The sequence below is a fragment of the Paenibacillus sp. BIC5C1 genome (assembly GCF_032399705.1).
Lineage (GTDB): Bacteria > Bacillota > Bacilli > Paenibacillales > Paenibacillaceae > Paenibacillus > Paenibacillus taichungensis_A.
Map to the genome: position 1 here is coordinate 5,592,107 of NZ_CP135922.1, position 57,671 is coordinate 5,649,777.

The 57,671-nt window shown below is 47.3% G+C and carries 48 protein-coding genes, 9 tRNA genes and 3 rRNA genes (2 of these 60 running past the window's edge); 6 read left to right on the plus strand and 54 right to left on the minus strand.

The window, feature by feature from the left end:
- The 11 genes from mltG to cymR form a co-directional block, all read right to left on the minus strand.
- Positions 1–615 carry the 5' portion of an endolytic transglycosylase MltG gene (mltG, locus tag RS891_RS25005; RefSeq protein WP_258530644.1) on the minus strand. The gene continues 426 nt to the left of window position 1, outside the view, so the window shows 615 of its 1,041 coding nt (coding positions 1–615); it begins with the start codon at positions 613–615; the stop codon falls past the left edge of the window.
- 79 nt (positions 616–694) lie between these two features.
- Complete coding sequence (locus RS891_RS25010) at positions 695–1,009, minus strand: DUF1292 domain-containing protein (protein ID WP_024633076.1); 315 nt, start codon at positions 1,007–1,009, stop codon at positions 695–697.
- Positions 1,010–1,309: a DUF1292 domain-containing protein gene (locus tag RS891_RS25015; RefSeq protein ID WP_024633075.1), complete on the minus strand. Its 300-nt coding sequence runs from the start codon at positions 1,307–1,309 to the stop codon at positions 1,010–1,012. It abuts the gene before it with no gap.
- 12 nt (positions 1,310–1,321) lie between these two features.
- Complete coding sequence (gene ruvX / locus RS891_RS25020) at positions 1,322–1,738, minus strand: Holliday junction resolvase RuvX (protein WP_076287768.1); 417 nt, start codon at positions 1,736–1,738, stop codon at positions 1,322–1,324.
- A 125-nt stretch (positions 1,739–1,863) separates the two neighbouring features.
- On the minus strand, positions 1,864–2,124 hold the full coding sequence (locus tag RS891_RS25025) for an IreB family regulatory phosphoprotein (RefSeq protein WP_024633073.1): 261 nt from the start codon (positions 2,122–2,124) through the stop codon (positions 1,864–1,866).
- A gap of 277 nt (positions 2,125–2,401) precedes the next feature.
- Positions 2,402–5,032 carry an alanine--tRNA ligase gene (alaS, locus tag RS891_RS25030; protein ID WP_113053440.1) on the minus strand — a complete coding sequence of 877 codons (2,631 nt, stop codon included), beginning with the start codon at positions 5,030–5,032 and terminating at the stop codon, positions 2,402–2,404.
- Between the two features lie 421 nt (positions 5,033–5,453).
- Positions 5,454–6,521, minus strand: coding sequence for an AI-2E family transporter (locus RS891_RS25035; protein WP_076287766.1), 1,068 nt, complete (start codon positions 6,519–6,521; stop codon positions 5,454–5,456).
- Positions 6,522–6,772: 251 nt separating this feature from the next.
- Complete coding sequence (locus tag RS891_RS25040) at positions 6,773–6,982, minus strand: hypothetical protein (protein ID WP_024633070.1); 210 nt, start codon at positions 6,980–6,982, stop codon at positions 6,773–6,775.
- A 10-nt stretch (positions 6,983–6,992) separates the two neighbouring features.
- The gene (locus tag RS891_RS25045) at positions 6,993–7,514 is read right to left on the minus strand and encodes a PRC-barrel domain-containing protein (protein ID WP_024633069.1); all 522 of its coding nucleotides are present in this window, start codon (positions 7,512–7,514) and stop codon (positions 6,993–6,995) included.
- Positions 7,515–7,678: 164 nt separating this feature from the next.
- A complete protein-coding gene (locus RS891_RS25050; protein WP_315793524.1) occupies positions 7,679–8,830 on the minus strand; it encodes a cysteine desulfurase family protein in 1,152 nt (383 codons plus the stop codon).
- Positions 8,831–8,953: 123 nt separating this feature from the next.
- The gene (gene cymR, locus RS891_RS25055) at positions 8,954–9,373 is read right to left on the minus strand and encodes a cysteine metabolism transcriptional regulator CymR (RefSeq protein WP_076287765.1); all 420 of its coding nucleotides are present in this window, start codon (positions 9,371–9,373) and stop codon (positions 8,954–8,956) included.
- A gap of 323 nt (positions 9,374–9,696) precedes the next feature.
- On the opposite strand from cymR, the gene mnmA reads away from it, so the two are divergent.
- Positions 9,697–10,818, plus strand: coding sequence for a tRNA 2-thiouridine(34) synthase MnmA (mnmA, locus tag RS891_RS25060; RefSeq protein WP_076287764.1), 1,122 nt, complete (start codon positions 9,697–9,699; stop codon positions 10,816–10,818).
- 144 nt (positions 10,819–10,962) lie between these two features.
- On the opposite strand, the gene crcB (RS891_RS25065) is transcribed toward mnmA, so the two are convergent.
- Genes crcB (RS891_RS25065) through RS891_RS25080 form a run of 4 tightly spaced genes read right to left on the minus strand, consistent with a single transcriptional unit; the run spans position 10,963 to position 13,986 of the window.
- Positions 10,963–11,322, minus strand: coding sequence for a fluoride efflux transporter CrcB (gene crcB, locus RS891_RS25065; RefSeq protein WP_315793525.1), 360 nt, complete (start codon positions 11,320–11,322; stop codon positions 10,963–10,965).
- Entirely contained in the window at positions 11,319–11,720 is a 402-nt protein-coding gene (gene crcB, locus RS891_RS25070) for a fluoride efflux transporter CrcB (RefSeq protein ID WP_113053436.1), read from the minus strand. Before crcB (RS891_RS25070) ends, crcB (RS891_RS25065) begins: the two co-directional genes overlap by 4 nt.
- Positions 11,721–11,748: 28 nt before the next feature.
- A complete protein-coding gene (locus tag RS891_RS25075) occupies positions 11,749–13,056 on the minus strand; it encodes a replication-associated recombination protein A (RefSeq protein ID WP_113053435.1) in 1,308 nt (435 codons plus the stop codon).
- Positions 13,057–13,107: 51 nt separating this feature from the next.
- Entirely contained in the window at positions 13,108–13,986 is an 879-nt protein-coding gene (locus tag RS891_RS25080; RefSeq protein ID WP_315793526.1) for a LysR family transcriptional regulator, read from the minus strand.
- A 162-nt stretch (positions 13,987–14,148) separates the two neighbouring features.
- Here RS891_RS25080 and RS891_RS25085 point away from each other — a divergent pair, with 162 nt between their 5' ends.
- A complete protein-coding gene (locus tag RS891_RS25085; RefSeq protein WP_315796428.1) occupies positions 14,149–14,889 on the plus strand; it encodes an SDR family NAD(P)-dependent oxidoreductase in 741 nt (246 codons plus the stop codon).
- Between the two features lie 28 nt (positions 14,890–14,917).
- Positions 14,918–15,820 (plus strand): DMT family transporter, encoded by a 903-nt coding sequence (locus tag RS891_RS25090; RefSeq protein ID WP_315793527.1) that lies wholly within the window; start codon positions 14,918–14,920, stop codon positions 15,818–15,820.
- A 135-nt stretch (positions 15,821–15,955) separates the two neighbouring features.
- Here the strand turns inward: RS891_RS25090 and RS891_RS25095 are convergent, their stop codons facing one another.
- From RS891_RS25095 to RS891_RS25150, 12 genes are all read right to left on the minus strand, one after another.
- The gene (locus tag RS891_RS25095) at positions 15,956–18,142 is read right to left on the minus strand and encodes a HelD family protein (protein ID WP_315793528.1); all 2,187 of its coding nucleotides are present in this window, start codon (positions 18,140–18,142) and stop codon (positions 15,956–15,958) included.
- A gap of 175 nt (positions 18,143–18,317) precedes the next feature.
- Entirely contained in the window at positions 18,318–20,111 is a 1,794-nt protein-coding gene (locus RS891_RS25100; protein WP_315793529.1) for an ABC transporter ATP-binding protein, read from the minus strand.
- 70 nt (positions 20,112–20,181) lie between these two features.
- A complete protein-coding gene (locus RS891_RS25105) occupies positions 20,182–21,480 on the minus strand; it encodes an NCS2 family permease (RefSeq protein WP_315793530.1) in 1,299 nt (432 codons plus the stop codon).
- 411 nt (positions 21,481–21,891) lie between these two features.
- Positions 21,892–22,650, minus strand: coding sequence for a tRNA threonylcarbamoyladenosine dehydratase (locus RS891_RS25110; RefSeq protein ID WP_076287755.1), 759 nt, complete (start codon positions 22,648–22,650; stop codon positions 21,892–21,894).
- Positions 22,651–22,668: 18 nt separating this feature from the next.
- On the minus strand, positions 22,669–24,447 hold the full coding sequence (gene aspS, locus RS891_RS25115) for an aspartate--tRNA ligase (protein WP_063567716.1): 1,779 nt from the start codon (positions 24,445–24,447) through the stop codon (positions 22,669–22,671).
- Positions 24,448–24,651: 204 nt separating this feature from the next.
- Positions 24,652–25,905 carry a histidine--tRNA ligase gene (hisS, locus tag RS891_RS25120; RefSeq protein ID WP_315793531.1) on the minus strand — a complete coding sequence of 418 codons (1,254 nt, stop codon included), beginning with the start codon at positions 25,903–25,905 and terminating at the stop codon, positions 24,652–24,654.
- 612 nt (positions 25,906–26,517) lie between these two features.
- A complete protein-coding gene (locus RS891_RS25125) occupies positions 26,518–27,786 on the minus strand; it encodes an SEC-C metal-binding domain-containing protein (RefSeq protein ID WP_315793532.1) in 1,269 nt (422 codons plus the stop codon).
- A 613-nt stretch (positions 27,787–28,399) separates the two neighbouring features.
- Positions 28,400–28,846, minus strand: coding sequence for a hypothetical protein (locus tag RS891_RS25130; RefSeq protein ID WP_113053427.1), 447 nt, complete (start codon positions 28,844–28,846; stop codon positions 28,400–28,402).
- A 113-nt stretch (positions 28,847–28,959) separates the two neighbouring features.
- Positions 28,960–29,466: a type 1 glutamine amidotransferase domain-containing protein gene (locus RS891_RS25135; RefSeq protein ID WP_113053426.1), complete on the minus strand. Its 507-nt coding sequence runs from the start codon at positions 29,464–29,466 to the stop codon at positions 28,960–28,962.
- Between the two features lie 284 nt (positions 29,467–29,750).
- Positions 29,751–29,918 carry a hypothetical protein gene (locus tag RS891_RS25140; protein ID WP_160319650.1) on the minus strand — a complete coding sequence of 56 codons (168 nt, stop codon included), beginning with the start codon at positions 29,916–29,918 and terminating at the stop codon, positions 29,751–29,753.
- 77 nt (positions 29,919–29,995) lie between these two features.
- Positions 29,996–30,457, minus strand: coding sequence for a D-aminoacyl-tRNA deacylase (gene dtd, locus RS891_RS25145; protein WP_315793533.1), 462 nt, complete (start codon positions 30,455–30,457; stop codon positions 29,996–29,998).
- 12 nt (positions 30,458–30,469) lie between these two features.
- Complete coding sequence (locus RS891_RS25150) at positions 30,470–32,653, minus strand: RelA/SpoT family protein (protein ID WP_110002001.1); 2,184 nt, start codon at positions 32,651–32,653, stop codon at positions 30,470–30,472.
- A gap of 376 nt (positions 32,654–33,029) precedes the next feature.
- Between RS891_RS25150 and uraA the strand changes: the two genes are divergently transcribed.
- Positions 33,030–34,346 (plus strand): uracil permease, encoded by a 1,317-nt coding sequence (gene uraA / locus RS891_RS25155; RefSeq protein ID WP_315793534.1) that lies wholly within the window; start codon positions 33,030–33,032, stop codon positions 34,344–34,346.
- Between the two features lie 196 nt (positions 34,347–34,542).
- Here the strand turns inward: uraA and RS891_RS25160 are convergent, their stop codons facing one another.
- The 6 genes from RS891_RS25160 to RS891_RS25185 all read right to left on the minus strand — a co-directional run bounded on the left by RS891_RS25160 (position 34,543) and on the right by RS891_RS25185 (position 41,060).
- The gene (locus tag RS891_RS25160; protein WP_024633046.1) at positions 34,543–35,055 is read right to left on the minus strand and encodes an adenine phosphoribosyltransferase; all 513 of its coding nucleotides are present in this window, start codon (positions 35,053–35,055) and stop codon (positions 34,543–34,545) included.
- Between the two features lie 37 nt (positions 35,056–35,092).
- On the minus strand, positions 35,093–37,501 hold the full coding sequence (gene recJ, locus RS891_RS25165) for a single-stranded-DNA-specific exonuclease RecJ (protein WP_315793535.1): 2,409 nt from the start codon (positions 37,499–37,501) through the stop codon (positions 35,093–35,095).
- Between the two features lie 39 nt (positions 37,502–37,540).
- Entirely contained in the window at positions 37,541–38,506 is a 966-nt protein-coding gene (locus RS891_RS25170; protein ID WP_315793536.1) for a cation diffusion facilitator family transporter, read from the minus strand.
- 75 nt (positions 38,507–38,581) lie between these two features.
- A complete protein-coding gene (gene secF / locus RS891_RS25175; RefSeq protein WP_315793537.1) occupies positions 38,582–39,490 on the minus strand; it encodes a protein translocase subunit SecF in 909 nt (302 codons plus the stop codon).
- Entirely contained in the window at positions 39,480–40,730 is a 1,251-nt protein-coding gene (gene secD / locus RS891_RS25180; protein WP_315793538.1) for a protein translocase subunit SecD, read from the minus strand. Before secD ends, secF begins: the two co-directional genes overlap by 11 nt.
- A 90-nt stretch (positions 40,731–40,820) precedes the next feature.
- Entirely contained in the window at positions 40,821–41,060 is a 240-nt protein-coding gene (locus RS891_RS25185) for a post-transcriptional regulator (RefSeq protein WP_175383441.1), read from the minus strand.
- Between the two features lie 223 nt (positions 41,061–41,283).
- On the opposite strand from RS891_RS25185, the gene spoVB reads away from it, so the two are divergent.
- Positions 41,284–42,885 (plus strand): stage V sporulation protein B, encoded by a 1,602-nt coding sequence (spoVB, locus tag RS891_RS25190; RefSeq protein ID WP_315793539.1) that lies wholly within the window; start codon positions 41,284–41,286, stop codon positions 42,883–42,885.
- Between the two features lie 3 nt (positions 42,886–42,888).
- Here spoVB and RS891_RS25195 read toward each other — a convergent pair whose 3' ends face one another.
- Entirely contained in the window at positions 42,889–43,596 is a 708-nt protein-coding gene (locus RS891_RS25195; protein ID WP_113053734.1) for a YetF domain-containing protein, read from the minus strand.
- 222 nt (positions 43,597–43,818) lie between these two features.
- Here RS891_RS25195 and RS891_RS25200 point away from each other — a divergent pair, with 222 nt between their 5' ends.
- On the plus strand, positions 43,819–44,211 hold the full coding sequence (locus RS891_RS25200) for a TIGR04086 family membrane protein (RefSeq protein ID WP_053779103.1): 393 nt from the start codon (positions 43,819–43,821) through the stop codon (positions 44,209–44,211).
- A gap of 137 nt (positions 44,212–44,348) precedes the next feature.
- Here RS891_RS25200 and yajC read toward each other — a convergent pair whose 3' ends face one another.
- From yajC to RS891_RS25300, 20 genes are all read right to left on the minus strand, one after another.
- A complete protein-coding gene (gene yajC, locus RS891_RS25205; protein ID WP_110002009.1) occupies positions 44,349–44,660 on the minus strand; it encodes a preprotein translocase subunit YajC in 312 nt (103 codons plus the stop codon).
- A 67-nt stretch (positions 44,661–44,727) separates the two neighbouring features.
- The gene (gene tgt, locus RS891_RS25210; protein WP_062325081.1) at positions 44,728–45,864 is read right to left on the minus strand and encodes a tRNA guanosine(34) transglycosylase Tgt; all 1,137 of its coding nucleotides are present in this window, start codon (positions 45,862–45,864) and stop codon (positions 44,728–44,730) included.
- 45 nt (positions 45,865–45,909) lie between these two features.
- Positions 45,910–46,938, minus strand: coding sequence for a tRNA preQ1(34) S-adenosylmethionine ribosyltransferase-isomerase QueA (queA, locus tag RS891_RS25215; RefSeq protein ID WP_315793540.1), 1,029 nt, complete (start codon positions 46,936–46,938; stop codon positions 45,910–45,912).
- Positions 46,939–46,945: 7 nt separating this feature from the next.
- On the minus strand, positions 46,946–49,051 hold the full coding sequence (locus RS891_RS25220; protein WP_397386864.1) for a SpoIID/LytB domain-containing protein: 2,106 nt from the start codon (positions 49,049–49,051) through the stop codon (positions 46,946–46,948).
- Between the two features lie 51 nt (positions 49,052–49,102).
- Positions 49,103–50,113 carry a Holliday junction branch migration DNA helicase RuvB gene (gene ruvB, locus RS891_RS25225; protein WP_053779099.1) on the minus strand — a complete coding sequence of 337 codons (1,011 nt, stop codon included), beginning with the start codon at positions 50,111–50,113 and terminating at the stop codon, positions 49,103–49,105.
- 55 nt (positions 50,114–50,168) lie between these two features.
- A complete protein-coding gene (gene ruvA, locus RS891_RS25230) occupies positions 50,169–50,783 on the minus strand; it encodes a Holliday junction branch migration protein RuvA (protein WP_315793542.1) in 615 nt (204 codons plus the stop codon).
- Positions 50,780–51,283, minus strand: a complete 504-nt coding sequence (gene ruvC, locus RS891_RS25235; RefSeq protein ID WP_053779097.1) for a crossover junction endodeoxyribonuclease RuvC — start codon at positions 51,281–51,283, stop codon at positions 50,780–50,782. Before ruvC ends, ruvA begins: the two co-directional genes overlap by 4 nt.
- Before the next feature lie 294 nt (positions 51,284–51,577).
- Positions 51,578–52,270: a BofC C-terminal domain-containing protein gene (locus RS891_RS25240; protein ID WP_315793543.1), complete on the minus strand. Its 693-nt coding sequence runs from the start codon at positions 52,268–52,270 to the stop codon at positions 51,578–51,580.
- Between the two features lie 241 nt (positions 52,271–52,511).
- Positions 52,512–52,585 (minus strand) — tRNA-Pro (locus RS891_RS25245).
- A gap of 7 nt (positions 52,586–52,592) precedes the next feature.
- Positions 52,593–52,671, minus strand: a tRNA-Leu gene (locus RS891_RS25250).
- A 17-nt stretch (positions 52,672–52,688) separates the two neighbouring features.
- Positions 52,689–52,765 (minus strand) — tRNA-Arg (locus RS891_RS25255).
- 6 nt (positions 52,766–52,771) lie between these two features.
- Positions 52,772–52,846, minus strand: a tRNA-Gly gene (locus RS891_RS25260).
- Positions 52,847–52,870: 24 nt separating this feature from the next.
- A tRNA-Asp gene (locus RS891_RS25265) sits at positions 52,871–52,948 on the minus strand.
- Between the two features lie 27 nt (positions 52,949–52,975).
- Positions 52,976–53,049, minus strand: a tRNA-Met gene (locus tag RS891_RS25270).
- A 19-nt stretch (positions 53,050–53,068) separates the two neighbouring features.
- Positions 53,069–53,144: transfer RNA gene (locus tag RS891_RS25275), tRNA-Val, on the minus strand.
- Positions 53,145–53,267: 123 nt separating this feature from the next.
- Positions 53,268–53,339 (minus strand) — tRNA-Glu (locus RS891_RS25280).
- A gap of 4 nt (positions 53,340–53,343) precedes the next feature.
- Positions 53,344–53,419, minus strand: a tRNA-Asn gene (locus RS891_RS25285).
- A gap of 84 nt (positions 53,420–53,503) precedes the next feature.
- Positions 53,504–53,620 (minus strand): 5S ribosomal RNA (gene rrf / locus RS891_RS25290).
- Between the two features lie 143 nt (positions 53,621–53,763).
- Positions 53,764–56,689: ribosomal RNA gene (locus RS891_RS25295) — 23S ribosomal RNA — on the minus strand.
- Between the two features lie 243 nt (positions 56,690–56,932).
- Positions 56,933–57,671 (minus strand): 16S ribosomal RNA (locus RS891_RS25300) (it continues 813 nt past the right edge of the window).
- Together the 16S, 23S and 5S rRNA genes with 9 tRNA genes alongside form the textbook arrangement of a ribosomal RNA operon.

Below are 57,671 nucleotides of genomic sequence, written 5' to 3' on the forward strand. Positions count from 1 at the left end.
CAAATCAGGGATAGAATCAATTTTGGTCTGGAATTCCTCAAGCATTCGCTGCATGACCTCTTGAGTAGAACTTCCCTCTTTGAGCTCATACGTCTCCGGGAACAGATATCCCTCCAGCACATATCGCAGTTCTTCATCCACTGGAATGTCCTTGATGATGTCGATATCAAAAGCAGATGGATCATTCGCAAGCTTGAGAAATTCTTCACGATCCACAATTCCCTCAGCAGATAGTTTGTCCGCCATTTGCAATACTGTATATCCCTCAGGAATAGTAAACTTGACCATGGATTCAGGCACAACCTCACCGTTACTCAGTTTACTAATAATCTCATCGTATGACACACCTGGATTTAAGGAATATGTACCTGCCATAAAATTCGATCCTTGTTTCTTCCATTTCAGGTATCCCTTAAAGGCTAAACCACTTCGAATTAGACCTTCCTGCTCCAACTGGTCGGCAATTTTGGAAGTTCCTGACCCGCTCTTGATCTCGAAAACGATCGGTTCTGTGGATGCTTGTACGGGACGCATCATGCTCCAGACATATACACCTGCGCCTCCGACAACAACCACGATGATAAGCAGAAAGACTAAAATCGCTTTTCCTTTCAAAAAAGACACAACTCCTTTACACAACCAAAAAGAGCGGACTTCTCCGCCCTTCCGGTTTCTTCAATTTGAAGCTGATCAATCAATCTTCGTCAATGGGGAGTGTACACTCATCATACAGTTCAGAGATGTTCTCCCACTCATCATCATCGTCAATCGTAACTAATTCCGGCATGATCTGGCCTTCACTTCCCGGTAAAACCCGCAGAAGTTCAACTTCGTCATAGGGACGTAATGAACTGCGGAGCACCGCATACTGTTGGCCCTTCACTTCAAACTCGGCCAGCAGGTCATACGGATGCGATTTACCGTTCTCTTCTTCCAGCTCAACGTGAGCACCAAAAGCCAGACGCAGCGAATCTGTCCATTTCAAGTCTTCGCGGCTGTATTCTGTCATTTAGTTCGCTTCCTCTTCATCTTCTGCAAGAAATGTATTAAACGTCTCCTCGACGATATCCCATTCGGCATCATCTTGGATGACGAAAAGTTTAATATCGTCGCCCTCTTCTTCATAACGGAATGCATAAACATCCGTCTCTCCATCTTCGGGTTCAACCGGAGCAACCATCATGTACTTGGCCTCCGAACCGTCCACTTCGAATTTCATGATGACTTCGAATTCCTCTTCATTACCCTCGTCATCCGCAATGTAAATAATCTCCGATTCTTCTTCCATACCCAGTTGATCTTCAGCCATTGTTGATCCCCCTCACCTTTTACTATTGGCATCCAAATAATTTTGCAAAATCAAGCTTGCGGCCATTTTGTCCACAACCTGCTTGCGTTTTTTGCGACTGACATCCGCTTCAAGCAACGTTCGTTCTGCTGCCATGGTTGTCAGTCGTTCATCCCAAAGGTGAACAGGTAAATTCAGTTCGCCCCGCAGGCGTTCGGCAAAAGCAATGCATATTTCACCACGCGGCCCTACGGTGCCGTTCATGTTTTTGGGAAGTCCGACAACAATCTCGCCGATCTCATGCTCACGCACAAGCTCCGCAATCCGAGCGAACTCACCTTCATCCCGGCGGCGTTCAAGTACTTCCAATCCCTGGGCAGTCCAACCGAAGGCGTCACTAGCGGCAACTCCGATTCTCCGGTCCCCATAGTCCAAACCTAATATTTTCATCCATGCTCTCCCATCCTCAAGCCTGCTCAGGTCGAACAATATTCGCCTTCTCAAGCTTCAGGCTGTCTTCTGTCGGTTCATTTCCCGCTGCCTGCATAGCTGCATCACAGCGGAAGCGGTGTACATTACCGGTGATTGGCCAGATAAGAACGAACAAGCTCTTCAATCAGCTCATCACGCTCTTTTTTACGGACCAGACTGCGTGCATTGTTGTGACGAGGGATGTATGCGGGGTCTCCAGAAATCAGATACCCGACAATCTGGTTAATAGGATTATACTCCTTATCCACCAGTGCATCATATACCGTGAGAAGAATCTCTTTGGAGGATGCTTCCTGCTCGTCGGCTTTCACATTAAATTTAACCGTCTTATCCATGGAGTCCATTGATGACACCTCGCTCCTGCATGAACATGGGGACCATGTCCTGCCGAATTGATTTCTGCTTATATAATAACATATTCTGACTGCCACAAGTAAACAAAGGATAAGCCAATTGTGTTTTTTGCTTGTCCTTTACTGGCTTCAGCATATTGCATCATTCGATTCCACTCGCTCTCGGGTACAAAAGTTGGACGGGAAGAAGCATCCCGATCCAACCACCGTATAAACGAACAGAACCGTTCGAACTATAGTTTTGGCGTTTGAAAGCCACTTGTTCGCTTTATGCAATATGCCCGCTAACTAGCGAAACAGCCAGTTTCAACGCTTCATCCAGCTTGCTTGCATCCTTGCCTCCGGCTTGCGCCATATCAGGACGTCCGCCACCTCCGCCGCCGCATACTGCCGCAACTTCTTTGACGATTTTACCTGCATGCAGCCCTTGTTTTACCTGTTCAGCAGGGACAGCTACAACGAAATTCACTTTGCCATCAGAGGGAGCACCCAGTACGAGTACTGCATCAGGCAGTTTTACTTTTAATTCATCAGCCACTGTACGCAGTGCATCCATATTCGGAGCATCGACACGAGCTGCAAGCAATTGTGTGTTTCCTGCTTGTACCACTTGATCTGTTAATGCGCCTGCTTCCATGGCACTCAGTTTGCTTTGAAGTGATTCAGTCTCTCTGGCAGCTTCTTTCAATTGCTGATTCAGTCCTTCAATGCGTTTAGGCACATCCGTCACATTTGCTTTGAGCAGGGTTGCGGATTGTTTGAGCAATTCAAGCTGACTTTCTACATACAGATACGCGCCACGGCCAGTCACAGCTTCGATCCGACGTACGCCGGAGCCGATACCGCTCTCGCTCACCAGCTTGAAGATACCGATCTCTGATGTATTATTTACGTGACAGCCGCCACAAAGTTCCAAACTATAATCTCCGACTTGTACCACACGTACGATATCGCCGTATTTTTCACCGAACAATGCCATTGCGCCCATTTCTTTGGCTTCATCAATAGCTTTCAGTTCTATGTTTACGTTCAGGCGATTCCAGATCTGCTCGTTCACCTGACGCTCGATCTCTGTTAATTCTTCCGGTGTAATGCTGCCGAAGTGCGAGAAGTCAAAGCGCAGACGCTGAGGCTCTACAAGTGATCCTGCCTGATTTACATGTGTTCCGAGCACATCTTTGAGCGCTTTGTGCAGCAAATGGGTTGCGGTATGGTTTTTGATAATATCGCCGCGTTTGGACGCATCCACTTCAGCTTTAATCACATCACCTACACGCAGTTCACCGGACTCTACACTCACCAGATGTACGTGTTGTCCCAGCGGAGCTTTGAACAGGCCTTGCACTTTTGCTGTTACACTTGCTCCGCGCAGCAAGCCCTGGTCACTCACTTGTCCGCCACTTTCCGCATAGAACGGAGTCTTGTCAAGGATGACCTGACATGTCTGTCCTTCGCTTACGGAGTCTACCAGTGCGTCACCAGCAACGATGGCTACCACTTTTGCTTCCGTCAACAGGTCATTATAACCAACAAACTCGCTTTTAACCGCAAGATCAGCAAGTGGTCCGCCTTGAACCTTCATGCTCTCGTTTTCCTGACGTCCTGCACGACCAAGCTCACGCTGCTTCTGCATGGAAGCATCAAAACCTTCACGATCTACTGTCAGACCATGCTCTGCTGCATAATCTTCTGTCAGGTCAAACGGGAAACCGTACGTATCATACAGTTTGAACGCTTCAGGCCCGCTAATAACCGTACGTCCTTCGGACTTGGCTGTGCCGCTGATATCAGCCAGAATAGCCAGACCATCTGTGAGTGTTTCGTGGAAACGCTCTTCCTCGGTTTTGATCACTTTAGCGATAAACTCCTGTTTGTCCACGACTTCCGGATAGTACATCCCCATCACTTCACCAACAGTCGTTGTCAGTTCATACAGGAATGGACGGTCGAGTCCCAATACTTTTCCGTAACGTACAGCACGACGGAGCAAACGGCGAATGACATATCCGCGACCTTCATTGCTTGGCAGTACGCCATCACCTACAGCAAAGGCAACGGTCCGAATGTGGTCGGCAATAACTTTCAGTGCAACGTCAATTTCTACGCTGTCATTATATTTCACACCGGCAAGAGCCGCTGTTCTTTGAATCATCGGTTGGAACAGATCTGTGTCAAAGTTGGAATCCACATTTTGCAGAATGGATGCAAAACGCTCCAGACCTGCACCTGTATCAATATTTTTGTTCGGAAGCGGTGTGTAGCTGCCGTCCTTGTTGTGATTGAACTGGGAGAATACCAGGTTCCATACTTCCAGGTAACGTTCATTTTCCCCACCTGGATACATCTCGGGATCATTCATATCGTTGCCATAAGCTTCGCCGCGATCATAGAAAATTTCGGTACATGGTCCACAAGGGCCTTCACCGATATCCCAGAAGTTTTCATCCAGTTTGATGATACGCTCAGCAGGCAAGCCTACTTTTTCGTTCCACAGTTTGAAGGCCTCTTCGTCTTCAGGGTATACCGTTACGGAGAGACGTTCCGGATCGAAACCGATCCATTCTTTGCTTGTGAGAAATTCCCATGCCCAAGTAATCGTCTCTTCCTTGAAATAGTCTCCGATGGAGAAGTTACCGAGCATTTCGAAGAACGTATGGTGACGGCGAGTTTTACCGACATTTTCAATATCGTTTGTACGAATACATTTTTGGGAGTTGGCGAGACGCGGGTTCTCCGGTTTCTCCCGACCGTCAAAATACGGTTTCAACGGTGCCATACCCGCATTGATCCACAGAAGGGATGGATCATTATGAGGTACAAGCGATGCGCTTGGCTCGATTTTGTGACCTTTACTTGCAAAAAATTCTATCCATTTGGACCGGATTTCACTGGCTTTCATACGGTGTGCCCCCAATTATTATAATAGTCCGGTGCATGTTTGCTCCGGGTTGTTAACAAGTAAAAACAAACACAAAAAACGCCCCTGATAGTCAGGGACGATTATAATCGCGGTACCACCCTGGTTATTGCTGTTCATCCGCAGATGAAACAAACAATCTCCTCGTTGATGCGAAATAACGGTCGCTCCCGGCAGGGTTGTCCTGCACTCCGAAATCAGCTTTCCGCCGCTTCAACTTTCAAGACTCTTCCAGCCATCGGGCTCAGATTACATCTGATCCGAAGAAGTCTATTCTCTGAGGAAAGGAACCCTCGGCGTACTTCATTTCATCATCGATTTCTTGTTCTAAACATACCCCTCCATTATATCGATATGCCTATATGGTGTCAACGCACCCTTTTGGACCAAACTGCTGTTACGATCAGTCCGTTCTTCGTTTAATGTAATAGGCAAAAAAGTGCTGCACAATGACTTTCAGAACAGCAAAGACTGGCACCGCCAGAATGAGACCCACTATCCCCGCCAGTTCACCTCCCACAAGGAGTGCGAAGATAATCGACAACGGATGCAGATGCAGAGTCCGCCCTACCACTTGAGGGGAGATGACGTTGCTCTCCAGCACCTGGCATAGTGTGTTCACAATGACAACGAAGAGCACCATTTTGAACGATACCGTAGAAGCCATCACCACTGCAGGAGCAGCTCCAAGAAACGGCCCCAAATAAGGCACGATGTTAAATACAGCGACAATGCTGGCGAGCAGAAGTGCATAAGGCATATCAATGACGATGTAACCGATATAGGCAAAGATGCCTACAATCACACAGACGATAAACTGTCCACGAATATAGTTTCCCAAGGCCGTGTCAATCTCTTTCATAACCGAAACAATGGCCTTGCGTCGTGAGCGAGGCAGGTACGCCACAATTGTACGTTCGAACACCTCAAAATCTTTTAACATATAGAAAATGAGAAATGGCACGATAAACACGTTGAATAACACATTGATGGTTGTCCCGATATTATCCATCAGCTTTGTAATCCCCTGGGTCAGACGATCCTCCATCTGGAAAAACCAGCTGTTCATACCTGTACGCACACTTGGTGGCATTAATTTGTGATCCATATTGTTCATCAGACTCTGGGCACGCATCGACAGCTCAGGCATATGCTCGTTCAGTTCCTCCAACTGTTCAATCAAAACCGGAATGACATTCATCAAGATGACCCCGATACAGGTGAGGAAAAAAGCATAGATTAACAGCACGGCAATGGTTCGAGGGACTTTTCGCCCTCCCAGCATGCTTACAATCGGATTGAGAACATAGGATATGATGAGAGCCACGATAAATGGTGCCAGCACTGTTTTCAGGAATCCATATATATGAAGCAGTAATGGCCGCAGCAGCCAGATAAAATACAGAATAATCAATCCGAGTAGCAGCCAGATGGCATAACGGAACAGCTTGTTTTTGGTTAATTGCTCCACTTGCATCTCTCCCTTTTGGACTGGCTCTGAAAGTCAGTATATGTAAGGAAGGGAATATTTATTAACACACAAAAAAAGCGCCCCCTTCATAATGAAGGAGACGCATCTTGTGATCCGGGTTAGCATATATTTATACAAGTTCCCTTGAACCACTATGTAACCGCAGCTATATACATCTGTCATCATTTCATGACAGCATTCAATGACAGTCTTTGTCATGAAACCGCATATAGAAGAAGTTAAACTTCTTATTAAGAAGAAGCATGAAGATGAGGGAAGTCTTGCGGCAGCTCTTCCCCGAAGAACAGATCATCGAGGGAACTGAGCGTGCCGTCTTCTTCCACTTGGTATACAGACATTTTCTCACCGTTCACTGTTAATTCGATAAAGCATCCCCAGCAATAAAACTGGTGGGAACCGATTTTCCCAATATCTTTGGAACTACAGTTTGGACATTTCATATTCATTCACCTATCCATTAACAGAATGAATGGCATTTTCCAAGCGCTGTTCACTCAGCGGCGGCACCATAATGGCACTTTCCCCAATAGACATATCGCTTGTACATGGCAGCCATTTGCGGCCCTCAATCAAATCGGACACAAAACCGTCCGTAATTTCAATCCCTATTATTGTATTTCCCAACTCCTGGTCAAAATAAACATCAGAGACACGTCCAAGCAGCAAACCTTCTTCAGTGAGCACGGACATCTCCTTCAATTTAGACTGGCCGAGGAGGTACGTGTGTTTTATGTCGTCGGCTCCCGTTTTGCGGACAGCCTGTTGATTACGGATCATGACGGCATCTTCGCCGTAGGCAACGATATCTTGCCACTGCACGATTTTGACATGACTGGTAAACAGGCCTTTGTTTTCAAGTTCAATGCCTTCAATTTTCCAATCGTCATTCACAATGAAATCCTGGATTTTACCGACCTGCTTTCCATCCTCAACGTCAAAAACGGCAAGTCCGATCATTTCCTGAAGCTTCATCGCAGGGTCCTCCTCATCTTCTTATCATTAAATAGTCGCGGCGCTATTGCTAGGTATGCCCAAAGTTGATGAGTGGCAATCAGACGCCGATCATCAAAACCGCTTCTATCCAACCGATGAAATGGAACTTCTTCCCTCCTTCTGTTCCATGTGCAAAGAGCCCCTTAGGCTCTATTACGCAGTCGCCCAAGAATGGTTCCAATTTTTTCGGCGGTTATCATGATTTCTTCCGTAGTATTACCCAACCCCCAGCTAAAACGAATCGCGGAATGCAAAAATGTCTCCGGCAGCTTCATCGCTTTCAGTACATGGGATACTTCGAGTGAACCAGAAGTACATGCCGAACCGCTCGCAACTGCGATGCCTTCCATATCCAGATTCATGAGCATCGTCTCTGTGGATACTTCCGGAAAGCTGATGTTCAGGATATTGGGCAGCGTATATTCCGGATGTCCGTTAACGTGGAAATGCTCCAATCCTACATACTGCTCCAATTGTTCCAGCAGCAATGATCGCAATGCCAGATCATGTTCACGTCGTGCCTCGGCTTGTTCTCCTGATATTTTCAACGCCTCCGCAAAGCCAGCGATACCCGCAATATTCTCGGTACCTGCACGTCGCTGCCGTTCCTGAAGGCCACCGTGAGATCTCGCTTCTAGCACAATTCCACGCCGTATATAGAGTGCACCCACGCCTTGAGGGCCATTAATTTTATGAGCAGAGAAGCTGATCAGATCCACAGGCAGTTCCTTGCAGGAAATTCCCTGGCTGCCAAGAGCCTGAACTGCATCAGTATGGAACAAAATATCATGTTGACGAGCCAGTTCACCAATTTCGCGGATAGGCTGAATTGTGCCCACTTCATTGTTGGCATACATCATGGTGATCAACACTGTATCGGGCCGAATGGCCTCTTTCAGCTCTTCCAGACGTATTCTTCCGTACTCATCTACAGGCAAATAAGTCACGTCATAGCCTTGTCGCTCCAGCTCCTGACAAGTATGCAGTACCGCATGATGTTCAATGGCCGTTGTAATGATGTGCCGTCCCCGTTCGTTTCTCGCTGAAACAGCGCCAAATATCGCCAGATTGTCACTTTCCGTGCCGCCTCCGGTAAATACGAGTTCATCTGGGAAACAACCCAAAGACGCCGCAATGACATCCCTTGCTCCACTGACGGTCCGTTTGGCTTCACGCCCAAAGGCGTGGATACTTGATGCATTGCCATATTGCCCTGTCATCACTTTCATCATCGCTTCCGCGACTTGTGGGTGCATAGGTGTAGATGCGGCGTGATCCAAATATATTCTTTTCATTGATTTCACCCCGTTATATGTTGGACTTCCATATTTTCAAACCATAAAGTAGCTTGTTGCATGGCTAAAGCCCCCAATATGGGGGCTTTAGTGTGTCGTCTGTGATGCTCATCACCAACTATGTTAGATATAGAACATGTAGGAGTCTTTTTGTTCTTGATCCTGGAATGTAATCAGATCTTTCAGCGTTGTTGAATCCAATACTTCTGCAATGCTGTCACGGATGCGCAACCACAAGTCGCGCTTCGCCGGATCATCTTCCTCTGTGAAATCCACTGGAGAGATCGGACCTTCCAGTACACGAATAACATCCCCTGCCGTTACAGTAGCAGGGTCGCCTGCCAGAATGTAACCGCCGTAGGCGCCACGGATACTTTTGACCAGTCCTGCATTACGCAGAGGAGCGATCAATTGCTCCAAATAATGCTCCGAGAGCTGGTTGCGCTCGGCAATACTTTTCAAAGATGTCGGGCCTTCGCCTGTTCTGGCTGCCAGCTCCATCATGATTGTGAGGCCGTAACGGCCTTTTGTCGATATTTTCAAAGGAGTCACCTCTTTCAATTTTCGAAAAAACAAGTTGTAAAACATAAAATAACAGGATGTGGTCCAAGACCGTCTTTCCAGGATCCGCCACAGCGGGATATGAAAAATACAGACCTAGTCCCTCTAATCCTCCGTATTCCGATCATAACCCTCAGCTAATGTTAACATATCTGCATGCTTTATGGAAAAGAAAGATTGACGAAATTGCAAAATGTGCGCCTGTGGTGGACACTATCCAAAGTTGGCCGGGTGTATCGTAACTTGAGTCCGGTTATGCTAGAATAAGAAACGAAACACATTTATATAGAGAAATGGTGATAACGATGTCCAAAACAATTGAAAATACACGGGTCGTCGTTGGCATGTCCGGAGGTGTCGATTCTTCCGTCACCGCACTGCTGCTGAAAGAGCAGGGTTACGATGTCATCGGCATTTTCATGAAAAACTGGGATGACACGGACGAGTTCGGCCACTGTACCGCTGAAGAAGATTCAGAGGACGTACGCCGGGTTTGCGAACAGATCGGCATTCCTTACTACACTGTCAACTTCGAGAAAGAGTACTTTGATAAAGTATTTTCCTATTTCCTTGATGAATATAAGTCGGGTCGTACTCCGAATCCTGATGTCATGTGTAATCGTGAGATCAAATTCGGCGAATTCCTGAACAAAGCGCTGGATCTCGGCGCTGACTATGTGGCTACAGGCCACTATGCTCGCCTCATTGAAGAAGATGGAACGTTCAAACTGCTGCGCGGTGTGGACAGTAACAAAGACCAAACGTACTTCCTCAATGCACTGAATCAGAACCAACTGTCCAAAGCCATGTTCCCGATTGGTCATCTTCCAAAACCGGAAGTGCGCAAAATTGCAGAAGCGGCTGGCCTCTACACCGCGAAGAAAAAAGATAGCACAGGTGTGTGCTTCATCGGTGAGCGCAACTTCAAAGAGTTCCTGAGCAACTATCTACCTGCCAAAGGCGGAGACATGGTTGATATTGCAACCGGAGAAGTGAAGGGCCGTCATGATGGTCTGATGTACTATACACTTGGACAGCGTCAAGGTCTCGGCATTGGCGGTTCCGGTAATGGTGAACCCTGGTTCGTGGCAGACAAGGATCTGGAGAAAAATCAACTGCTTGTCGTTCAGGGCGATGCACATGCAAGCCTGTATTCAACCGGTCTGACTGCAACAGGTGTAAACTGGATCGCAGGTGCAGCACATATGCCTAACGTACCATTCCGTTGTACCGCCAAATTCCGCTATCGTCAGCCGGATCAGGGTGTAACCCTGACATGGCAGGAAGATGGCAGCGTGGATGTTCAGTTTGACCAACAGCAAAAAGCGATCACGCCTGGTCAAGCCGTTGTGTTTTATGATGGAGATGTATGTCTCGGCGGCGGAACGATTGATCAGGTTCAAAAAGTGCCTGTACCGGCGCTGTAATAGATTCAATAACAAAAATGAATCCATCCCCGTATGGATTTTGCGCAATACCCTGTATTCCTATAACAAAAGCCATCTTTCATGTATACCATGACGGATGGCTTTTTTCCTTCTTTTTCCTGCAAAAAAAATAATTATTTTCACTTATGCAGCCAGCCACACTCCTGCAAAAGAGGCCGCAACCCCTATCAGTACCGAACTTGTGATGTATATAACAGCTCTGAAGTAACGTTCCTGCCCCATCAGACCAAGGGTCTCATATCCAAACGTAGAGAATGTGGTATACGCGCCGCAAAATCCGGTACCCCCTATCACCCAGACTACGTCTGGGATTGAATCTGACTGATGCCAGCCATAGAGCAATCCAAGTAACAGAGAACCACTGATATTAATGACCCATGTCCCCCATGGGAAGGCCGTTCCGAGCGAACCGGATATCCATCGACCCAAACTGTAGCGAAGCACCGCACCCAGCATTCCTGCAAGACCAATCCAGATGATCAAGGTGCAACACCGTCCTGCGTCGGTTTACCCAACATTCGCTGACCAACCTTAATCCCCAATGCACACAGTAATAACCCTGCGAGTAAACTCACAACGAGGTATATAACAGCCTTACCCCACATTCCTCCTTCAGATAAACGGACCATATCGAGAGTAAAGGTGGAGAATGTGGTGAATGCCCCGGTAAACCCCGTTCCAATCGCAAGACGCAGTTGAGGCGTTATTTTACCTGGAACAGCTATGGTGAAGAACCAACCCAAAAACAGGCTCCCAATGGCATTGATCAGCAACACTGCCCAAGGGAAGCCTTCATTGGCTGCTGGCATCCATAACTGTATCCCATATCGGCATAACGTACCCAAAATCCCACCGATTCCAATATAAAAAATTTCTTTCATTGTTCAAGCATCTCCCGGGTTATCGTTCTTACAGATCTCTGCGTCGCTGTTGATTTAGACGAATCTTGGATTCGTTGCCTTGTTCCGTTGCTTCATAGAAAACACGACGTGAGAGCTGTTTCGGTAAATATTCCTGCTTCACGTAATGACCCGGATAATTATGCGGGTATTGGTAGCCTTCATGACCCAGCTTCACTGCACCGGAATAATGAGTATCCCTGAGATGAAGAGGCACCTCAGCCGATTTCACCTCATCAATGGCATTCATCGCTTTGGAGATTGCCGTGTACACCGCATTGGATTTTGGACTTTCAACAGCAAACAGAATCGCTTGGGCAATGTTCAGCTTGGCTTCAGGCCAGCCATTATTGCGATAAGCATCCAGCGCCCCGATGGCCTGGGTCATCGCCTGCGGATTTGCAAGTCCAATATCTTCACTGCTCGCTGCAATCAGACGACGTATAAACGTCATCGGGTCCATGCCCAGCTTCTCTACCGCATATAGAAACCAGAACAGTGCTGCATCACTGGAACCCCGGATGCTTTTATGAAATGCCGACAGTACATCATATTGTGTCGATTCATCTGCCTTCACAATCGGACGACGTATGGATTCTTCAGCTACATCAAGCGTAATGTGAATCGATCCATCCTTCTCTGGCGGTGTAGTCAGAGCAGCAAGTTCCAAGGCGTTTAGCGCACGCCGAATATCGCCATTGGCCATCGTCGCAATATGCTCCAATGCCTCGTCGTCGGCCTGCAGGTCCATGAATCCCAAACCTTTATCCGCATCCGCCAGTGCACGGCGCATTGCAATCAGCGAATGCTCTTTGTTCAAAGACTCCAGCTGAAACAGAGTGGAACGGCTCATCAAGGCCCCGTTCACATAATGAAAGGGATTCTCTGTCGTAGCGCCGATAAAAATAATCGTGCCCTTCTCTACCGCGGGCAGCAGCGCATCCTGACGTGAACTATTAAATCGGTGTACTTCATCGAGGAACAAAATGGTTTTTGTTCCATACAACTGCTTGTTCGTTTGCGCCTGCTCAATGACCTCACGTACATCCTTGACGGAAGCATCCACCGCATTCAGACGGACAAACTGCCCTTGGGTATGCTGGGAAATGATATGTGCCAGTGTCGTCTTGCCACACCCCGGAGGACCGTATAGCAAGATGGACGAGATCTGATCCGCTTCAATGGCGCGCCGGAGCAATTTCCCCGGTCCTATAATGTGCTCTTGCCCAATATATTCATCAAGCCGCTCAGGCCGCATTCGGTCAGCGAGCAGTCTTGCTTGAGGTTCTGAATCTTGCTGAAATGAAAATAAATCCATTGCTCATCACTTCCTTAACGGATTGCCTTTACTTGTTCCTTAAAATTCTGATTAATCGCTATTCTCTATCATATCATACTCCCGTGGCAGCATCCCCATAAATGCGCCCAGCGCACTGCTGACAAAGGCATCCTTGCGTGTGATAAAATGAGTCATCATCCGATTCAAGCCTACCGGAAGTGTGTGCTTGCGCAGTAATCCATTTTCAATCTGATGCCGAATGACGATCTCTGGTAACAGCGAAATTCCCATGCCGGATGTGACCCCGCTAATAATCGCTTCGAGGGTCCCAAATTCCATAATAACCGGACGGGTTACACCGCTAACCGCTAACCATTCCTCCAAAACCTGACGATATGAGCACCCCATGCTGTAGACCAGAATCGGTTTGCTGGTGAGTTCTTCGCCTTCCGGCCCCATACCGGAGGAGACAACGAATAGTTCCTCATCGTATACGGGAGTAGAAGCAATATCAGGGTGGTCACACGAGCAACCTATAAATGCCCCTTCCAATTCATACCCCATAACCTGATCCATAAGCACTTGGGAGTTACCTGTAGTCAATGATAAGGAGACAGCCGGATGCTGCTTATAATATTTTGCAAAAAGCTCAGGTAAACGTACTGCTGCGGCGGTCTGCGTGGAGCCTATGCGTAGTGGTCCAGAAGGTTCAATTGTAGATCTCAACGCTTTACCCGCCTCATCGAGCAGGCCTACAATTTTATCTGCATAGGTCAGCAGCATCTCACCGGCTGGAGATAACGTCATCCCCCGATTATGACGGATAAATAGCAGTGTCCCTACTTCCGATTCCAGATGTCGTATTCTTGCTGTCACATTGGACTGCACGTAACCGAGTCGCTCCGCAGCTCGAGTCAGATTTCCTTCTTTTGCGACACATTGAAATATCCTCAAATCCCCACTCTCCATTGTAAACCTCCCAACTATGACTCTATCTATTCAGACATCATTTAAAATGATATCCAATCCATTAACAATCATTATACAGTATAGCTGCTTCGAGCTACAATCGGGATAGATCAGAACACAGCACTTCTATTCGCTGAGTTCACTTAAGGAGTGTTAATGATGATGGACTGGACGAACACCGTAGCCTTGGTAACCGGAGGTGGCACAGGTATTGGCCGAGCTACCAGTGTACTGCTCGCTAGTCGTGGAGCCACCGTTGCCGTTAATTACTCTCGTTCCCAGGATGAGGCCGAAGAGACTGTTCAACATATTCTGAATACGGGAGGTCATGCTTTTGCAATTCGAGCCAATGTGGCTTCCGATGTAGAGGTTCGCCAAATGGTGGCCTTGATCACTGAAAAAGTTGGTCCTGTGACCGCACTCGTAAATAACGCCAGCATTACGCATCATATCCCAATGAAGGATCTGGAATCCGTAACGGATGACATATGGAATGAACTATATGACGTCAATGTTAAAGGCATGTTTTACTGCGCACGAGCAGTAGCGAAGGGAATGCAGCAAGCAGGCCAAGGCGCAATTGTTAACCTTGGCAGTATAGCTGGCAGCACAGGATCAGGGTCCTCCCTTCCTTACGCCGTTTCCAAGGCAGCAGTTCACGGTTTGACGAAGTCTTTGGCACATGCGCTATCCCCCGACATTCGGGTTAACGCCATTATTCCGGGTGCAGTCGCCACCCGTTGGTGGGCAGGAAAGGAAGAACAAATGCATCGTCTGGGCGGTGAGTTATTGTTGCAGCGAATAGCGGCAGGCGAAGACATTGCATATATGATATGCGCCGCACTGGAGCAACCATCCATGACCGGACAACTGATTACAGTAGATAGCGGTCAGACGTTATGAGCACGGGAAGTAAAAGGGAGGAAGCCTGATGAAGCCTTTAAAATATACGTTCCTGATCCTCGTGATCACGCTCATCATGGGAACCTCGTTTCCCGTAGGCAAAATCGGTATGATGTATGCTCCTCCCTTTTTGTTAATGGCACTTCGCTATATATTGGCAGGAGCATTACTAGCGTGGATCATCAGAAAACGTCCCATGCCTGTGGGGTGGAAACAGTGGATGCAAATCGCCGTAATCGGTCTGTTCCAGTCGGCGGGAGTGATGGGCTGTGCCTACTACAGCATGAACTGGATTAGTTCGGGAGAATCCGCCATAATCACATTTACGAATCCGTTGCTTGTCATCATCCTGAGTGCTGCTCTATATGGTGTGTCCTATCGTTTTAGCCAGTGGACCGGTGTGGTTCTCGGATTTATCGGAGTGGCGTTAACCTTTGGATTCCATCTGAGTATGAGTCCTGGGACGTGGATTGGCTTTGGCGGCGCTGTCTCTTTTGCTGTATCTACGTTGCTCATTAAACGCTGGGGTGCTGCTCATGATACATTTGTGCTTACCGCTTACCAAATGCTCGCTGGAGGCGCAGTACTGCTTCTACTGAGTGTGTTTACAGAGCAGCCTCATTTTATCGCAAATACAACATCCATCGTTGTCCTGGTATGGCTGACCATTTTCTGTTCCATCATTCAGTTCACCCTCTGGTTTTATTTGCTGCATAACACAGATCCGGCCAAAACCAGTTCCTTTCTTTTTCTGGCGCCGCTGTTTGGACTGCTGTCGAGCTTCATCTTGTTGGAAGAGCGTGTCGGCTGGATTGTCGGTGCAGGTGGGGTAATGATCTGTCTGGGCATTTTCCTGGTTAATCGTCATCCCGCCAGTCATAAGTCCGATTTGGATAATCCGGGTTTGTCCCAACGCCCATCTGCAAGTTGACCAGTAGAAGAATAACAAGGAAACTTTAGGTGATCCACTCGTTAATAATACTCATCTGAGAACATAGAAAGAGCATGGTGCTTTAATAGCGCCATGCTCTTTCTATATGTTAATGCTATGTTCAACAACAAAGGTTTACTCTGCCTCGCTGTCAGGCCAACCCTGAATGGCAACAGACTCACCTTCCGGATTGTGGGTTGCAGCAGCGTAGTCTGGCAATTGGCCGTCGTGGAACAACCACAATTCGTGCAATGCCCGTGTACAGCCAACGTATAACAGCTTCGCATCGCCCGCATTGGACAAATAGTGTTTCTCATCCGCATCTGCTACGATCACTGCATCAAACTCCAAGCCTTTCGACAAATAGACAGGTAAAACGGAGTGACCGCCTGTGTACTGTTTTTTGCCGCCGTCAATCAAGTTCAGATCCCAGCCTGCCGCCTGGAGCTCCTGATGAAGCTCTTTTGCCTCATGCAGGGTACGGGTCAGAATGGAAACTGTGCGATAGTCTTTGACCGTTAAGAGCTTCAGAGCCTGTTCAAGGCTCGCTGTGCGCCCTTCTACCCCATAGGACAATGTCCGTACGGGATCACCACTCCGGAATACAGGAATCGCTGTAATGCCGCTCTTTACGCCCCGCTCCAGAATTGTATTCGCGTAATCAATAATTTCCATCGTCGAGCGATAACTCCGGGTCAATGCAAAGTATGCATTCTGCTCCTCAGGAAACAGGGAACTCATCTCTTCCCACGCATGAACACCACGATACTCATGAATACCTTGGGACAGATCGCCCAGTATGGTGAAGGAATGTCCTTTGACAAACTGATCCAATAACGCCACATGAAAAGGAGAAAAGTCCTGCGCTTCATCAATGACGACGTGATCGAAGCGCTCGGAGCCGTCAATATCATGAACCAACGTATGAATGTACACCAATGCAGGCAAATCCTCTTCACGGATGATATCCTGCTTCAGATCTGCTGCCGTTTGCTTCATCACCAAATTGGGAATAAGCCCGCTGAGCGAGGCAGGTACCGAACCGCCTTTAACAACCTTGAACAGCTGTTTGTACAGCGTAAGTGGTTCATATTGAGGCCATTTTTTGGCGTAAGCCTTCTCACGGGTTGCCGCTTTCTTTTTACGCTCTTTGCGAACGGCTTCCGGACAAGGTTTCTTGAGTTCCATCTCAATCCAGCGGTGAATACGCGCCATAACCCGCTCTTTTCGTTTTGCCAGCGGATAATGTTTGTACTCTTCCCCAAACCAGTTCTCAATCTCGGCTTTGCTGAGCACTGCGCCATCCCATGGACTGAAGTCCATATCAGGTACGGATTCCTCTTCCATCCCGGACAGCCACTCCCGGATCAATTCCATGAAGCGAATCGAGCCTTTGTAACGCCCTGGCACATCATCATTGAGCTCAGGACGTGCATCCGGCGTTTCAAACCAGGTGTTCAAAGTCTCCGACGTGTCTGCCAAAGGCAGGTCCAGCCCCAGCAGGTTCATCGCCCAATCCGGGAATGTACGCTGCTGAATGTCCCCTACACCGAGCTCCGGGAGTACATCCGATATGTAATCCAGGAACATGTGGTTGGGTGCGAAAATAACCATTTTCTCCGCAGATACCTGCTCCTTGTACTGATACAGCAAGAAGGCAAGGCGATGCAGTGCGACGGTTGTTTTACCCGAACCAGCCACACCCTGAATGATCAATGCGGTGTTTCTCGCCGCACGAATGATCTGATCCTGCTCCGCCTGAATGGTGGATACGATATCACGAAGCTTGTTGTCTTTGTTCTCACCCAATCGATACACGAGGAATTCATCCGATACGGCTGGCTGGTCACTGTCCCGATTGTACGTATCCGCCACTCGTTCCAATATACGCTGCCGAATGACAACGTTTCGTTTCAGATAAACCAGCCCCTCAATGAGTCCCTCCGGGGCTTCATACGTTGCGGAGGCTTCCCCTCCGGTAAATGAGTAAAACAGGCTTGCGACAGGAGCACGCCAATCGATGACGAGCGGATGCTCTCCCACCTCTTCGCGGTCTACGCCGATTTTGCCAATATACAGCGGTTTCCGTGCACCACTGCCCTGTTCTTCGAAATCCAAGCGTCCGAAATAGGGTTGCTGCGCGCTCTTGGACAAGGCGGTGCGGCGCTCTTCGCGTCCGGCCTCCAGCACTTGCTCTGTGAAGTCGTGGCCGGTGTATACCGGAATGTTCTGCAGCCGTTCCAGCTGACTGTCCACTTCCTTCATCGTTCGCTCTAACCTGTACTCTTCTTCTTGATAGGCACTTTGAAAGCTGTCTGACATGTTTCAGTTACCTCCTAAGAATATGTTTTTCTGCATAGTCAATCACTGACGACACAAAAGGATACCCACTATATCATATTGATGTACAAAAAGCTACAGTAACCCGGATAACAAAATGAAAGAAACCGCTGTTCCTGTTCGCAAAGAACAGATGAACAACGGTCACCCTTTTTCATCAATCCGGTTCAGAATCCGGCTTGCCATCCTGTGCCACAAACTGTTTCTGTGCCAGTTCACGGTATACCGGATGATTGCTAATTAACTCCGCATGTGTTCCAGTTCCCGTTACATGTCCCTGTTCCAGCACAACAATCTGATCAGAGTCGACGACAGTGGACAATCGGTGTGCAATGACTACCGTCGTTCGTCCTTCCATCAGATTGGACAATGCTTGCTGCACTTCATGTTCGGAGGTGCTGTCCAGACTGGACGTGGCTTCATCAAGCATCAGAATATCCGGACTGCGCAGCAGTGCACGAGCAATAGCGATCCGTTGGCGTTGACCACCGGAGAGTTTAATCCCGCGTTCTCCCACTTCCGTGTCATAGCCCTGTGGCAATTTGTCGATAAAAGCTGACGAATACGCCATTTCTGCCGCCTGTCTAATTTCATCCATACTCGCTTCACGGCCCAGCCCGTATGTCATGTTTTCCTTAATTGTGCCTGCCATCAAAGGGCTCTCCTGTGATACATATCCAATCTTGCTTCGCCAAGAGGCTAATGAATAATCAGTTATGGCTTGTCCACCATAGGATATACTACCCGACTCTGGAAGATAGAACTGCTCCAACAGGGAGAACAGCGTTGATTTCCCGCTCCCGCTTGGCCCCACAATGGCCGTTACTTTACGGGCCGGAACGGTCAGGTTGATCCCATGCAGTACCTCTTCCCCTGTTACATAAGAGAAATGCAGATTGTTGAATGTAATCGTCTCATTGCCCTTGGGCGCAATTGTTGTGCTATGACGCGGTTCCTCTTCATGTGCCAGAATAGCCTGAATGCGTTCTGTCGCACCGACAACCTTTTGCAGACGTGAATACAATGTCGTAAATTGTCCCATCGGCATAATCACCTGGAACAACAACAGAATGAAGGCGACCAGTTCCCCCGGAGACAGCAAACCTGAAGCTACCCGCATACCTCCAACACCCAGAATAACAACCAGCACGGCCGTCATGACAAACGTAAAGAGTGGTCCAATCAACGCCAAAATCCGAGCTTCCTGCAGTCCAAAAGCAAACATCTTCCCAATACGGGAATCGCCTGCCTCCGCCTCCTGTTTCTCCGTTCCATAAGCTTTCACCAAACGGATCTCGCCAATGACTTGGCTGAGCACCGAAGTAAGACCTGCCATTTCGTCCTGCTGCTTTTTGGAGATTTTGTACATTTTACGCCCAACTGGCAACAGGATCAGCAGTGTTAGCGGCACCAGACTCAGAATAATGAGTGACATGACCCAATCCAGATAAAAAAGCAACGCTACCCCGCCCACAACCGCAACGATATTGGATACAAAAGAGACAAGATAATCCGCAATTAGCGTCATAATCTGACTTGTATCATTCGTGATTCGACTCATCGTATCACCTGTACGATTCCGATCGAAATATGGCATCGGTAGGGATAACACCTTATTCCACAGCTTTGTTCGCAGTGTCGCAACTACCCGTTGACCTGCATAGTTCAACATATAGATGCTGATGCCTGAAGCGATGGCCTGAATAACAAATGCCCCCAGAAGCAGGAAAATAACGGACTTGTTCAGCGCAGACATCGTGAGCCCATCAATCAGGCCTTTGGTCATCAAAGGCACAATTAGTCCGGCTGTCGTCTGAATAAGTGTCAGGATCAACGCTATGATTAGAATTAGTTTCGGTGGATTAGTGGCAGCAATCAGCTTCACAAAATCCTTGAATCCTTTTTTCCCTATTTTTGATTCATCTTGACCTGTATGTTGTTGCTCTTCCATTACCGTTCCTCCGTTCTCCCCTTGTTCACCAGAGATCATACGTATGAACTTACATTACGTTTCCTGTCTTTTACAATATCCCATGCAGCACAAAATTGGCCAAAAACAGAATGGCAATGCCGTACATGACTTTAGGTACCTGTTTGCCCTGACCTGCCGCGAGCTTCGCCACCGGATAGGCAATGAATCCAAATGCCATACCGTCCACAATACTATACGTAAATGGAATCATGACCATGATCAGAAAAGCCGGAAAAGCTTCCGTGAAATCACTGAAATCCATATCCTTCACACTTTGTACCATCAAGCCACCAATAATGATCAAAATCGGTGCAATAGCACTGTCCGGAATATAACCCAACAATGGAATAAAGAAGAACGTTGCACCAAACAGCACTGCGGTAACCAGTGGAGTCAAACCTGTACGCCCACCAGCCGCTATACCCGCTGTTGTCTCCGCCGCAGCTACTGGAGGACTACTTCCGAATACACCTGCCAATACGGTACTGATGGATAATGCACGTAAGCTCCCCTTGAACCGCTGGGGACGACCAATAAGATGAGTCTGGGCCGTGATCAGTCCAATATTTTCAAATACAACAATTAGCAGCAACAGGAATACTGCAATCCAGAACGCCAAATCCGCCAGCTTCACCAAAGAAAGCTCTCCAAACAAGCCTCCATATTGACGTAATGCTTCTAGAGCTGACACCGGCTCACCGGGATTTACGGCACCGAGTACATATGCAAGACCTGTCCCTGCAAGAATGCTGATCAGGAGTCCGCCCTGTACATTGCGTATAAATAAAATCAAGGCGATCACAAGAGTAACACAAGCGGTAATAACTCCAGTATCATTAAAATGTCCGATCGCCACAAACGTGGTCTGGTGTGCGATGACGATTCCGCTTTTTTGCAGACCGATGAACGTCAGAAACAAACCAATCCCCACCGTAATGCCATGCTGCAGGTTTTTCGGAATGGCCTCACTAATCATTTTATATAACGATGTAAAAGCTACGACTGCAAACAGCACACCGGTGACAGATACAACCGCCAAGGCTTCCTGCCAGCTCAATTTCATCGAATGTACGAGTGTATAAGTGAAAAATGCATTGATGCCCATGCCAGGTACAACGATAATCGGCGACTTACCACCAAATGCCATCAGCAAGCAACCTGCAATGGACGTCAGCAGAGTACCCACCATAGCCGCCTGTAGCGGCATTCCAGCATCAGCCAGAATTGTTGCATTGACCATTACGATATAAACCACGGCAAAATAGGAAATGGCTCCCGCCACAATTTCCTTCTTCCACTGGTCCCCCGGCTCCATGCCAAGACGTCTGGTCACCCATCCTTGTTTCATTCGTTCCGTTCCCCTCTCTCGATGTAAGCCGAACAAAAGTATTTACACTCTACCATTGCGCGGACAGAACAACCTTCCGATCGCTGTTATCCCCAGATTTTTAGATTTATGTTTTTAAGTTAAATCCGGTGATAGCGTATGCTTCCGATGTAGCTTTCTTTCAGAAAGCTATTAAGCGCACGCTTCGCTTCTCAGGTTTTTATGTCCTCTTCGTTCTTGTGTAAATCTTATATTCATCTTATATAGCTGCGATTTCTCTATGTATTTATCATCATTTCGCGCAGCATCACATATCATACACGCTTTTGGGATTGAAGTACATCACGTAACCCTGACATTTGTTTAGGTTTTGCGCATGCAAAAAAAGCGTAGGTACCTTGTCGGCACCTACGCTTTTCATTCACAAACAGATTACTGCTGCTTATTCTCTGCGATTTCGATCAGTTCCTTGACGGCCACACTGACCATGATCAGTCCGGCTACAGGAGGAACAAAGGCGTTACTCGCTGGTGGCTGTTTGGCCTTGCGAATTTCCGGCGCATTCTCAGGAACAATTTTCTGCGTTACATCTGCGCGCGGTTTCAATGGTTCTTCGGTGGAGAAGACCACTTTCACACCTTTTTTGATACCTTCTTTCCGCAGTTTTGTGCGGACAACACGGGCAATCGGGTCCATGGTCGTTTTCGAAATATCCGCAACCTGGAATTTCGTTGGGTCCATTTTGTTCGCCGCACCCATGCTGGAAATAACCGGAATCTTCCGTTTCAAGCATTCCTTGATGAGATGGATTTTGTAAATAATCGTGTCCGAAGCATCCAACACATAATCCAGCTCATACTTGAACAATTCCTCATACGTTTCTTCCGTGTAAAACATATTCAGTGCAATCGCGTCACACTCTGGATTGATGAGCTTCACTCGTTCCACCATCAGATCTGCTTTTTTCTGACCAACGGTCGTGGTCAAAGCATGAATCTGACGATTGATGTTGGTGATGTCCACCACGTCTTTATCAATCAGAATGATACGGCCAACACCGCTGCGGGCGAGAGCTTCCACTGCAATACCGCCTACGCCGCCGATGCCGAGCACAGCTACTGTACTATTTTTCAAAGCGTTCAGACCCTCAGGTCCGATTGCCAATTCTGTTCTTGAAAATTGATGGAGCATTGAGAATCGATGCCTCCTTTATTTCTTTTCCGCCACCGGTTTACGGGCTACGCGGATGTGAAGTTGTTCCAATTGGGAGTTATCCACTTCTGAAGGTGCATTCATGAGCAGATCCGTTGCACTTGCCGTTTTCGGGAAGGCAATCGTTTCACGCAGATTCGTGCGACCTGCCAGCAGCATCACCAGACGGTCGAGACCAAAAGCGATTCCGCCGTGTGGTGGCGTTCCATATTCAAATGCTTCGAGCAGATAACCGAATTTCTCGTTGGCTACTTCCGGAGAAAGTCCCAGAGCAGCGAACATTTTTTCTTGAACATCACGTTTGTAGATACGCATCGAACCGCCGCCCACTTCATAACCATTCAGAACGAGGTCATAGGCTTGAGCGCGAATAGCACCTGGATCTGTGTCAAAAAGATGCACATCTTCGTCTTTAGGACGTGTGAATGGATGGTGTTCCGCTACATAACGTTTCGCATCTTCATCGTACCCGAGTAATGGGAAGTCAACAACCCAAGCAAATTTGAATTTGCTGTCATCGATCAGGCCCAGTTGACGACCAATTTTCAGACGAAGTGCGCCCAGTACATCTGCAACCACTTTTTTGGTGTCAGCAGAGAAGAGCAACAAGTCGCCTTCTTCAGCACCAGTACGTTCTTTGACTGCTTCGATCTCTTCTGGCGTAAAGAACTTCACGATTGGTCCTTTGAACTCGCCATCTTTTACTTGAATCCATGCCAATCCTTTTGCACCGTAACGCGCTGCGAATGGTCCCAGGTCATCGATTTCTTTACGGCTCCATGTACCACAGCCTTTGGCGTTCAGAACTTTCACTTCTCCACCTTTTTCGATGACAGAAGCAAATACTTTCACACCACTGTTTGCTACGATATCGTTCATTTCTACCAGTTCCATGCCAAAACGCAGATCCGGTTTGTCTGAACCGTATTTACCCATTGCATCTGCATACGTAATCCGTTGGAAAGGCAGTTCCAGCTCAATACCTTTCGTTTCACGCAGCAATTTGGCCATCAGCTCTTCCATCATTGGCAGCAGGTCATCCTGTTGCAGGAAGGAAGTCTCGATGTCGACTTGGGTGAATTCCGGTTGGCGGTCCGCACGCAAATCTTCATCACGGAAACAACGAGCGATCTGATAGTAACGCTCAAGTCCGCCGACCATCAGCAATTGTTTGTAGATTTGTGGGGATTGCGGCAGGGCGAAGAATTCACCTTCATGCACACGGCTTGGTACGAGATAATCACGCGCACCTTCCGGGGAGCTCTTGGTCAGAATCGGTGTTTCTACTTCAACGAATTCTTCTCCATCCAGATAATCACGGAACACTTTGGATGCTTTGGAACGCAATTTCAATGTTTCAAACATTTCCGGACGACGCAAGTCCAGGTAACGGTATTTCAAACGAAGGGACTCATCGACTTCCACACCATCTTCGATGAAGAATGGAGGAGTTTTTGCCGCGTTCAGTACTTCAATCTCGGTAATTTGCACTTCGATTTCGCCTGTAGGCAAGTTTTTGTTTACGGTCTCTTCGTCACGTTTAACCACTTTACCTGTTACTGCGATAACGTACTCGCTCCGCACTCTGTCAGCGATTTGCAATGCTTCGCCAGAGTAAGCCGGGTTGAAAACAACTTGTACAATTCCGCTGCGGTCACGCAGATCGATAAACAGTACGCCCCCCAGGTCACGGCGGGTCTGTACCCAGCCGTTCAATGTTACGGTCTCACCGATGTGTGCGGGTGTTAATGCGCCGCAATGATGACTTCTTTTCATAACCAAACTCCTCTTATGTGAATTTCCGTTCTGTATGTGCGGGCAGAGCCCGCTTTTCAACAGTGCGGTTGCGTGAAGACGATATTATTCGAAAAGGCAGTTACCTCTGACCCGCCAACTTCCGATTAATCGGAAACATTGGTGAACCTCAGTAATTTTGCCGGATCAATTGTTGTTATTTTACAGTTTCAAACTCACTCGCGCTTATTTACTTCCACGTATAGCTGATACCAGATCATCCAGCTTCACCGTTTGTTGTTCACCTGTATCCATGGACTTCAGGGCAATTTCCCCGCGTTCCAGTTCATCATCACCTAGAATGGCAGTGTAACGGGCTTTGAACCGGTCAGCTGATTTCATCTGGGCCTTCATCTTGCGACCGAGATAGTCGCGTTCACCGGACAGACCGGATTGACGAAGCTTAAACAGTTGACGGTTGACTTCACGATCGGCAGCTTCACCGAGAGCAACAAAATATACATCCAGTGGAGCAAGGGAACTAACATCAATGTTCTGGTGTTCCAGAATCAGTTGAATACGCTCCAGACCGATACCGAAACCAATACCAGGCTGATCTGGTCCACCGATATCTCCAACGAGGCCGTTGTATCTGCCCCCACCGCCGACTGTATCAATCGCGCCAATGCCTTGGGCTTTCAGTTCAAAAGCAGTCAATGTGTAGTAATCCAAGCCGCGTACCAGACGATTGTTCACCACGTAATCTACGCCAAAATCATCCAGATACTCTTTCAGTTTAGCGAAGTGGTTCAATGATTCTTCATCCAGACTATCCAGTATGGAAGGTGCCCCTACGAATTTGTCCTGATCAACTTTGCAGTCGAGCACACGCAGCGGATTACGTTCCATCCGGGATTGGCAGTCCTTGCACAGGCTGTCCTTCATCGGTCTGAGGAATCCAAGCAGTTTTTCGCGATATTCTGCACGGCTCGTTGGGTTACCCACCGAGTTGATCTCGACTTTGACATCTTTCAATCCCAGTTCTACACACAGTTGATACCCAAGCGCAATGACTTCAGCATCGATCGCTGGATCAAGGGCTCCGATAGCTTCTACACCGAACTGGTGGAACTGACGCTGGCGACCTGCTTGCGGACGTTCATAACGGAACATCGGACCGATGTAATAGAGCTTGCTCACATCCGGTTCGCCATAAATTTTATTTTCCACATAAGCGCGGACAACACCCGCTGTACCCTCCGGACGAAGGGTCATGCTGCGGTCCCCTTTATCATTGAAGGTGTACATTTCTTTTTCAACAATATCGGTTGTTTCCCCAACGCCTCGTACAAATAAAGAAGTCTGTTCGAAGATCGGTGTGCGAATCTCGCGGTAATTAAAACGGCGACACAGATCACGCGCTTTTTCCTCTACGAACTGCCACTTTTCCACAACACCAGGTAGCAAGTCCTGCGTTCCAGTCGGTTTTTGAAAAGCCATCTTTCATCCCTCCAGCATCTATTTTTCTCTGTATAACAAAAAAATCCCTCGCCCTGTCGCTGTATAAACAGTAGACAAAGGGACGAGGGATTGTGTTTACACATTCACCCGTGGTACCACCCACATTCCGGAATCCCTGACACTTTCGCCGTTCAGGTGATCATGTGATGATCTAAGGTTGCTCCAGGCAATCCGATCAAACAGATCATTCCGCTCTACGTATAACGCACGTCCTGCGCAGGCCAGCTAATAACCATCAGATATAAATCCAATGTGTTCGCTGTCTGTTCTCGGGGAAGTCATTCGTCCGCTCATCAAGAGAATCCTTACAGCCAAGGGATTCCTCTCTGTTCATGTGGGCACGGAGTACTTGGTCCCGTCATCAAATCATCAAGTTATATGATTACATGTTATTATATAACGTTTAAAGTTAATTTATTTTCTGATTGTAATGAACCGCAGTGCTAAAGTCAAGGGTTAACACCAAAAGATAGCATTAGAAAACAATTTTCACACGCCGTACGGGATGCGGAGTCCATAGAAATCAAGGCTAATAGAAGCTGGTTTCACCAAATGAATTCCAACTTCTATTGCCTTCTTATATCTCTATCTCTATTGTTTCAGCATCCACTTCAGCAGATCCGGCACATTCGCCCATAGACGGGAATGCATAATGACATATTCAATCGCTTCGTCGGAATTGCCCATTCCGACAAAATCAGGGAGGTTATGCGGCAGCCGCTTCAAACCCAGCAGATAATCAGGCACATGTTTGTTCACATCCCTGGCCACACGGTACAACATGTTGAGCTGGGCGGTAATTCCATTCCTCTTGTACTCCAGAATGATCTTGTCATACGCAAAGGCGGTTGCGGCGTCACCTTTCCCATACTTCTCCATCAGTTGCTCTGCCTGCTTCAATTGGTTGCTGTACAAATACACAGCAGCGAGCAGGTAACGCGCCCCGGTATTGTCTTCCGTATTAAGCTCCAAAATATGCTCTAGGATTTGTGCCGCTTCTTTGGTATCTCCGCCAAACCAGCAGGATTCGGCGTAGCTTTTGCATATCCGGATATATGGACGGGTCTCATGAAGCCTCCAGAAGTCCCCTTTGTTCTTCTCAAAAAACAGTTCGCCAAGTTCGCGTTTGCCAGCAGCGATTCCGTCCTTGAGGAAAGCTCGTGCATCCTGCTCATTGTCCGACTCCTCAGCCAGAATAAGATACGCATCAGAGCTGTCAGGATACATCTCCAGTACCGTTTCCGCCAGCTGTACTCTGCGTTTGGCAGAACTGGCTTCCATCGCCTTATGTAGCAGAGCTTGCGCTTTATCCTTCGATGTGCCTGGGCTGTTCAGCATCATCAGCTCATCAGTTTCGCCGCCCATGCCATATTCTTCGATGTAATTAAACATCTCCTTAACCTTCCGGGAGATCGTTGCTGTTGCTACCTCATATTTAGAGGCCAGCTCAGCCTTTGAGACATTGAATCCGTATTCCTCGGACAGCAAATACTCGATTGCGGCGCAGAACGAGCCTGTCTTCTTGACAGTAGGCTGGGTCTGACGGGAATAGCCATTCCATAGCATCAGAGCTTCCAAAATCAGCTCCCGCTCGTATTGGTTTCTCATATCCTCAATAAGCTGCAGTGCCAGCTGTTCGTGAGCCGGATGCTCCCATTTCAGTTCGCTCGCCACCATCTTTTTCAGCTTGGTCAGGGTCAGCTTGCTCTCAGGCTGAATCGAGGCTTCCTGGACCGGTTGCTCCGTTGATATCAGCCCCAATATCGATTCTACCGCAGAGGGCTCCTTGCCCAGACAGCATTTCTTATATTTCTTCCCGCTTCCGCATGGGCATAAATCATTTCTTCCAACCTTACTCAAAACTAATTCCCCCTTAAATCTGTCACTAGCCATTTGCATGAGAACACTGTTGCTTTAGAATTCCAGGTGTCATTTCTCATACAAGGCATTCTATATGACTTACAATTTCCAGCAATCAAGCAGAAACGGTTGCCCCGCCCTTGTAGAAGGGCGGGGCCGTTTCAGCGAGTATAGGTTCATCTAGAATATGACGATCACTCTGGCTATGAATTCCTCACACTCTCTATCATAGGATTGGATTCGTCTGAGCCCAATTGCTGGAAGCTTGATTTACCGTCCAATGAAGCCCAACTATGAAAATAATTCGCTTTAAAATACTTAAACCCATTTCTCTATTCTAGCAAAAATTTGAATACGGGGTAAGCTTCGTCCAAAACATATAAATTCTCATCTCAAAAAAAAAACCTGCACACGGTGTGCAGGCTCAAAGGATATATAAAAAAAGGGGGTCATGTGTGTTATTATAAACGGGCTATGTTAAAGGCTTATGTAACTAATATTACAGTAATATTACAAAAATGATAGCGCTTTATAATTTGTTGTTCTATCCAAAAAGCCCCAGCAGAGTGTCCTGACATTGAAATCAGGCACTGCAAGGGCTTCATTGTAATTATTAATTCAATTCTTCCACATAAGCTTGGTTGGAACGAAGTTTATGAACAATTTCCTCATAATCCTCATCCCTTACTTTGGCAGACAAAACATAATGCAGGTCGTCATAATCAGCCGAGGATACATCCGCCGCATTCAACAGATCGCCATCCTCATTCACATTTTCTCGGGTACCTCGCTCGGTATCACGATCCACATTGCTGACGACCGGGATTACATTTTCGCTGGCCGGCACCCCAGGTGCTGCACCCACACCCATGGCTCCATTGGTCCCTACGCCACCCGCTGTGTTATAAGGCACCAGAGGTACCATAATCCGTTTGTCTCTGCCAACCGCGCTATCCAGTTGCCCTACTTCCAAATGCTCTGTACGGAACGTCTGAAGTGAGGTTCTAGCCCCCTCTGCCTCGTCCTCGGTCCGAAAATACGCCTGAATATGTTTTGTCATGTCAAACCCTCCTTTATCGGAATAAATGCTTGGAATAACGAAAATTAAAAGCTTTGAGCTTTAATCTACATTTTAATCAGCAATCACATTAAAGTACGGTCCGTTCCAAGTTGTTAAATGACTTTTAACAACTCGCGAACAAATGCTGGTTCATCGGCTGGCGTACGGGATGTAATATAATTGCCATCGACTACAGCTTCATGATCCTTGAATTCTGCCCCTGCGTTCACCATATCATCCTTGAGCGGTGGATAGGAGGTAATCGTACGGCCTTTCAACAAATTGGCACTTGCCAGAATTTGCGGACCGTGGCAGATCGCAGCGATAGGTTTCTTCGCACTATTGATCTCCGTTACGAATTTCAGGATATGTGCGTCCGTACGCAAATTTTCAGGAGAAGACCCACCTGGAATGACAACTGCGTCGTAATCCGAAGCCGAAACCTCAGCGATCGCTTTGTCCGAAGTATAGGTGGCTTTACCACCTTTACCTTTCAGCGTCTCTCCTGCCTTCAAGCCGATAATTTCCACGTCGTGCCCGGCTTTTTTCACCTCATCATATGGAACCTGCATTTCCGAATCTTCGAAATCATTCGCCAATAAAAAAGCAACTTTACTCATAACGTATGTTCTCCTTTCCGTGTTCGAAACTTCTTGAATCGGGTATTCGCAGAAATTGTTGGTGTATATTTCTTGTTCATTGCCCGTAATAAATACTGAACCTGGCACGCCATCGTGCCTCGTTCTGTTATTACCCTAACCAGAGCCGTTTATAACATGACGAGCCTGTATTATTTTGACTTTGATTAGGTGATCCGATTCAGAAACAGTTAAGTTCCATAACAAAAAAAGCCCTGATTCGATGATCGAATCAAGACTTTTCATTCATTCCAAATGTTCAGCACTCAGTCACGCGGAAGACGGCTCTGCTCACCTTTATCCGAATCCTGAAGGGCCCAGATCGTTGTTGCACACTCGGCAGCAGCTCGGGCAAGCTTCAGGGACTCATACAGGTTTCCAGGCAGAAGCAGAGGTTCTATTCGGGAACGTGTTTCCTTGACGGATTGGCGCATAATGGTTGGGATACTCCTTTGATCATCTTATGTTAATGAACCGAATTATCCCTCATTATGGCCTGTTCCCCAATCAATTATGCATGCGTTTCTTGACGAATAGGGCTTTCAAGCATTAATGTCACTGGTCCCCAATTCGTGAAAGTCACATCCATCATCGCTCCGAAACGTCCGGTTTCCACCTGAATTCCTTTATCACGTAGCAGCTGATTAAACGTTTCATACAACAATTCTGCCGCTTCAGGTCTGGCTGCAGCTGCAAAGCTTGGGCGTTTTCCTTTGCGGCAATCTCCGTACAATGTAAATTGTGAGACAGATAATACAGCCCCGCCCACATCCATCAGACTGAGATTCATCTTTTCCTGCTCATCCTCAAAGATTCGGAGTCCAGCAATTTTGTCTGCCAAATAGATGGCATCCTTCTCCGTGTCCTCATGTGTAATTCCCACGAGCAACATCAATCCGGATTCAATTCTCCCCGTCAGCTCGTCTCCAACGGACACCTGGGCCTCTTTACAGCGTTGTACAAGCACCCTCATCTTACAGGCTCCTTACTGCATAATCCGATGCACCGAATAAACATCTTTCACCCGTTTGATCCGTTCCACAACCGAATGCAGATGCTCCGTATTACGAATCAGAATTGTGACGTGCACCAATGCTAATTTATTTTTATCTGTACGCCCGGTGACGGCAGATATATTGGTTTTACTTTCGGAAACAGCCTGAAGCACTTCATTGAGCAAGCCGTTACGATCGTGGCCCGTAATCTCAATATCCACACTGTAGTTTGCTTCAATATTCTCTTCCCACTCGACTTCAATGACGCGAGCTGCTTCTTCCCCATCCGTACTGGACGGAATATTTGGACAGTCCGTTCGATGCACCGAAACCCCACGTCCACGTGTAACATACCCGATAATAGCATCCCCTGGTACAGGGTTACAGCAGCGCGCAAAGCGAACAAGTAAATTGTCTATACCTTTGACACGGATGCCATTGGTCGGACGGTTTTTGCGTTCAGGTGCAGGCTTCAGCTCACGCATCTCGGAGTTCAGTTCAAGCAAACTGGATTCTTCCTGCTCCTTGCGAAGTTTCTCCGTTGCTTTGGTCACGATCTGTGCAGCCGTAATGCCACCGAAGCCAACAGCTGCGAGCATATCCTCAATATCATTGAAGGCATACTTTTTGGCTGCTTCCTGCAACTTATCGTCTGTCATCCAGGCAGATGGATCAAGTCCCATGCGCTTAAGTTCACGTTCACAACTGTCGCGTCCTTTTTCAACGTTTTCTTCCCGCCGTTCCTTCTTGAACCATTGCTTGATCTTCGCTCGTGCGTGAGAGGATTTTGCAATTTTAAGCCAGTCCTGACTCGGTCCATAAGAATGTTTGGACGTTAAAATTTCAATGATATCGCCTGTTTTGAGATGATAATCGAGTGGAACGATACGACCATTTACTTTGGCACCAATTGTCCGATTACCCACCTCTGTATGGATTCTATATGCAAAATCCAATGGAACAGATCCAGTAGGCAATTCGATAACTTCACCTTTTGGCGTGAATACAAACACCAGATCAGAGAAGAAATCCATTTTAAGCGATTCTACAAATTCAGACGCATCCTGCGCTTCATTTTGAAGTTCAAGAATCTCGCGGAAGAACGTAATTTTATCTTCAAAATTATTTCCGTTTCCGTTCGTAGCGCCTTCCTTGTAGGCCCAGTGGGCAGCAATACCGAATTCAGCGGTGCGGTGCATATCCCATGTCCGGATCTGGACTTCAGTTGGTTCCCCATTCGGACCTACGACTGTGGTATGCAGCGATTGATACATGTTTGCCTTCGGCATCGCAATATAGTCCTTGAAACGTCCAGGCATTGGTTTCCATAACGTGTGTATAATACCGAGGGTAGCATAACAATCCTTGATGTTATCCACAATAATACGAATCGCAAGCAGATCATAAATCTCGTTAAACTGTTTGTTTTTCGTTGTCATTTTTTTGAACACACTGTAGATGTGCTTAGGTCGACCAGACAGATCTGCCTGAATTCCCATCTCATCCAGTTTGCTCGTAATACCGTCCATAACCGTATCAATATATTGCTCACGTTCCGCACGCTTTTTGTGCATCAGGTTGGCAATTCGGTAATATTGCTGCGGATTCAAATAACGGAGGGCGATGTCCTCCATTTCCCATTTAATTGCAGATATACCCAGACGGTTCGCAATCGGACAGAAAATCTCCAACGTTTCATATGAAATCCGACGTTGACTTTCTTCCGACTGAAACTTGAGTGTCCGCATATTATGCAGACGGTCAGCCAATTTGATCACGATGACACGGATGTCCTGCGCCATGGCGATGAACATTTTGCGGTAGTTCTCGTTCTGCTGTTCTTCCTTGGAGCGGAACTGAATACGTTCCAGCTTCGTCAAGCCGTCAACAAGCATGGCACACGTATTGCCGAAATGATTGCGGATTTCTTCAAGTGAAACCGTAGTATCTTCTACTACATCATGAAGAAGCGCTGCAATTATGGAGATGGTGTCCATCTGCATGTTTACAACAATATCGGCAACCGCAAGCGGATGCAGAATATACGGTTCTCCCGATTTTCGCGTCTGTCCATGGTGGGCCTGATCAGCAAATTCGTAAGCTTCACGTATGCGCACCAGATCGGGTTCTTTGATATATGCCCCGGCCTTCTCGAGTAATTGCTCTATGCCCATTCTGATCTGTTCCGTGTCCTTTCTATACAAAATGGAACCCGTGACATGATATCAACACAGGTTCCCCGTAAAAGTAATTTCCTATAATTATGACGCTTCGCCCGTTTCCCGTCAACTACTGACGAATAAGAGCACATATCCAATTTTTTTATACGTTATGTGTCATTCGCCAAAGTTGTTGTCCGATATTCAACAGAGGTTGGAAATCATCCTCATTTATTATGTATTATTACCGTTATTTACCGAAATAGAAGGATCCATTCGCAAAATAAAAATACTTTATCTGCGCTTAGTGGAAAAATGTTATTGCTAAATGAAGAGAAACTCTGTACTATATTGAAGATTTGTGTTTCGGAAAAAAGGAGATGAACATTCATTGCAACGTGAAATTCAGGTTAATCAAAAAATGCCGCTTGGCTCAGGCTCACTGTTGAGTCTCCAGCATTTGTTCGCCATGTTTGGCAGCACGGTACTTGTGCCGAATCTGTTCGGTGTCGATCCAAGTATGATCTTGCTTATGAACGGAATTGGAACATTGCTGTACATACTCATGTGTAAAGGAAAGATTCCGGCCTATCTGGGGTCAAGCTTTGCTTTTATCGCACCTGTTTCTTCCGTGTTAATAGCACACCCTGATAACGGATACTCCATGGCACTTGGAGCGTTCATTGTAACGGGCGTTATTTTCTGCATTGTGGCTCTTATCATCAAGTATGCGGGAACAGGCTGGATTAACGTGGTATTCCCACCAGCGGTTATGGGTGCTATTGTTGCCCTAATCGGTCTCGAGCTTGTCCCTGTAGCAGCCGGAATGGCTGGGCTGATCAATTCAAACCCTGCTGAGAACCCAGACTGGGTACCTCAAGCCAAACCAATTATTTTAGCCATGGTTACTCTTGGTATCACTGTTATTGGTGCAGTAACCTTCCGTGGGTTCCCCAAGATCATTCACATTCTAATCGGGATTGTATCCGGTTACGTGCTTGGATACTTTATGGGTGAGGTAAAAACCGGGAATATAGCGAACGCTGACTTTATCTCGCTGCCTACTGTAACGACACCGACATTTGACTGGTCTGTCATCTTTACCATTTTGCCTGTCGCCCTTGTTGTCATTGTTGAACACATCGGACATCTGCTTGTAACGAGCAGCATTGTGGGCAAAGATCTGTCCAAGGACCCAGGTCTGCATCGCTCCCTGCTTGGGAACGGCGTTTCAACTATTCTTTCCGGTTTTGTAGGATCCACACCGAATACAACTTATGGTGAGAATATTGGTGTTATGGCTCTGACACGGGTTTACTCGACGTATGTTATTGGCGGCGCTGCCGTTATCGCGATCGTGCTTTCGTTCTCAGGTACGTTCTCGGCACTTATAGCTAACATTCCCGTTCCAGTTATGGGTGGTGTGTCTTTGCTTCTGTTCGGAGTAATTGCGGCATCCGGTTTGCGTATTCTGGTCGAACAGAAAGTGGATTTTGCCAAACCTACCAACTTGTTGCTAACTACCCTTGTACTCGTCATCGGACTCAGTGGTACTGAGATCACATTTTATGGTATTCATCTCAAGGGAATGGCTCTGGCAACCATCGTCGGAATTCTGCTGAGCTTGTTGTTTAAATTATTTGAAGTACTGGGTTGGTCGAATGATCAAACGGAGAAACAGCCTTTAACCGAGAAAACTCCGGATTGATTTCTTGCCGACTAATTTTGAACGAACAATGTTTATTCATTCTTCATCTTATACATCGTACAATGCAAAAAGCCTGCTCTCTAACCTTAACGGGTTGAGGGACAGGCTTTTTTTGTAAATAGTTAATGCTGTATATTATTTCCCGGGAAACGGGAGATCCAGTTCACGTGATTTAACAGCAATAAATGCCAGAATTCTAGTAGTTCATCAATGTAAATACATCAATCCCCGGCAATTTTGCACGTCCATTCAGATCAGACAGCTCAATCAGGAATGCTGCACCTACAATCTTGCCACCCAATTGTTCAATCAGGTTAATGGAGGTAGCAATAGTTCCGCCTGTCGCCAGCAGATCATCCGCAATCAGGACATTTTGTCCTTTTTCGATCGCATCTGTATGCATAGCAAGCGTATCTTTGCCATATTCAAGATCATAACCGACTTCGATCGTCTCTCCAGGCAATTTTCCACTTTTACGGATCGGAGCAAAACCGACACCCAGAGCGTACGCCAGAGGAGCGCCCACAACGAATCCACGTGCTTCAGGTCCAGCAATAACGTCAATTTTGAGATCCGAAACCATTACTTTCAGCTCATTGATCGCCTTGCGGTACATTTCTCCATCCTTCAACAATGTCGTAATGTCTTTGAAGCTGATTCCCGGTTGTGGAAAGTCAGGAATGACACGAATATAATCTTTAAAATCCAAAATAATCTCCTCCTAAAATAAATAGCACAACTTCTATCTAAGATACGCCCTTCATCCGGGATATCATCCATTGTGTCAGTTGAGGGGTCGATGCATCCAGCATCACCTGCTCTGTCTCGGCCATGCTCTCCAGCGCCTGATATTGACGCGAAGCGGTTAGCTCACGCTTGGGTGGGTTATCCACAAACACAATCTTTCCAGCTTCTCGGGTTATGAACGATAACTCCTCAAAAACATCCAACATCATGGTAATCATGCGCGGCGAGCAGCCACACTGACGACTGAGCACAGGAGTGATCTCTTGTTCCTCCACGGGTTCAGCTCTCCATTTGGACACCAGCATATAAATACGCTTGAAGAGTTCTCTGGAAGGCATCTGAAGGCGATCTCGGCGGTTGCCTGATCCGTGCAGAAGGATGATATTCTCGGCTCCGCTGAATAAAGCCAGCATTGCATCAAGTTGTTCCGGGGTTTCCGGCGTATCAAACACAAATAACGTCCGGACCTGTTCCTGCCCATAATGCTGCGCGGCAGCATTGCACGGAAACAAACCGACCTTTCTATCATATACCCAAAGGCACGGTTCATACAATGAATTTCCCTCGGAAACATTCGTTTCTTTCCGAACGATGGCACCAATTGAGCCTGACTTGTATCGCAAATGTATTTCAAGCGAACTCAAGAACTGCTTCATCGCGTTCAGAGGCTCCGTACTACCTCGCAAATCAAAAACTTGCGCATGTGGAACCTGGATGTCCTGCAGCATTAATTGTGGTTTCCTCATCCCGTTCCACTCATTTACGGACAATTCGCCCATAACATCAATGATGGAGCCTGGCGGCAGAAATTCAGCTAATGCTCCTTTGCCAAAGGCTACCGTCTCCAATTGCTGACCATCCTGTTCCAGAACCAATTTAAGATGACGTTTTTCCCGTCCCATCGTTCGTGTTTCTTTTACAGTCACACTGCGCAATACAAAACGTGGAGATGGATTACTCATGCCAAACGGCTGGAGCCTGTCGATCTCTTGAATGACCTGCAATGGCACATCACTGATTCTGCATTCGTCATCTGCAAGACGATGGGGTACAAAGTCCTCCTCCGTCAACACGGATGCCGCAAACTCATTCAGTCCGGCTTCCAGATCTTTAAGTTGATCCCGATGAAGGCTCATGCCTGCTGCAGCTGGATGACCACCATAATGGTCCATCGTGTGTTTGCAAGCAGTTAATGCCTCATAGATGTCCAGCCCCTCTATGGAGCGTGCTGAGCCTTTACAAGCGCCACTCTCCTGGTCAATGCCCAGGATAAGTGTTGGCCGATAATACCGTTCAAGTAATTTGGAAGCAACAATACCTACAACGCCAACATTCCAGCCTTCTCCCGCTAAAACGATGACGTCCGGCAATGCTCCGGAATTAAGCTGGATTTTCTGTTCCAACTGAGCTGTCGCTTCCAGAAGTATGCCCTCAACAACCTGTTGCCTTTCACGATTCAGCAAGTCCAGTTGGCCTGCCAAAGTGTGTGCCTCATCCAGATCCTCGGTTGTAAGCAGCGATACGGCTCGCCCAGCATGATCCAGACGTCCGCTTGCATTAATACGCGGAGCCATTGCAAAGGCAATATTGATTGAGGTGACCTGAGTTTGATCTACGCCACTAATTTCTAGCAGAGCACTTACACCAGGCAGACGTGTCCCTCGCATGGACTCAACACCATAACTGACGATAACCCGGTTCTCGCCTTCCAAAGGCATCAAATCCGCAACCGTACCAATAGCGGCAATTTCCATCCATTCTCCAGGCACTTCTCCGATCAATGCCTGAGCCAGCTTCAATGCTACACCCGCACCTGCTAACCCTTTAAATGGGTACGGACAGTCCGGGAGTTTGGGATTAATGAGCGTATAAGCCTTAGGCAAAACTTCAGGTGGTTCATGGTGATCCGTCACAATGACTTCCATTCCCAGTGTTGCAGCATAAGCAATCTGCTCTACCGCACTGATTCCGGTATCTACCGTAATCACCAGCGTGACTCCTTGTTGATGAGCCCAATCCAAGGCATGATTGTGTAACCCGTAACCTTCATTGGAACGATGAGGGATATAGATATCATAAGAAGCACCAAGATAACGCATCAGATGGATCATCAGGGATGTACTGGATACACCGTCCGCGTCGTAGTCCCCATATATTAAAATATGTTCTTCACGCTCAATAGCCAGCTGGATTCGGGGCACAGCTTCTTTCATGCCTAGAAGGAGATAAGGATCATGCATCTGATTAAGATCAGGATGCAGAAATTGTTCTGCCTCTGATTCATTATAAACCCCGCGACTGACCAGCAAACGTCCAACAAGTGATGAAACGGAAAGCGCCTGCGAGAGTCCCGCAGCCGCCTCCAAATCGATATTCGGTGTGTTCCACCGGTATTGCGAATAAAGCAATGATAACGCTCCTTTCCTGATCTACTGGACCAAGCTTCATTATTGAATTAATGTCGCTTCAGGATCTGGCAGTTCATGATTGGATTTATAAGGATATCCAGGATCATAAGGTACAGCCTGGATCTGTACTTCTTTCACATGACTGAAACGAGTTAAGAGAAGTGTCTTCGCCCGGTTCGCAATCTCTTGTGCCTCGAGCACGGAAATTCTAGGGTTCACACTAATGACCAGTTCAATCGTAACATCATGTTCCTGTTCACGTGCTACCAGATGTTCAATCGTAATAATGCCATATACACGCTGCACCGTCTCTTTGAAGTCAAGCGCTTCTTCCTGTTCCAATTCCTGAACAAGTGAACCATATACGGTATCCACAATCATTCTGTAGCCTTTGTGAAGCACAAAACAGGAAGCTATCAATGCAGCTGCGGGATCCATGTATCGAAGAATACTCCAACCCATTGTTTCTCCTGTCATGGAACCTACAATACCGACCAAGACAATAAGTGAACAGTAGAGTGCCCGACGATGTTGCTGTGCATAAGCTAGAGCCTGCGATTGATTTCGTTTACGGAAATAACGGTATTGATATTGAAAGATTGCTTCTTTCACAGCCAATGCTGCAAAAGCTACCACAAGGGCATGGGTATACTTTTCTAGCGATTCTGGTTCATCTCCAGACAGACTCCCTAAAGCGGAGATGGCGATTTGCAGGCCACCCATGAGAATGAGCACAGATAATAATACCGAAATTCCAGGTCTCGCGATACGTGAATGTTCCTTTGACCGCTCCCTACGAGCCTTTTTTTTGGTTTGTACAGACTTCGAGGGAAAGAGGCCGGACAATGAAGAAGCAGCTTCTGAAGCAGAGTGCAGGCCGTCTGCAAGCAGCGATTTGCTGTTTGCCATATAACCGAACCCAGCCTTGATTACTGCAAGTGTCAAATTCCCGGCGATCCCGCTCCACGTGGCAGCGTGAACAGAAGGGAAACGTTCTCTGGTCATGGCGATGCCCCCCCTTAATACTCTACCTAAAGTTGCAAAACCGCGCCTGGCAGACGCGGCTTCACAATACAATGTTTAGTTGGATGCTTTAACAGCTGCTTTAGGTTTCTCTGTTTGTTTACCTTTGAGCGCCAGCCACAATGGAGCGGCGATATAGATCGAAGAATATGCACCGAACAATGTTCCGATTACCATAGCAAGTGAGAACATGCGAATGGATTCTCCACCAAAAATAAACAAGCAGAGCGAAGCGACAAACACGGTGAATGTTGTATTCAGGGAACGTGTCATCGTTTGCGCCAAACTGCGGTTGACTACTTCACGCAAATCGGCTTTCGAAGTCTTTTTAGCAAAACGCATATTCTCACGAATCCGGTCGAAGATAACGATTGTATCATTGATCGAGAATCCGACAATGGTCAGTACAGCCGTAATGAAGGTCAGATTCACTTCCAATCGGAAGATCGAGAACACACTAATCACTACAAAGGCATCATGGAAGAGCGCAATTACAGCAGCCAATCCAAACCGCCATTCAAATCGGATCGCTACATAGATCATAATCCCGATACTAGCGATGAGAACCGCGTATATGGCATTACGTTCAAGTTCTTTAGCCATTTCCGGGTCAACCGTGTTGACTTCATAAGAAGCGGTTGAGTCCAGCTTGGTGAACTCTTGCTTAAACTTGCTTTCCTGATTTTCATCCAGTACGTTCGAGAAACGAACGTTAACCCGATCAGCACCAGGTGTAATATGAACATCCTTGGTGTCAACACCTAGGTCACTAACAATGGGCTTGATTTGTTCGGTTGTGATCGCCTTGGATACCGTAATGTCCACGTTAGAACCCGAACGAAAATCTACCGCATAATTCAATCCCAGAGCCAAAATACTAACGATACCTGCAATCGTCAAAATGATGGAAAAGGCATAGGCAATTTTACTGCCTTTAACATAATCAAAATTCCAATTAAAGCGCACGAATTTCACTCTCCTTCACTCCGAAGTACTTAGGCTTCTTCAATACGTTAGCCCGCACAAGCAGGGTCAACAGGAAGCGGGAGAAGAAAATATTCGTGATAATACTGGTCACGATGTCAAAAATCAATACGAGGGCGAAACCTTTAACCGCACCAGTACCCATGAAGAACATAACAGATGCAGCAATAATAGTTGTAATGTTGGAGTCGATAATTGTACGGAATGAACTTTTACCTCCAGCTCTTACCGAAGACAAAATCGACTTGCCACTGCGCATTTCTTCCTTGATCCGCTCGTACGTGATGATGTTGGCATCCACGGCCATCCCTATACCCAGGATAAATGCCGCAATCCCCGGAAGGGTAAGTACGAATTCTCCCATATAGAAGATAGCGAGTACCAGCCACGTATGTGTAATCAGCGCAAAGCTCGCAATAATCCCGGGAATACGGTACAGACCAATCATGAACACCAGAATAATCACGGAACCAATTAATCCCGCTTTAATCGTCTGGTCCAGAGATAGTTTACCAAGCGTTGCACCAACGCTTTGAGAATACTTCTCTGTCAGTTTCAACGGCAACGCGCCCAAATTAATGGTATCACGAAGTTGATTGGCTTCCTCACGTGAGTAGTTACCCGTGATCTGTGCAGAGCCATCACTCAGCTGCTGCTGCACGGTTGGTGCAGATAACAGTTGATCATCCAAATAGATTGCCAATGGTTGTCCAATCAAACGTTTGGTGATTTCAGCAAACTTCGCTTTGTCCTTAACCTTGATGTCGATCATCGGTGCGTTCAACTGGCTGAATACCACTTTGGCACCATTCTCCACGAACTCATTTCCCCGAAGCTCGATTTTGGTGTATTCGCCTTCTTTGTCATTCTCTGCTTTACTGCGGAAGGTCATGACAGCAGGTTCTTTCATTTTGGCTCTGACTTCAGCCTCGTCGGTCACCCCGGCCAGCTTCAAACGGATCCGGTTCGTTCCTTCAGTTGTTACTTCCGGCTCGCTTGTTCCGAGCGCATTGGCACGGCTCTCCAGACTTTTTGCTGTTTGCACCAAAGATGCTTTGGTGACTTGTTGTCCTTGTTCCAGCGGCTCTGCTTCATATAAGATCTCGTAGCCTCCTTTTAAATCGAGGCCCAAGCGTATATTTTTGAGCAGCCCTGGACTTGTGCCCAACATTACTCCTGCGGTCACAAGTACGACCAAAATGAAACTGACGATTCTTTTCATGCCGTTCCTAGATCCCCTTTCGTTCTCAATATTCCCATTATAGCGATGCCGTAAAAAGCAGTCAATTTCCAACAAAAAAGATCCCTTTCGCTAGAAAGAGGACCCCCGGTATGCAGACACGGTCATAAAGTTCATAAAGCTTGTTGCTTTCAGTGACAATATGTCGTTCACCAGTTGGTGAAGCGGTGGAATGCCCTGCTTTTCATATTTATGACTGATGCAATTCCAGACATCTTTGCTGGTGACATATTCGTAACCGACAAGCCTTAGTTCCTCTGCTTTGCTGCGGCAGAGCATCTCTATAGACTGTTCCAACTCCACATCATTCATTTCTTCCAACGGGGAGCCTCCCTTCATACATCCAAGCCTTTATGCGGCATCAATATTACAACATTCGACTTTACCCGATCATATTCCTTCTTGCTGGTGATGGATCTTTTTGTTAATCGTGTCCAAGTTGTCATGAGAAGATATTGGACTGGCATAGGATGAAGAACGACGGCTTTGTCCCGTTTATGAATATCTGTACTCCAACCGGGAAAGAGGGGTAGTCTTGAAGAAACAGACATTTATCCAGGGAGCCATGATCCTGCTCGCCGCAGGCATTATTAATCGGATTCTCGGGTTCATCCCGCGCATTGCGCTGCCACGGGTTATTGGTGCAGAGGGTGTTGGCATCTACCAACTTAGCTATCCATTTTTCATCGTACTCGTCACATTAATCACTGGCGGTATTCCATTGGCTGTAGCCAAGCTCGTAGCCGAAGCGGATACAGGTGCCAACCGTTATTCACCCCAACGAATTCTACAAATCAGCCTGATCTTCACACTGACCCTTGGCGTTGTGTTTATGTTTTTGTGCATTATCTTCGCTCCATGGGTCACCCGTTATGTGCTGACCGATGAGAGGGTCTATCACACGTTTGTCAGCATGAGCCCTATGATTGCCATCATCGCCGTATCTGCAGTCTACAGAGGGTATTTCCAGGGGAAACAAAACATGATGCCTACGGCTGTTTCATCAATCGTAGAAACGGTCATTCGTATTATCTGTGTGATCTGGTTTTCCTGGCTCCTCTTACCCCGAGGAATTGCTCAAGCTGCTGCAGGAGCCATGCTTGGAGCACTCGTCGGAGAATTCGTCGGCATGCTTGTATTACTGTGGAACTATGCTAGACAGAAGAAATATATCGATCAACATCATCCTGTACTCGAATCTCCAATCGAAACCAAATCTGCTATTTCAAAAAACTCAACCGGATCAGAGCCTGGACTTCTGCGTCGATTACTCGCGATTTCCGTACCCGTAACTGCCGGACGGTTAGTTGGTTCCCTCTCCTATCTCGCTGAGACAATTGTAACCGCTCAAAGTCTAGCTATTGCAGGTATCTCCAAAGGGCTCGCCACGGCCCAGTATGGAGCATTACAGGGCATGATTATCCCGCTACTTCTCTTACCGGGAGCATTAACGTCCTCGTTAGCCACGTCACTTGTCCCTTCATTGTCTGAGGCCTCGGCTCAAGGTGACCGTGCGCTCATTCATAAACGGATGCATCAGGCGCTACGGCTAGCACTTGTAACAGGTGCTCCATTTTCTGTGTTTATGTATGTGCTTGCCGAACCGATGTGTCTTGTCCTGTATAATGATGCATCGATCGGAAGCATGCTTAAGCTGATGGCTCCTTTTGCTTTATTTATTTACATTCAAGCTCCTCTTCAAGCCGCCCTTCAAGCATTGGATCGTCCGGGAAAGGCACTGCTCAATACATTTATTGGTGCTGTCATCAAAATCACATTGATTTTGGTACTCGCCTCCCGTCCGGAATACGGTATATTTGGTGCGGTGATTGCCATTTGTGTGAATTCAACGGTCGTTACGCTTTTACATGCAAGAAGTGTCCGCAACCTGTTACAGTTCCGTTTCAAGGTAATGGATTGGGTCAAAACAGGCACTGGTATGGTTATCATGGGCGCCGCTACTCTGGTCATTTATGAACAGACTGCATCCTTGCTTCCGTTTTGGATCAGAATGCTTCTAGCGCCCCTTGTTGGTCTAATCGTTTATTTCATGGTTATGGGTTGGACCAAAATGATTGATTTTCACGATCTTTCCCGTGCTCCCATTATTGGTTCCTGGTTTAAACGCCGTTCCTAGACATCAGTTATCTTTATCATCTTTGGAACTTACATAAACTTTCTCGTTATGATCGATGGAACAGATAAACACGTCTTTAAAGTCCATAATACCTTTTTGCTGAATCTGATTTTTAAGCCAAAATCTCGTTTTCTGAATCAGTTCAAGGTTCTGATCCTGAACTTTTCCATCCATGATCAATGGCAATGGCAGCCCTTCATATTTGATATTCTCAAACCCATCTATTTTATTTTTCTTTGCTTTTTGTTTGGAATTATGTCCTGATGAGCCGCTGTTGCCGCTCGAAGAACTCTGCCCCTTTGAAAAAACAGTCAACTTGCCTGTTGTCTCCAATATGGCGAAGTCAACTTCACCAATGCTGTCTATATTTTGTTCGCGAAGTTGCTGGAGCAAATCGTCCAGATTGTAACGCTGTTTGCGCATCTCATCTCGATGCAATTTACCTTTGGAAATTAACACTGTCGGTTTGCCATCAATCATCAGCCGCAGCTTCCGGCTTTTGAGACTGAGAAAAGCTATGGCAATCTGTACTACCAGTACTGTCAGCATCGGTACAATACCATGGAATAACGGCTTATTGATATCCTCTATAACAAATGCCGCAATTTCCGCGAGCATGATGGATACGACCAGATCAAACATGGATAGCTTCCCGATTTCACGTTTACCCATTATCCGAATTGAGCCATAAACAATAAAGTACATGAGCATGGTTCGAAAGATATGTGCTCCGACATCTGAGAAATTCACAACAGGGGTCCTCCTTCGGATCTGAATTTTATACAGGTACCTGAAGCGTAATCCCTATTTTGGCCTGAAGCTCACATGCTCATGCAAATATAATCCATTCATTTAATGGAAAATTCAGTTCATAAGTCAGAAGGCTTGACCATACACTGTATTAATTTCAAACTTGTACAAGGGGGTTGCTTCATGCAGTTGATTCGCCGAATGGTTTCATTTCGAATGTCTAACCCGATTCTGTCGGGCCTCTGTCATGCTTTTGTGTGGATGATGTTAGGCGCACTGATTCTATCCTTCTTTCTCTGGATGACCGGAATGCGGGAACAGGATCTTTCCCTGTATACGTACGTTGTTCATGGCTTGTCTTTGCTGGTTGGTGGATTTGTATCTGGCAAGAGGTCAGGTGAGCGAGGCTGGTACCACGGAGGTATTACCGGAATCGTATACGGATTAATCGTATTGCTGATCGGGTTTCTGGCACTGGATGCCTCATTCAATTGGAAAGACAGCCTGCAACTCGCAAGTGCATTCCTGATTTCTGCACTAGGCGGCATATTTGGAGTCAACACCCGAAGATCATAGAAAGTAGATTGAGATGTAACGTTTATATGAGAAAAAGAAAAAGAGAACCGGGTCTCCAAGGAGACCCAGTTCTCTGATAATGAAGAATACGCTGCAAACGTACTCATAGCCTTACAGGCTTTTTGAACATCTATGATTTATTCAGCCGTTTCACGAGCAACTGCACTGCTAATCGCATTACGATCGAAAGTCAGTTTAGTAACATCGTTTACACGCAATACAACCACATCATCTGTGATCTCAGCAATTGTTCCGTGAAGACCACCGATTGTCACAATTTTATCGCCTTTTTTCAATTGACTTAACATGGAATTACGTTGCTTCTGTTTTTTGTTCTGTGGACGAATCATCAAGAAGTAAAAAATTGCAACCATGAGTACCAAAGGTACAATCAAAGATACAATTCCACCGCCAGCATTAGCGGTTGTAGCTGGTAATGCCTGGAACATGTAAAACTCCCCCTTATCGACTATACTTACAAATAATGCTTGTTACTGCGGTTCCGCAAAAACCTGATCAGAAACCTTTGTCATTGTCATGAAGACCATATTGATCGAAAAATTCATCCCGGAAATCAAGCAAACGATCTTCCATTATGGCTTTACGCACATTGCGCATCAGATTCTGCAAGAAATGAAGATTGTGGATGGTCGTCAAACGTAAGCCAAACGTTTCATCCGCTTTGATTAAATGACGCAAATAGGCTCTTGAATAGTTACGACAAGTATAGCAATCGCATTCAGGGTCTAGTGGCCCAAAATCGGTTGCAAACTTGGCATTACGAACTACCAGACGTCCTTGGCTGGTCATCGTTGTTCCGTTACGGGCAATTCGGGTAGGCAGAACACAATCGAACATGTCCACTCCACGAATCGATCCCTCAATCAATGCATCGGGTGAACCTACACCCATTAAATAGCGTGGTTTATTGGATGGCAACAAAGGAACAGTGTAATCCAGTACCCCATACATCAAATGTTTCGGTTCTCCAACACTCAGTCCACCAATAGCATAACCCGGGAAATCCATGGAAGTCAAATCTGCCGCGCTCTGGCGACGAAGATCTTCGTGCATGCCACCCTGTACGATGGCAAACAGTCCTTGATCATTAGGACGAGCATGACTTTCCAGACAACGTTCTGCCCAGCGGCTCGTTCTTTCAAGTGATTTTTTTACATATTCATACTCAGCCGGATACGGCGGGCACTCATCAAATGCCATCATAATATCAGAACCCAGTGCATTCTGGATTTCCATTGCCACTTCAGGCGAAAGGAATTTTTTGTCTCCGTTTAGATGGGAGCGGAAGTTAACGCCTTCCTCCGTAATTTTGCGCATCTCACTAAGAGAAAACACTTGAAACCCGCCGCTATCAGTCAAAATCGGACGATCCCAGTTCATAAATTTGTGTAGGCCGCCTGCTTGACGAATAATTTCATGTCCGGGTCTCAGGAACAGATGATAGGTATTGCTCAGAATAATCTGTGCATCCATCTCTTTCAGTTCTTCGGGACTCATTGTCTTCACTGTCGCCTGTGTTCCCACAGGCATGAAGGTTGGTGTCTCAATAATACCGTGAGGTGTATGTACACGTCCCAAACGAGCTCCGGATTGTTTACAGGTTTTGATATGTTCGTACGTAATTGCTGCCATTGGTTTTAATCATCCTCTAAAAATTAATCGTATTACCTTCACATCTTAATAAATCAACATGGCATCGCCAAAACTGAAGAAACGGTATTGTTCTTTAATTGCTTCCTCATATGCATGCATGATTTGTTCTCTTCCCGCAAGTGCACTGACCAGCATGACCAACGTGGATTTGGGGAGATGAAAATTTGTAAGCATCCCGTCGATTACTTTGAACGTATATCCCGGATAGATAAAGATCTTGGTCCAGCCGCTGCTCTCTTGCAACTGCCCGTCTTCAAACTTGCTGCCTACCGTTTCAAGTGTTCGACAACTTGTCGTTCCTACTGCAAATATACGGTTGCCACGTTTTTTCGTTTCATTAATCAGATCCGCTGTCTCTTGAGACAAAGAGTAGTATTCCTCATGCATGACATGCTCTTCAACATTGTCTACCGACATCGGCCGAAATGTTCCGAGTCCCACGTGAAGCGTGATGAAAGCTACATTAACTCCTTTATCCCGAATCCGATTCAACAGTTCCTCTGTAAAATGTAATCCTGCTGTCGGTGCAGCGGCTGATCCTTCGTGTTTTGCATATACCGTTTGATACCTTTCCCGGTCATCCAGTGTCTCTCTAATATAAGGAGGCAAAGGCATTTCACCCAGACGATCCAGAATCTCCTGAAAGATTCCATCATAGGAGAATGTAAGCAAACGCGCTCCCATTTCGCCTTCCTCATCAATGACGGCCTTGAGCTCGTCACTAAAAACGATAACGGAGCCGGCTTTCAGCTTCTTGCCTGGTTTAACCAGAGCTTCCCATCGATCGCCCTCCACGTTTTTGAGCAGGAGCACTTCCGCCTTTGCCCCCGTGTCCTCTTTGGTTCCGAACAAACGCGCTGGAAGAACACGTGTATCATTCAGCACCAGTGTATCTCCAGGCTGAAGGAATTCGATAATATCAGGGAACGTGTGATGGTTAACTTCACCGCTCTCCTTATTTAAGGTAAGCAGCCGGGACGCCGTGCGGTCAAGCAATGGCGTCTGTGCAATCAATTTCTCCGGCAATTCAAAATCATATAAGTTCACATTCATATTAGATTCATTCCTTAACAATAGTCACATTTTGATAATAGTGTTTCAATATTGCCTGGTAATCATACCCTTCATCTGCCATGCCTTTGGCACCCCATTGGGACAAGCCTAATCCGTGCCCATTCCCCTGACCTATGATCATGAAGCTTTGGCCCTGAGTTACAGCTCGTGCTTGGCCGTCACCACTCATAACCACAAGAGCATTACTGGATGAAGTTCCTGTTCCCGAGGCAGATAGTACAGCAGCACCCTGTGAGCCGGTTTTGCTTGCTGTTTTGCCGTCAGCGCCTAATACAGTATAACTTCCGGTCCCTGCAATATCAAATAAAGTACTCGGCAATCCACCTAAAGCCGAGCGGTATGTATCTGCATATTTTACCGTCATGGGCTGGCCGTTGGCTGTTACTTCAAGTGCTCTTCCTGATGGCCCGCGCTTGGTCACTTCAAGCGTTGAGATCGAAGATGGAACAGCAGAAGTCGTTTTACCCTGGAGGGTTTTAACCAACTGGGCTGAAGTGAATGGCCCTCTTACCCAAGCATAATCGTTGGACTGTGGCACTTTGGCCAGAACAACAGCCTCGTTGCCTGGATTCATTTTCGCTACCGGATCAACATTGGATTGAATTAACGGAACGGGGCGTACATTGGTATTTTGGGCAGTAACCGTCACTTTGGCTAAACCCGCATCTGTTTTGGTCGTTAATTCTTTTACATTATCCTCTCGGATATATCCGCTGACTCCTGTACTCAACAGCACATGATACCATGTCTGTAATCCAGCTTGGGCCGATGTATCTCCAGGGCTATCCACATTACTGAACACTCCCACGCCTCCGTTCCATACCTCGGATGGGTGAGCAGTCTGTCCACCCGCATTGGAAGAGAATACAGCTTCTACGATTTTACCATCGCTCTTGATAACTTCTCCAGAGGTGGCATCAACCGCACTGGAGACTTTATCATTCTCTGAACCCATTCCGTTATATGCCTGACTCAGCGTGGTATCCACAACATTGGCAATTTTAAAACGATCTCCCTGTTGAAGCGCATAAGAGCGTGCAGCGACAGCTTGTACTTTCAGCGCTTCTGCTGGCCAGGATGAATAAACTTCTGCACCAACAACAGAGTATAAATATTGCTCCAGTGGGACTACATTAACCAAAGCCAAATCGCCGCTTACAATGCTAACTTCCATGTCACCGCGATACGTTCGCCCGGAACGTTCCACCACTTTGATTCCACTACCGTCTCCTTGCACAAAAGCTTTGGCTTCACTTCCAGCAATGGTGTAATGAGGGGCTGTTTTAAGTGTATCCGTGCTTAACCCCGCGTCCTGACGTATGATAAGCGCAGCACTATTACTGTTTACGGGAGATAGACTTACTCCTGGAACACTGGCTTCCACATTCTTCTTGAATGCAGACAGATCAGCATCTGATGAGGCTTCACCCACCCATACAGCATAGCCTTGACTCCCTCCATCCAATTGAAGCACCGTATAGGAAGTAACTCCTGCCGATGAAAGGGATGCTTGTGCAGCTTCTGCCTCTTGAAGTGAACTATATACTCCTGCAGAAAGACGTTTGCTGCCCGTAACCGCTGGTTTTTGTCCACCCAGTTGGGCTGCAGCCACTTTTTGTACACGTGCTACCGCTTGTCCAGCCAACGCTTCTGTTGCATAGTTTCCGGTGTAGAGCTGGTAGGTTGATTTACCATTCAGAGAGGTTGTAAACAACAATGGTTTATCACTCGTAGCCTGCAACAACTTTGAAGCTGCTGCCGCCGTTTTGAAATCTGCTGTTTCCAACACTTTGACGCGGAATCCATCCGCACTAAAACGGATTTGCCCTGCTGGAAGAGTTATACTCGCCCCGCTTTCCGAACCGATATTCCATTTCCCACTCGACTCAAGCGTAATCAGTGGTGTAGTGGATTTATACGTACTTCCCAGGTTCGCAAACATGGCTACCCGGATCATCTGCCCATCACCTTCAGCAGCATATACAGGCACTTGCAGGCACCCTACCGTTAACAGAGCGGCGGCCAAAACCTTCAAACGCCGACTCCACTTCTTTCTTTGTGTTGCTTTCCCCACGATCAGTCTCCTCTCCATGTTTGTCCCAAGTTGTATATTAAGATAAATCTCATTGACATATAATCACAATTATTTGGCGTCTCTCGGTGGAACTGGCAAACCCAGATGATGATAGGCCAGGTCCGTTACAATTCTGCCTCTCGGTGTACGCTGAAGCATGCCAATCTGCAATAGATAGGGCTCGTATACATCCTCAATGGTCTGACTCTCCTCGCCAATCGTAGCGGCAATCGTATCCAGACCCACCGGGCCTCCCCGGAAACTGTTAATCATTGATTTGAGCATCTTGTGATCGATCTCGTCCAGACCACGTGGATCAATCTGAAGACGTTGCAGTGCTTCTTCTGCCAGAGCCTGTGTGATGATACCATCGCCCCGTACCTGGGCAAAGTCACGTACTCTTTTTAGCAATCGATTGGCAATCCTCGGTGTCCCACGGGAGCGTAATGCGATCTCTTCGGCGGCATTACCTACAATCTCCACTCCCAGAATCTCTGAGGCGCGTGAGACGATGTAGGCCAGCTCATCCACCGTGTAGAACTCCAGCCGACTGATAACACCAAACCGGTCTCTGAGAGGAGCAGACAGCAAACCTGCACGGGTTGTAGCTCCAATCAGCGTAAAGGATGGCAGATCAAGACGTACGGAGCGGGCACTTGGGCCTTTTCCGATCATGATATCCAACGCAAAGTCTTCCATGGCGGGATACATCACTTCTTCTACCGTCCGATGAAGACGATGAATCTCGTCAATAAACAGGACATCCCCTTCTTGCAGGTTGGTAAGCAAGGCAGCCAGATCACCTGGGCGTTCAATCGCAGGTCCCGATGTTGTGCGTAAGTTAACACCCAATTCATTGGCAATGATATTGGCAAGTGTTGTTTTACCAAGTCCAGGCGGGCCATATAACAACACATGATCGAGTGCCTCATTACGCATCTTGGCCGCCTCAATGTATATTTTCAAATTCTCCTTGACCTGGTTCTGCCCGATATATTCATTCAAGTACCGGGGACGAAGGCTAAGCTCCACAGCTTGATCCTCCATCATCAGGTTCGCGGAAATAATCCGGTCATCCATGTTCATCCCTACCTTTTTTATGCGGCTTACTGCTCTATTATAGAGGCAAAATTAATTATCCCGTAAACAGCATTTGCAGTGCCCGTTTCATCAACACATCAACAGAATCCGCCGAAGTAACTTCTTTCTTCAGTTTGAGCCAAACTTTATCCAGTTCACTGTCGGTATAACCCAACGCCTTAAGCCCTTCACGAGCCTCATCCCAGGCAGAGCCGCTTCCCACTTCTTCCGAAGGAGGGGCAAACAAACCTGTTGCATACGTTGCAGCACCGAAACCATCCAATTTGTCCTTAAGGTCCAGTATCATGCGCTGCGCTGTTTTCTTACCAATCCCCGGCAGTTTGGTCAGGAACGTCAGATTCTCTTGATAAATTGCAGTCACGACATGGTCGGGCGTACCGCCAGCGAGTATACCCAGAGCAACTTTGGGTCCAATACCTGATACCTCGATCAGCTTGCGAAATAACTTCTGTTCCTCACGAGTAGCAAAGCCAAACAGCAACATCGCATCTTCACGTACATGGTGATGAGTATACACCATAATTTCGCCTTCTTGCTTCGCAAATGCAAAAGGGTTTGGACAGAATACACGATAACCAACGCCGTGCACATCAAGCACAATATATTCATTCTCCAGATGTACGAACTGTCCTCTTAGGAAATCAATCATTTTCGCAATACCTCATTCAACTTGGAATTTAATGTATATGAGTGTGCATGACACACTGCCACAGCCAAAGCATCTGCTACGTCATCCGGCTTCGGGATCACCTGTAAACGCAAAAACATTTTGACCATCTCCTGCACTTGCCGCTTCTCTGCTTTTCCGTATCCCACAATCGCCTGCTTAATCTGCATCGGGGTATATTCAGCTATAGGTAGTCCCTTCTGGGCAGCAGCCAGTACCATGACACCCCTAGCCTGACTTACAGACATCGCTGTTGTGACGTTACGATTGAAAAAAAGTTTCTCCAACGCTACCGCGTCTGGTTTATATTTATCAATCAGCTGTACCATGCCCTCATATACATGAAGCAGCCGTTCCTCTTCAGGGGTATGAGCTTCCGTCTGAATACAGCCATATTGTACAGGTGTTACCTTACTGCCGATTTTATCCACAAAACCAAAACCAACAATCGCAATCCCCGGGTCAATTCCCAAAAAACGCAAATCCATCTCTCCCTTACAAAAGCGAACATATGTATCGTTCATTTCATTATAACAAAAGATAGACCCTACGGCAGGAAAAACTTTGTCCTTTCATATACTCGCCTGAGTTCGTGAGTAACCTACAATCCTTATCTCCTATATTCAGGTGTTTCGGTCATGGAACGACAAAAAGGACATCTTTCGATGTCCTTCGTTTCACTTCGTATATTATATAACCTGCAAATGTCCTGCGACCAGTAACCTCACCTCTAGGCCACATAAACAGATACATTCAATGCAGATCAGCCTGTTCTTTTATCCGCCATTACGGAATTCTTTATTGGCCTCATCTACCGCATAATCGCTGAACGTTGAGATTACGCTGTCATACTCATCTTTGTCCTGGACACGGATACCTTGTTGTAACTGCTCCAACACACCTTCAGGCAATGATGTCTCTAACGTACCTACGTCCATTTGAAAAAAAGTACGGATGACTTTCTCTTCTGTAGGCCGTCCTTCGTAAAGATTAAGATTACCCACAGCATCTATGCTAATATACGCCTGCTCTTTACATAATGGAGAAAGATCATCCACATGTTGCTTAATGCGTAACACTTCCGCCGATTCAACCTCAGCATCCCAATCCGGGTGTTGAACGAGCAGCATCTTCAATTGAGGAACCGCCATCTTACCCAATTGTTCCGTTTCTACCCCACAGATATATTGAGTCTCCAATACAACACTCGTTAAACGGTCCGGATCAGACCCGAGTTGTTCCATCAAAGTCTGAATTTCTTGCTCAGACCTTTGTTCACTCGCAGCAGGTCCCATTACGGATACAGCCTCACTGAAATTGGTTGTTAATAAACGCTCAATTGCAGAAGAAATCGGCAAACCACTGTATGCCAGTATGGCTACAGCAACTAACGCTGAAGACATCCACACTGTTCTTTTCCATCGGCGCCAGCGTCTCTTGAATTGTTTTTTGAAGTTAAACGTGTTCACTTGAACCCCTTCTATCACTTTTTAAACCTATTGTGACCGAAAGAACTGGGGTTTATGCAAAATTAACCTAAGGCACCAGCAATACTTTGCGCTTGAACGTAAACCGAATGAGATCTATATTTATACCTTATTATAGGTTGTCATGAACTAAGAGGTTGTGATTGCATAGAATAGAATCAACTTTTAAAGAAAAATAAAAATACGGACTATCTATTAAATAGATAATCCGTATTTTCTGAGATCGGGATGACACGATTTGAACATGCGACCCCCTGGTCCCAAACCAGGTGCTCTACCAAGCTGAGCTACATCCCGTTATATATACCGGCGAGAGGACTCGAACCTCCACGGTTTCCCACTCGATTTTGAGTCGAGCGCGTCTGCCATTCCGCCACGCCGGCAAAGTATGAAGATATAATGGCGCGCCCTGAGAGATTCGAACTCCCGGCCTTTTGATTCGTAGTCAAACGCTCTATCCAGCTGAGCTAAGGGCGCAAATATTGGAGCGGAAGACGGGAATCGAACCCGCGACCCTCGCCTTGGCAAGGCGATGCTCTACCGCTGAGCCACTTCCGCATACGGTATTAATAAATATAAAAATGGCGGAACCGACGGGATTCGAACCCGCGATCTCCTGCGTGACAGGCAGGCATGTTAGGCCAACTACACCACGGTTCCAGATCACTTTCTTGTTAGAAAGTATAATTGCGGGGGCAGGATTTGAACCTGCGGCCTTCGGGTTATGAGCCCGACGAGCTACCGGGCTGCTCCACCCCGCGTCGTTATTAAGAAAAGATATGGTGGAGGCTGAGGGGATCGAACCCCCGACCCTCTGCTTGTAAGGCAGATGCTCTCCCAGCTGAGCTAAGCCTCCATATATATGACCCGTAGGGGATACTCTCACTACGTTCGAGACTGCGAAGCAGTTGCTAACGTAGTACATCCTCCGACGAACCTTTGGGATTCTCATCCCTTTTTGAAGCTATAAATATAGCTATGACCCGTAGGGGATTCGAACCCCTGTTACCTCCGTGAAAGGGAGGTGTCTTAACCCCTTGACCAACGGGCCTTAATGGCTCCCCGAACAGGGCTCGAACCTGTGACAACTCGATTAACAGTCGAGTGCTCTACCAACTGAGCTATCAGGGAATACTAAGCATCTGCAGTGCAAATGCAATTCATCGAACAACGTCAACATGCAAAATCTGTTTTCTATGTAAGATGAAAGAGTTCGCTTGGCGGCGTCCTACTCTCCCAGGACCCTGCGGTCCAAGTACCATCGGCGCTAGAGGGCTTAACGGTCGTGTTCGGGATGGGTACGTGTGGAACCCCTCCGCCATCGCCACCAAACGCGATTTGTCGAAGCATAGCTTCTTGAAATCATTGTGGAACTGAAAATCATACACACATTCTGCGATGTACCGATTTTCATTTCAGAGATTATTCTCTGAAAACTAGATCCGAAACGAACTTTGCGATGTATAACCTGCATATTGGATAAGCCCTCGACCGATTAGTACTGGTCAGCTCCATGCATTGCTGCACTTCCACCCCCAGCCTATCTACCTCGTCGTCTTCAAGGGGTCTTACATACTGGGAAATCTCATCTTGAGGGGGGCTTCACGCTTAGATGCTTTCAGCGCTTATCCCGTCCGTACATAGCTACCCAGCGGTGCTCCTGGCGGAACAACTGGTACACCAGCGGTACGTCCATCCCGGTCCTCTCGTACTAAGGACAGCTCCTCTCAAATTTCCTACGCCCACGACAGATAGGGACCGAACTGTCTCACGACGTTCTGAACCCAGCTCGCGTACCGCTTTAATGGGCGAACAGCCCAACCCTTGGGACCTACTTCAGCCCCAGGATGCGATGAGCCGACATCGAGGTGCCAAACCTCCCCGTCGATGTGGACTCTTGGGGGAGATAAGCCTGTTATCCCCAGGGTAGCTTTTATCCGTTGAGCGATGGCCCTTCCATGCGGTACCACCGGATCACTAAGCCCGACTTTCGTCCCTGCTCGACTTGTAGGTCTCGCAGTCAAGCTCCCTTATGCCTTTGCACTCTTCGAATGATTTCCAACCATTCTGAGGGAACCTTTGGGCGCCTCCGTTACTCTTTAGGAGGCGACCGCCCCAGTCAAACTGCCCACCTGACACTGTCCCCGCACCGGATTACGGTACCAGGTTAGAACCTAGATACGATCAGGGTGGTATCCCAACGGTGCCTCCACAGAAGCTTGCGCTCCTGCTTCAAAGGCTCCCACCTATCCTGTACAGATCGTACCCAAATTCAATATCAAGCTGCAGTAAAGCTCCATGGGGTCTTTCCGTCTTGTCGCGGGTAACCTGCATCTTCACAGGTATTAAAATTTCACCGGATCTCTCGTTGAGACAGCGCCCAAGTCGTTACGCCATTCGTGCGGGTCAGAATTTACCTGACAAGGAATTTCGCTACCTTAGGACCGTTATAGTTACGGCCGCCGTTTACTGGGGCTTCGGTTCACAGCTTCGGATTGCTCCTAACCGCTCCCCTTAACCTTCCAGCACCGGGCAGGCGTCAGCCCGTATACTTCGCCTTACGGCTTCGCACAGACCTGTGTTTTTGCTAAACAGTCGCTTGGGCCTTTTCACTGCGGCCCCCTCGTGCTATTCACACTACCGGGGCACCCCTTCTCCCGAAGTTACGGGGTCATTTTGCCGAGTTCCTTAACGAGAGTTCTTCCGCGCGCCTTAGAATTCTCTTCTCGCCTACCTGTGTCGGTTTGCGGTACGGGCACCATCACCTGGCTAGAGGCTTTTCTTGGCAGTGTGAGATCATGACCTTCGCTACTATAATTTTCGCTCCCCATTACAGCCCAGCCTTACGATGTGCGGATTTGCCTACACATCAGCCTCACTGCTTAGACGGACATCCATCAGTCCGCGTCACTACCCTGCTGCGTCCCCCCATTGCTCATAACGGCTTACGGTGGTACAGGAATTTCGACCTGTTGTCCTTCGACTACGCCTTTCGGCCTCGCCTTAGGTCCCGACTTACCCTGAGCGGACGAGCCTTCCTCAGGAACCCTTAGGCTTTCGGCGGATCAGATTCTCACTGATCTTTTCGTTACTCATACCGGCATTCTCACTTGTATAATGTCCAGCGCTCCTTACGGTACACCTTCAACCCTTATACAACGCTCCCCTACCCCTGATGCAAAGCATCAAGCCATAGCTTCGGTGGTGTGTTTAGCCCCGTTACATTTTCGGCGCAGAGTCACTCGACCAGTGAGCTATTACGCACTCTTTCAATGGTGGCTGCTTCTAAGCCAACATCCTGGTTGTCTGTGCAACTCCACATCCTTTCCCACTTAACACACACTTGGGGACCTTAGCTGATGGTCTGGGCTGTTTCCCTTTTGACAATGGATCTTAGCACTCACTGTCTGACTCCCGGAAGTAAGTCTATGGCATTCGGAGTTTGACTGAGCTTGGTAACCCTTGCGGGCCCCGCACCCAATCAGTGCTCTACCTCCACGACTCTGTTTTCCGAGGCTAGCCCTAAAGCTATTTCGGGGAGAACCAGCTATCTCCGAGTTCGATTGGAATTTCTCCGCTACCCCCACCTCATCCCCGCACTTTTCAACGTGCGTGGGTTCGGGCCTCCAGTGCGTGTTACCGCACCTTCACCCTGGACAGGGGTAGATCACCCGGTTTCGGGTCTACGTCCACGTACTATGTCGCCCTATTCAGACTCGCTTTCGCTGCGGCTCCGGCTCTTCACCTTAACCTTGCACGGGAACGTAACTCGCCGGTTCATTCTACAAAAGGCACGCCATCACCCCTAAAACGGGCTCTGACTTTTTGTAAGCACACGGTTTCAGGTTCTATTTCACTCCCCTTCCGGGGTGCTTTTCACCTTTCCCTCACGGTACTGCTTCACTATCGGTCGCTAGGAAGTATTTAGCCTTGGCAGATGGTCCTGCCGGATTCATACGGGGTTTCACGTGCCCCGCACTACTCGGGATACATCTCGGAGAGAACAGACTTTCAACTACAGGGCTTTTACCTTCTTTGGCGGGCCTTTCCAGACCTCTTCGTTTAACCGGTTCCTTTGTAACTCCATGTGAGATGTCCCACAACCCCAAAGAGCAAGCTCTCTGGTTTGGGCTTCTCCGCGTTCGCTCGCCGCTACTGACGGAATCACTATTGTTTTCTCTTCCTCAGGGTACTTAGATGTTTCAGTTCCCCTGGTATGCCTCTACATAACCTATGTATTCAGTTATGAGTAACTGGAAATTACCCCAGCTGGGTTTCCCCATTCGGACACCCCCGGATCAAAGCTTGCTTACAGCTCCCCGAGGCAGTTTCGTTGTTCGCCACGTCCTTCATCGGCTCCTAGCGCCTAGGCATCCTCCGTGTGCTCTTAGTAGCTTAACCAATTGCTCTCATGAGCAAATGCAATCTACCGTTTTTATTGAAACTTGTTTACACAAGTTCAGCTTAAAAAGGAATGTTCTAAATCGCAATTTTCGTTTCGATATCTAGTTTTCAAAGAACAAGCTCCATGCAAAAGCAAGCTGTTTGAGAGTTTGAGCTCTCAAAACTGAGCAACGAGTGAGTAAGTTTTGCAGCTAAGCTGCGTATTTGAATGTTTCCGCTACGGGAAACGATTCTCCATAGAAAGGAGGTGATCCAGCCGCACCTTCCGATACGGCTACCTTGTTACGACTTCACCCCAATCATCTATCCCACCTTCGGCGGCTGGCTCCTTGCGGTTACCCCACCGACTTCGGGTGTTATAAACTCTCGTGGTGTGACGGGCGGTGTGTACAAGACCCGGGAACGTATTCACCGCGGCATGCTGATCCGCGATTACTAGCAATTCCGACTTCATGCAGGCGAGTTGCAGCCTGCAATCCGAACTGAGACCGGCTTTTTAGGATTCGTTCCACCTCGCGGCTTCACAGCCCGTTGTACCGGCCATTGTAGTACGTGTGTAGCCCAGGTCATAAGGGGCATGATGATTTGACGTCATCCCCACCTTCCTCCGGTTTGTCACCGGCAGTCACCTTAGAGTGCCCACCCGAAGTGCTGGCAACTAAGATCAAGGGTTGCGCTCGTTGCGGGACTTAACCCAACATCTCACGACACGAGCTGACGACAACCATGCACCACCTGTCTCCTCTGTCCCGAAGGAAAGATACATCTCTGTACCGATCAGAGGGATGTCAAGACCTGGTAAGGTTCTTCGCGTTGCTTCGAATTAAACCACATACTCCACTGCTTGTGCGGGTCCCCGTCAATTCCTTTGAGTTTCAGTCTTGCGACCGTACTCCCCAGGCGGAGTGCTTAATGTGTTAACTTCGGCACCAAGGGTATCGAAACCCCTAACACCTAGCACTCATCGTTTACGGCGTGG

What these genes read in the sequence shown, in the direction of transcription:
- RS891_RS25010 (WP_024633076.1), bottom strand. Translation starts at nt 1,009, where the DNA reads ATGACAGAATACAGCCGCGAAGACTTGAAATGGACAGATTCGCTGCGT.
- RS891_RS25015 (WP_024633075.1), bottom strand. Translation starts at nt 1,309, where the DNA reads ATGGCTGAAGATCAACTGGGTATGGAAGAAGAATCGGAGATTATTTAC.
- ruvX (WP_076287768.1), bottom strand. Translation starts at nt 1,738, where the DNA reads ATGAAAATATTAGGTTTGGACTATGGGGACCGGAGAATCGGAGTTGCC.
- RS891_RS25025 (WP_024633073.1), bottom strand. Translation starts at nt 2,124, where the DNA reads ATGGACTCCATGGATAAGACGGTTAAATTTAATGTGAAAGCCGACGAG.
- alaS (WP_113053440.1), bottom strand. Translation starts at nt 5,032, where the DNA reads ATGAAAGCCAGTGAAATCCGGTCCAAATGGATAGAATTTTTTGCAAGT.
- RS891_RS25040 (WP_024633070.1), bottom strand. Translation starts at nt 6,982, where the DNA reads ATGAAATGTCCAAACTGTAGTTCCAAAGATATTGGGAAAATCGGTTCC.
- RS891_RS25045 (WP_024633069.1), bottom strand. Translation starts at nt 7,514, where the DNA reads ATGAAGCTTCAGGAAATGATCGGACTTGCCGTTTTTGACGTTGAGGAT.
- RS891_RS25050 (WP_315793524.1), bottom strand. Translation starts at nt 8,830, where the DNA reads ATGAAAAGAATATATTTGGATCACGCCGCATCTACACCTATGCACCCA.
- mnmA (WP_076287764.1), top strand. Translation starts at nt 9,697, where the DNA reads ATGTCCAAAACAATTGAAAATACACGGGTCGTCGTTGGCATGTCCGGA.
- crcB (WP_113053436.1), bottom strand. Translation starts at nt 11,720, where the DNA reads ATGAAAGAAATTTTTTATATTGGAATCGGTGGGATTTTGGGTACGTTA.
- RS891_RS25075 (WP_113053435.1), bottom strand. Translation starts at nt 13,056, where the DNA reads ATGGATTTATTTTCATTTCAGCAAGATTCAGAACCTCAAGCAAGACTG.
- RS891_RS25080 (WP_315793526.1), bottom strand. Translation starts at nt 13,986, where the DNA reads ATGGAGAGTGGGGATTTGAGGATATTTCAATGTGTCGCAAAAGAAGGA.
- RS891_RS25085 (WP_315796428.1), top strand. Translation starts at nt 14,149, where the DNA reads ATGGACTGGACGAACACCGTAGCCTTGGTAACCGGAGGTGGCACAGGT.
- RS891_RS25090 (WP_315793527.1), top strand. Translation starts at nt 14,918, where the DNA reads ATGAAGCCTTTAAAATATACGTTCCTGATCCTCGTGATCACGCTCATC.
- RS891_RS25095 (WP_315793528.1), bottom strand. Translation starts at nt 18,142, where the DNA reads ATGTCAGACAGCTTTCAAAGTGCCTATCAAGAAGAAGAGTACAGGTTA.
- RS891_RS25100 (WP_315793529.1), bottom strand. Translation starts at nt 20,111, where the DNA reads ATGGAAGAGCAACAACATACAGGTCAAGATGAATCAAAAATAGGGAAA.
- RS891_RS25105 (WP_315793530.1), bottom strand. Translation starts at nt 21,480, where the DNA reads ATGAAACAAGGATGGGTGACCAGACGTCTTGGCATGGAGCCGGGGGAC.
- RS891_RS25110 (WP_076287755.1), bottom strand. Translation starts at nt 22,650, where the DNA reads ATGCTCCATCAATTTTCAAGAACAGAATTGGCAATCGGACCTGAGGGT.
- aspS (WP_063567716.1), bottom strand. Translation starts at nt 24,447, where the DNA reads ATGAAAAGAAGTCATCATTGCGGCGCATTAACACCCGCACACATCGGT.
- hisS (WP_315793531.1), bottom strand. Translation starts at nt 25,905, where the DNA reads ATGGCTTTTCAAAAACCGACTGGAACGCAGGACTTGCTACCTGGTGTT.
- RS891_RS25130 (WP_113053427.1), bottom strand. Translation starts at nt 28,846, where the DNA reads ATGACAAAACATATTCAGGCGTATTTTCGGACCGAGGACGAGGCAGAG.
- RS891_RS25135 (WP_113053426.1), bottom strand. Translation starts at nt 29,466, where the DNA reads ATGAGTAAAGTTGCTTTTTTATTGGCGAATGATTTCGAAGATTCGGAA.
- RS891_RS25140 (WP_160319650.1), bottom strand. Translation starts at nt 29,918, where the DNA reads ATGCGCCAATCCGTCAAGGAAACACGTTCCCGAATAGAACCTCTGCTT.
- dtd (WP_315793533.1), bottom strand. Translation starts at nt 30,457, where the DNA reads ATGAGGGTGCTTGTACAACGCTGTAAAGAGGCCCAGGTGTCCGTTGGA.
- RS891_RS25150 (WP_110002001.1), bottom strand. Translation starts at nt 32,653, where the DNA reads ATGGGCATAGAGCAATTACTCGAGAAGGCCGGGGCATATATCAAAGAA.
- RS891_RS25170 (WP_315793536.1), bottom strand. Translation starts at nt 38,506, where the DNA reads ATGACCAGAGAACGTTTCCCTTCTGTTCACGCTGCCACGTGGAGCGGG.
- secD (WP_315793538.1), bottom strand. Translation starts at nt 40,730, where the DNA reads ATGAAAAGAATCGTCAGTTTCATTTTGGTCGTACTTGTGACCGCAGGA.
- RS891_RS25185 (WP_175383441.1), bottom strand. Translation starts at nt 41,060, where the DNA reads ATGAATGATGTGGAGTTGGAACAGTCTATAGAGATGCTCTGCCGCAGC.
- RS891_RS25195 (WP_113053734.1), bottom strand. Translation starts at nt 43,596, where the DNA reads ATGCTCATGTACTTTATTGTTTATGGCTCAATTCGGATAATGGGTAAA.
- RS891_RS25200 (WP_053779103.1), top strand. Translation starts at nt 43,819, where the DNA reads ATGCAGTTGATTCGCCGAATGGTTTCATTTCGAATGTCTAACCCGATT.
- yajC (WP_110002009.1), bottom strand. Translation starts at nt 44,660, where the DNA reads ATGTTCCAGGCATTACCAGCTACAACCGCTAATGCTGGCGGTGGAATT.
- tgt (WP_062325081.1), bottom strand. Translation starts at nt 45,864, where the DNA reads ATGGCAGCAATTACGTACGAACATATCAAAACCTGTAAACAATCCGGA.
- queA (WP_315793540.1), bottom strand. Translation starts at nt 46,938, where the DNA reads ATGAATGTGAACTTATATGATTTTGAATTGCCGGAGAAATTGATTGCA.
- RS891_RS25220 (WP_397386864.1), bottom strand. Translation starts at nt 49,051, where the DNA reads ATGGAGAGGAGACTGATCGTGGGGAAAGCAACACAAAGAAAGAAGTGG.
- ruvB (WP_053779099.1), bottom strand. Translation starts at nt 50,113, where the DNA reads ATGGATGACCGGATTATTTCCGCGAACCTGATGATGGAGGATCAAGCT.
- ruvA (WP_315793542.1), bottom strand. Translation starts at nt 50,783, where the DNA reads ATGATTGATTTCCTAAGAGGACAGTTCGTACATCTGGAGAATGAATAT.